This is a genomic window from Brevibacillus brevis, from assembly GCF_900637055.1.
GTDB lineage: Bacteria > Bacillota > Bacilli > Brevibacillales > Brevibacillaceae > Brevibacillus > Brevibacillus brevis.
Genome location: NZ_LR134338.1, coordinates 5810344 through 5868014, shown reverse-complemented (window position 1 = coordinate 5868014; position 57671 = coordinate 5810344). Strand labels below are relative to the sequence as shown.

Genomic DNA, 57671 nt, shown 5'->3' with positions numbered 1-57671 from the left:
TCGAGTTGGTAACAGCATCACCGTATTGGAAGGCAAGAACCGCTATCTGACGTTGGATGCCGAGCAAATCCGCAATCGGCACCATGATCGGCATGGTTGTCGCTGCCTGTCCACTACCGGAAGAAATGAAGAGATTGAGAAAGGCTTGAATCACAAACATGGCGATGACGTTTACGGCATCTGGCAAATGACCAATCGCCGAAGTCAGACCGTTAATCATCGTATCGATAATTTTTCCGTCTTCCAAGACGACCGTGATCGCACGGGCAAAACCGACGATCAGCGCGCCAAACGTAACGGCTCTCGCACCAGCGACGAAGGAATCGAACAGCGTATTGACCGACAAACCTCCGACGAGACCAGCAACCAGGCCCATGATCAGGAAGGAAGCAGTAAGCTCTGTCAGGAACCATTCGTACTTGAATACACCGTATACGTTGAAGGCGAGACCACAGACCATTACCAGGAACACGAGCTTGTGGCGTGCATTCAAATCTGGGATGTCTACTGTTGCCTGTTCTTGACTAGCGTGATTCTCTACGCCATAAAGCACACTCTTGGTCGGGTCTGCTTTGACACGGTACGCATAGCGCATGACGTACCAGATGGCAAAAGCGAGCACGAAGACATACACAACGGCACGGAAGGTAAGTCCAGAGAAGAGCGGTAATTGCGCGAGCGACTGCGCCACCCCAACTGTAAATGGATTGATCATCCCGCCCATGAAGCCGGCTGCCGCCCCCATGGTGATCATGGCTGTACCAGTTACGGCATCAAAGCCCATTGCACGAGCCAGCGCAATACCGATCGGAACGAAGATGATGCTTTCTTCTGCCATTCCCATCGTGAAGCCACCGATGGAGAAGAGGAACATGGAAGCAGGAATAAGCAGCTTTTCCCGACCCTCCAAGTGTCGGACCCCTTTATTGATCCCGGCTTCAATCGCTCCGGTCTGGCGGATGATTCCGAATACACCGCTTACAATAAAGATGTAGAAAATGATTTGCGCTCCTTTTTGCATCCCTTCTGGAATCGCTTTGAACATGTCAAAGAACGAGACCGGATCACTTTCTACAGGATGGTAGCTGCCGTTGACGACGATGGTTTTGCCTGAGGCAGCGTCCTTGACGCGTTCGAACTCACCTGCCGGGAGCACGTAGGAAGCCAGGGCTGCCAAAATGATGATGATAAAGAGGATGGCATACGTATGCGGCACAGAAAAACGTTTCTTTGCAGGTTTCAATGGATGTGTAGACATGAGGTCACCTCGCTTTTTTTTGCTTATGACAAGCAAGGGTCGTGCCAAGTGTCGAAATTTCCCGAATATAAGCGTTTTCAGTGGATTTTCATAGGCAAGGTAAGGGAATAAAATGAGCTTTAGGAATGTTTATTAGGTTTTATGCAGCCTAATACACCCTATTATTCATTGGGCGGAAGCTAAATTCGCCCGTGTTTTCGCAACAATTCGATACCCGCGGGGGTGATGGAGGTTCCTTGTCGGGTTGTGCCTGAACGCACGAATCCTTGCTGCTCTAGCAGTTTCAGCTTGTGGCGCAGTGCGCTCTCCGTCCAGCCTACGGATTGTAGTTCAGGGGAGTGAGCCAATTGATAACGCCCGACTGGTTTGTTGGATACGTAATAATGATGCAAGCAATACAAAATATCCAGGTCGCGGTTGTCGTCCAATTTGGGGATAGAAGCCGTCTGCTGCTTTTGAAATAGGCTATCGGTCAAACGTTTGGGAAGATCCTGAATGCCGATGACAGGATGCTCGCTTACCGTAATGGCGTAGTCGACGACATTTTTCAGTTCGCGAATGTTCCCCCGCCAGTCATGGCGATAGAATAGCTCCATGACTTCTGGCGACCATGTTTTGCGAATGCCTTGCTGCTCCAGATGCTCATCGATAAGAAGGGGAATATCACTGATTCGCTCGCGCAAAGCGGGAATCTGGATCGGCAGGACAGCCAAGCGATAGAACAGATCCTCGCGAAAGCTTCCTTGGGAAACAGCGTCTTCCAAATCGCGATTGGTAGCAGCGATGATGCGGCAATCCACAGAGAGAATGCCTGTTCCGCCTACACGGATGACCTGCTTTTCTTGCAGTACGCGAAGCAGCTTGACCTGAATGGCTCCAGAGATGTCCCCCACCTCATCGAGAAAAATCGTCCCACCGTCCGCTTGCTCAAACAGGCCGGGCTTTCCGCCTTTTCGCGCTCCTGTAAAGGCACCGTCTTCGTAGCCGAACAGCTCGCTCTCCAGCAGGTTTTCCGGCAAGGAGGCACAGTTGATTGCGACAAAGGGGCCGTTTTTGCGTAGCGAGTGCTGATGAATGGCATGGGCGAACAGCTCTTTTCCCGTTCCGTTTTCGCCTGTCAGCAGGATCGTTTGATTGTTTTTTGCCATCTTTTTGCCGAGCTCGATGACTTGGAGCAGCGGTTGGCTTTGTCCTTTGATATCGGAAAAGGAGTAGGTGGCTGTATGACCGCGCAACGTAAGTGTAGTTCGCAAGCGCTGGATTTCGGTCACGTCTTTTAGCGTACAAACGAAGCCTAAATGCTCATGCCTGCGGCGGATGCTTTGACTGCTGACGATAAATTGCTTGTGATCAATGGTTACGAGGGCGTCCTCCTGATCTTCCTGCTCAAAAAAGGGCTGGAGCAAGCTGTACTCCTTCAACACCGTGTACGGTTGTCCAACAATAGAGGATGCATGTGGACAAAACAGCTCAACGGCGACGTCGTTTATAAACGTGATCAGACCTTGTTCGTTACAAGCGATCACGGGGTCTTTGACTGCCTGAAAGGTAGATTGCAGCTGGCTGTTCAGCTTCTGTACTTCTGCATAGGAGGTGCCGAGCATTTTGGCGAGCTCAGACATTTCCAAGATAAAGGCAGACAAATACTCGCGCTCCCATTCACTGGGCACGCCTACTTTGCGACCGATATCAATCAAGTCATGAATGTTGATTTTGCGAAATCCGAGATCGATAACCTCTACGTGAGGAGGCAACGGTACGTCAGCGATGCTCATAATGATCGCGTATTGAAATTCAAGATCATCAAATGTACAGCCAGGGTGAAAAGGGACGTAATTGATATGATCAACGTTCGCCTCTATTAAATTTTGAATGACCTCTTGTGCAGTCACAGGCGAATTATTCATGACAGGTACGGTCGTCCCCGGAGGAATCTGCATCAGCGCTTTCATTTTGCGCAACTCGAAAAAACGGTTTAAAACCGTGATGGGTACGGAGTCAGCGACAGCTTGACGGGCCACTGTGTACAGCTCCGGGGATTTGGTGGTAATAAAGACATGATCGACTCCGCTCAAATCGGGAATGTGCTCATGGCTGGCATAGCCGATGACTTTGCAATACGGTTCGAAATAAGCCCGCAGTTCTTTTAGCAAAAATTCGAGAGTGTCCGTTCCTTTTGCAATTAAGACAATGGTGTGGTCCATGCTGCACCGCCTTTGCTCAAACAATCGTGAATGTTTTGTAATCTCATGATAGCACAATGCATGGCTGTCATCGGATGGATTCGCTTGTATAGAGAGGAAAGACAAGGATTGATTTGCGGGCGGGGAGATATGGTTTAATAGAAGATAGAAAAGCAATAACAGGAGCAGGAGGAATCAGCATGGAGGACAGATTGGTTCCAGAGGTGCTGCAAATGATTGGGGAAGTCGTGCCAGACGGGGTATCGATTGCAATCTCAGACGGCTCACAATACTTGTACTATCAGCCGAGTTCCAATATTGATTTGAAAATTGCGCCAGGGGATCTCGTTCCCATTGGCTCGGCTACACATCAAGCGCTCATGGAAATGGGAAAAGTGGGGCATCAGGTGGAGAGTCGTATTTTTGGCGTGCCGTACTACGGACTCTCGCTTCCATTAGTCCGAAATGGTCAGGTCATGGGCTGTATTACCGCCATCTATCCACCTCAAAGCGTTCCGCTCACCAATCCGGAGCCGCGTCTATCGTTTTTGGTCGGAAAAGGGGAGGACGGCTGGCTGCCTATTCCATTAACGGAGATCGTCTATATCAGCTCTCATGAAGGCAAAACGCTTCTGCATACGGCTAGTGGATCATATATGAACAAATACAACATGGCGGAACTCGAGTACATACTTCCACAAGAGCGATTTGTGCGCTGTCATCGGTCGTATTTCGTCAATATGGAATCGATCGGCTTTATTCACCCGCATTTTCATTCGACGTTTTTATTGGAGATGAAGGACAAGCAAAAGACAAGGGTTCCTGTAAGTCAGTCGTACGCCAGCTCGTTTCGGCAATTGCTCGGCTTCTGAAATATCTGATAAATGAGAATGGTTCGCTGTCGTTTTTTCTTGATCGCCGCGTAAATATTCTGTTTTGTTGAAAATTGAGTGCCCGCTCAGAATCCGTGTGCTAGTGTAAAGGCAACAAAGATGGCATGGGAGGTCACAATGATGTGGGAGCGCTTACGCGATAAACGACTGGCAGATAAAATCGTGACAGCTGAGGTAGCAGCAGGATGGATTGAGGATGGCATGACGATCGGGTTAAGTGGTTTCACGCGTGCTGGTGATGCCAAGGTCGTGCCGCTCGCATTGGCTGAGCTGGCGAAACAAGAGAACAAGCCTTTTGGCGTAAACGTATATACAGGAGCTTCACTCGGCTCCGATGTAGATGCCGTGATGGCGGAAGCGGGGATCATCAACAAGCGATTGCCTTTTCAAGCAGATCCGGTCATGCGCAAAAAAATCAACGATGGCAGCATGATGTTCGTTGATCAGCATCTGTCGCATACAGCAGAAGCCATCCGTCAGGGAGCGATAGACCCGATCGATTACGCAATTGTGGAAGCGGTTGCAATTACAGAAGAGGGCATGATCATTCCGGCTACGTCCGTGGGGAACTCCAATATTTTTGTGGAAAATGCCAAGCATGTCATCATTGAGCTGAACATGGCTCAATCGGTGGAGTTGGAAGGCATTCATGATATTTATACACCAGCGAAACAGGGAGAGCGTGAACCGATTCCGCTCACGTCCGTGGATCAGCGAATGGGCACAGCAGGGATTCCCGTCGACCCGGATAAAGTAAAAGGGATTGTCCTGACGAATCAGTTGGATTCTCCCTCGACGATTGTGGAGCCGGACGAAGAAACGGCGCAGATTGCGGCACATCTGATCGAGTTTTTGCGTCAGGAGGTAAAAGAGGGACGCTTGCCGAACAATCTCGCGCCATTGCAATCGGGAATCGGTTCGGTAGCGAATGCGGTTTTCAACGGGTTTTTGGATTCGGAGTTCACGGATCTGACTGTCTTCTCGGAAGTGTTGCAGGATGCGGTGTTTGATTTGCTTGATGCAGGTAAAATTTCGTTTGCCTCAGGCTGTTCGATTACGCTGACGGCTGACAAGATGAAGCATGTCACCGAAAATTTCGCTCAATACCGTGACAAGCTGCTATTGCGTCCGCAAGAAATCACGAATCATCCGGAACTGATTCGCCGCCTTGGTCTGATTGCGATCAATACCGCGATTGAAGCGGACATCTATGGCAACGTCAACTCGACCAATGTATCGGGTACGCGAATGATGAACGGCATCGGCGGCTCTGGTGATTTTGCTCGCAACGCACGTCTGGGCATCTTCGTAACCAAGTCGATTGCCAAAGGCGGAAATATTTCGAGCATCGTTCCGTTTGCCTCCCATGTGGATCATACCGAGCACGATGTAGATATTATCGTGACTGAGCAAGGCTTGGCTGATCTGAGAGGCTTGGCTCCGCGTCAAAGAGCCATCAAAATTATCGAGAATTGTGCGCATCCGATGTACCGCGATCAATTGATGGCGTACTACGAGGAAGCACTCACACGCGGCGGGCACACCCCGCATGTACTGGAAAAAGCATTCTCGTGGCACGTACGTTACGCGCAGGAAGGCACGATGCTGGAGAAAAAGCCAGCGTTGGTTTAGGCGATTAGTCGATGGAATGATGAAAAAACAAACCCGCTCGGGCATAGAAGCCTTGGCGGGTTTTTCTCGTCTCCATTGCATTTCTGCAAGCAATCGCCGGAAGTAACGGACTTGTACCGGATCAGTGAGGGAGTACATGACCGAACAAAAAAGAGGCTCCGCCATATCAGGGCGAAGCCTCTTACTATTTTGTATAGAGAAAATGCTATTTTTGCCGTACATACTGCTCGTCCTTCATGAACAGACGCCAAAAATAAATAAAACCGGGCACGAGAATCGCAAAGCCGACCAAATAACAAATGAACAGAGCGTGGAACGTATCCGGATGTGTAAAGCTGGACTCAATCGTCACGTGGGGATAGACGATGTAGGGGAGTCGTGCCGCACCGTACGCATAGCTGGCGAGCAGGTATTGCGTTGTGGCGACAATGACCGCGATTCGCGGAAGATGGATGCCGAAATATCGACGGTCTTGGGGCAGCAAGAGAGCGATATAGCTAATGAAAAAGCAAACCGCCGATGCAATAAGCCACGGCAAATAGTCGAGAATGCGGTCGTACAGCCACATAGCTTCCATTTGCATCGTGAGCACGGTAACCAATGCCGCCAGCAACGTAATCGGACCCAGAATCACCGCATCCCGGCGGTAGATGGCGAAGGCTTGCTTTTCACCTGCGACGTAGGAGTAGTCTGCGAGAAGCAGCGAAGAGAGGAAGAGCGTGCTGCTGACGGCAAGACCAATGTATGAATAGACGTGTGGGCTAGTCAAAAACAGTCCCCAATCGAGATACTCCACGCCATTGATCATCCGAGACAACCCGCCTTGCGTCACAGGAAGCACGCTGATTAACAGAGCCGGCACCAATATCCCGGTAACGCCGGAGACGATGCTGAGCATCTTGTCATACTTGTAAATCAGATGCGAAAACACCATAAACGTACTGCGAATCAGCATCAATAACAAGACCAGACATCCGGGAACCAGCAGCAGACTCCCCAGAGTGTAGGTCGCGCCAGGGAAAAAGGTAACGAGCGCGACAACAATTAACACGATAAAGACATTCACGACCTCCCAGGAGGGCGAGAGGTAGCGATTGGCGATTTGGGTGGCCTTGGTTTTTTCCCGATTCAAATAGATCATCGACCAAAAACCTGCACCGAAGTCAAAGGAGGCCGCGACGGAATAGATGACGACGAAAATCCAGAGCAGCGTAATGGCAATAATCGTGTCGGTCATGCCGTTCCTCCGTCCACTTTCGGCTGTTCAGGCGGATCGAGCTCCAAAGGGTGGCGGCCAAAATAGCTGCGGAATACGAGCAGGGTGACGATCGCGAAAAATAGGTACACCGAGAGGAAAATCCAGAACAGGGTAGAGATGCCTGCTGCTTGGGTAGCGGCATCTACTGTTTTCATCACACGATAAACCACCCATGGCTGGCGTCCTGTGCAGGCAAAAATCCAGCCGAATTCGATGCCTAGCAAGGCGAGCGGTCCACTCGCGACAAATACCCAGAGCACCCAACGGGGAAACTGAGAGCGTTTTAGGAGCTTCTTCCAAGCGAAGCCGATGAAACCAACGAAGATTAACAAGCTGCCGATAATGACCATTCCGTTAAACAGCGTATGGACGTAGAGTGGAGGCCACAGCTCCTGTGGAAAGTCGTCCAGACCGACCACGACCTCGTCAAAGCGATTGGCTGCAAGGAAGCTGAGCGCCCATGGAATCTCGATCGCGTATTTGACTTCTTTCGTCTCGGGATCGGTAAAGCCGCCAATCGCGAGCGGGGCGTATGCTTGTGTTTCAAACAGTCCTTCCGCAGCTGCCAGCTTTTCCGGCTGGTATTTATGCAAAAGCTGTGCAGATTCATGACCGTTCAAAGCGGTTAAAAGGGAAAAGGTGCCACCTACGATCAAGCCGGCCAAGAGTGCTTTTTGATGATACAAATAAACGCGGCTGCCTTTTTCCGCGCGCAGCATTTTCCACGCTGCCACTCCAGCGACGATGAATGCCCCCGTCATATAAGCAGAAACAGTTACATGCCCTGCCGTCACGATAAAGCTGGGATTGAAAAAGGCTTTCCACGGGTCCACGTCGACAATCTGCCCATCGACCATCCGGAAGCCAGTGGGCGTGCCTTCAAAGGCGTGGACATTCGTAATCAGGATCGCAGAGGCTGTCGCACCAAGCAAAACCATGAACAAACTCAACAAACGCATGTTGCGGGATAGGCGGTGAGCCGCGTAGACGTAGATGGACATAAATAAGGCTTCCACGAAGAAAGCGAATATTTCGATCTGAAAAGGAAGCGAGATCACCCTGCCGACAATCTCCATGAACCCTGGCCATAACAGGGAGAGCTGGACCCCAGCAATCGTTCCAGAGGGGATCGCGACACCGAGCAAGATCGCCTGGGCCTTTGTCCAGCGTTTGGCCATAATCTCGTAATCGCGGTCACGCGTCCGCCAAAAGAGGAGCTCCACCAGCAAGATCATGAGCGGGAGACCCACGCCCAAGGTCGCAAAAATAATGTGAAAGGCCATAGTCGTCCCGAATATGGCTCGAGTCATCACGATATCTTCCACGTTCAACTTCCTTTCTGATCGGCACCAAAAATTGTTAACGATTTCCTCGTTAATGTCCCATGAGTAGGCGGAGTTTATACGAAAAAGACCGTCACAAAAATGTGACGGTCGGGCTTGATAATAGGATAAGGGCGTTTGGAAGAGTAGATTATTTACGATAGAGCGGATAATCAACCTCAGTTGGTACTTGAATCAACACCAGTCGGAGCGGAGCATTCGTTGATGCTTGGTAGATGGCTGTGCTGTTTCCCTCGGAGGAGAGAACAACAAAGTCACCTTTGGTTGCCGGGGTGTGGTTCTCGCTGATCGTTGTTTTCTCTGCAACGCTTCCGTTCCCTTCCACGATGACGACTGCGTGAGCATAACCAGCCGGGAGTTCTTTTGCATACGACTTTCCAGCGGGAATCGTGATGTCGCTCATCAAGGAATCCGTGACCAACTGAATCGGCCCAGACGATCCGATGATGTGTTTTACTTGTACACCATCTACATCCTCAGACGGAAACTCCTCATGATCATACTGATGGTAAGTCGGAGGTTGCTTCGTCGTTTGTGCGAGATGCGGTTCAAACCAGATTTGAAACATTTCCGTATCCTTGCCAAGCTCTTCTGCATGGTACGCGCCTGAACCCGTTTGCATGATCTGTGCGCCGCCTGTCGACACCTCTTGAAGATTTCCGAGCGTGTCCCGATGTCCGACTGTTCCTGTGAGGACATAAGACAAAATTTCAAAGCCGGAGTGAGGATGCAGCGGAATTTCAAACGTCTTCAGTGATTTTGCCCATGCCCAGTAAAAAAGTGGTCCTACCCGTTTGACAACGGAGCCTTCATGAGGGAAGCCAATTGGTTTATTCTCTACGATTTCACCGTCGCCAAAATGTCCTTTTGCTTGCTCGTTCTGTGTGTAGACGCGGATTTCCATCACTGATGTTTCCTCCCTTAATACGATTGCTGGCTTACGGGTTGTGAGGAGTCACCATTAAAACAAAACGTATGCGCCTGGACCGATCAACGCCACACCAATAACAACTGCGATTAATGTCAGGTTGTATTCGAATCCGTTTTGTGTGACCCAATATCCATTTTGACCGTGTACCTTCAGAATGGCAACCAGCATTGTGAAAGCGAGCAAAATAGCACTTGGCCAGATACCTACGCCTGCTGCAAACATAAGACCGCCAACGAGCTCAGACAATCCAGCGACAAAGGCCATCGCTACGCCAGGTTTCACTCCGATAGACTCCAGCCAGCCGCCGGTTCCTTTCAAACCATAACCGCCAAACCAGCCAAACAGCTTCTGCGCACCATGACCTGCAAACGTCAAACCGATGACCAAACGAATCAACAATAATCCAGTATCCAACACTTTTCATCTCTCCTTAATTGTTTTTAATTAGTGTATCTTTAATTTAAGATATTGTCCAAAAAGGCTGGCGGGCCTTAGAAGGATTCCGCCAGTTTTGCTGCTTTTTCTACACCAGCTGCAACAAGCTCAGCTGCTTTGTCTTGGAATTGGTTGTGACCTTCTACAATCACTTCCGATACATTGCTGATGCCCCAGAAGCCGAGGAGCGTGCGAACGTATTTGTTTGCCATTTCGATTTCAGCCATAGGCCCTTCGGAATAAACGCCACCGCGTGCGCTCAACAGCGCTACTTTTTTGTCGCCCATCAGACCAACTGGACCTTCAGCTGTGTACTTGAATGTTTTGCCTGCTTGGGAGAGGTAATCCATATAGGAGTGCAGAACAGCAGGAACAGTGAAGTTCCACATAGGGAAAGCAAATACGATTTTGTCTGCTTCTGTAAACTGGTTCAGGTATTTGTTAACCAAGTCGGCACGTTTTTGCTCATCAGCAGACAGCTCGATGCCGTTTCCTGCTTTCCACATAGCAGTCAGCATGTCGTTCCCGTAATAAGGGAGGTTTTCAGCAAACAGATCCAGCTCAACGATTTCGTCGTTTGGATGTGTTTCTCTGTATGCTTTGGTGAAAGCTTCGTACAGCTTTACACTGGTAGCCTGCTCAACTGGGCGATCGTTTGCTTTGATAAAAAGTACTTTACTCATGAAAATCATATTCCCCTTCCGATTAGTAAGTCACTAACTTTTAATGTGTAAATCTTGATTTTAAGATTATTACGTATCAGATCTTTTGTCAACACTTTTTTGAAACGATTGTGGTGTAGAGCGGGGACTGCTCATCTAATAAGTAGCCTGAGCAGTGCGTCCCAGCTTTTTTAGCAGCTCGATTGCTTGACGCTGTTCTTCTGGTGTGAGACCTTCCATCGCTTTCTCAATGGCACGTTGATGAGGAGGGAAGATTTCAGACAAAAATTGATGCCCTTTTTCCGTGAGTTCCGCAAAAATGACGCGGCGGTCTTCCGAACAGGGCTTGCGAATGAGCAGTTGCTTCTTCTCGAGTTTGTCCACAACGTATGTGATGTTTCCGCTGGAGATCAATATTTTTTCGCCAATTTGCTGCAATGGTTGAGGACCTTTATGAAATAATACCTCTAGTACCCCGAATTCAGTTGGATTAAGTCCATGCTCGCGAATGTGACGATTGGAGTGAGCGGTAACCCAGTTGTATGACCTCGATAAAACTACAAAAAGATCGAGGGGATCATTTCGCAGTGATTTGTCAGACATATGGACCCTCCTTTACATCGAAACTTGGATATCTTGAATTTAAGATAATCCTACATGATCATATTCAGATTTGTCAAATTGAGATAAAAAATAAAATGAAAACGCCTGTACAAACAGTTGTCTTAGTGATAAACTTTTGTTTGTAAACTAGCTGTGAAAGCGAAACAGAAGAAAGGAGGATGACCGTGGAAAAAGACATGCAGATCCTTCATCATATCCGGCAAAATCCTTTTATCACGCAACAGGAGCTGGCTGATCTGATTGGCATCTCACGTTCAGCGGTAGCTGGCTACATCGCACAGTTGACCAAACGCGGGGAAATCAAAGGACGGGCTTATGTACTTCGTGATGAAGGAATGATTGCTTGTATTGGTGGGGCAAACCTAGACCGCAAAGCACGTGGCAAGCAACAGGTGCGTCTACACTCATCCAATCCCGTAACGATTATGGAATCGTGTGGAGGGGTGGCACGGAATATCGCGGAGAACCTCGGTCGTCTTGGCTGCAATACGTCCCTCATCACCAGCATTGGTGAGGACAAGGAAGGCGAATGGCTCTTACAGGAGACGAAAAAACACGGGGTGCACATCAGCCAAGTGTGGCGACTGCCTACACAGCGGACGGGAACGTATACGGCGCTTCTCGATATCGATGGCGAGATGGTTGTTTCCTTGGCGAACATGGATATTTACGATGCGCTTACACCGGAGATGTTCGCGGAAAAATGGTCGCACATTGCAGCAGCCCACGTGGTTTTCATCGATACAAACATTCCGGCGGACTGCTTGGCCTACATCATCGAACGATGCCGGGAGGAAAACATCCTGCTCTTCGTTGACCCGGTCTCTTCCATTAAAGCAAAGAAGCTCCCACAGCAATTGGACGGAGTAGAAGCGATTTTGCCGAATCGCGAAGAAGCCGAGCTGATGGCTGGCATGAAGATCACGACGATCGAAGAATGCGCCGAGGCTTGCCGCAAGATCAGGGAACGAGGCGTCAAGCACGTCATCGTGACCTTGGGTGAAGAAGGCATTTACTATCAATCCGAGGACGTCGAGGAGCATATGTCTCCGTATCCAACGCAAGTAGTAGATGTAACAGGTGCAGGAGATGCGTTCGCGTCGGGACTCTTGTATGGCATTGTAAACGGAGAGTCTTTCCAGAGAGCGTGCCGCCTTGGATTGGCAGCATCCGCTCTGACATTGCAAACAGAGCAGTCCGTATCTCCTCTATTAAAAGCAGAACAATTGGAACTGGCCGTAGAACAATTCGAAAAGGAGCGATAAGAGATGAAACAATATTTGACCTTTACTGAGGAAGTACGCCACGCACTGGAGAACAACCTGCCGGTAGTTGCGCTGGAGACGACGATTATTTCGCACGGTATGCCATACCCGCAAAACATTGAAATGGCAAAAGAAGTAGAGCAAATCATTCGCGACAACGGTGCTGTACCAGCTACGATCGGGATCATGGACGGCAAAATCAAAATCGGCTTGACTGACAGCGAGCTGGAAGAGTTTGCGACGAATAAAAATGTAGCAAAAGTAAGCCGTCGCGACTTCGCTTACATTTTGGCTAGCGGTAAAATCGGTGCGACTACAGTAGCCGCTACCATGATCGCAGCTGAGATGGCTGGCATCCACATGTTTGCAACTGGCGGTATCGGCGGGGTACACCGTGAAGGCGAAATCACTTGGGACGTATCTGCTGACCTGACTGAGCTGGCGCAAACAGATGTCGCTGTAGTATGCGCAGGCGCGAAATCGATCCTCGATATCGGCCGCACACTCGAATATTTGGAAACGCAAGGTGTACCAGTTGTAGGCTACCGCACGGATGAATTCCCATCCTTCTTCGCTCGCGAAAGCGGATTTGGCGTAGACATGCGCATCGATACACCAGAAGAAGTCGGTAAGATGATGAACACCAAATGGGATCTCGGCCTCAAAGGCGGTATGATTATCGCGAACCCAGTACCAGAATCCGATGCACTGAACCACCAGGAAATCGAGGCTGTGATCCAAAAAGCACTCGCAGAAGCAAAAGAAAACAACATTGCAGGTAAACAGGTAACGCCATTCATGCTCGATAAAGTGAAAAAGCTGACAGAAGGCAAGAGCTTGGCAACGAACATCGCGCTGGTGAAACACAATGCTGAAGTAGCTGCAAAAATCGCGGTGGCTTATCAGAAAGAAGCGAATCAAGGTAAATAAGAGAGCGAAGATCGACCAATTGCTTTTCTGAACAACAAAATAGCCAAAGAAAAACGAGCCTCTAGAATCGCTTCTAAGGCTCGTTTCGTTTATTTTACTCATTTCCACCAATGTTGCATTCCACGGATTCCAACGTCCCACAGCTTAGCGTTTCCGGATACGATAATGGTAATTTCGTTTACCTCGTTAAAAGGCAACTCTCTTAAAGCCTCTGCCCCTTGATAAGATTGTTCGTTTAACTGAGATATTTCTTGTCCATCTACGATGATTTTGGCTTCACCCTTAGAGTCTCCATTGTCGGGAATGCCGAAATAGAAATAGATCCAGACATTTTTTTGGTTCCCCAGAATATAGTTGTATGTTTTGGTTGATTCCCCTTCACTGCTATACACGTTCATTTTGGGCTCTATTCGCTCACCTGCTACCGTGAAGCTTGGGAGGTTCTCAGTCATAGGTGTCGTTCCTGTCACTTCTTTCATAACCGTTAATGATTGAATAGGGCCTTCTCTTTTTTTGATGATTTCAGAGACCACCATGACTCCAATTATAAGGACAACAATAGATAGAGCAGAAGCCATGAGCTTTTTATAAGAAATGTTTGAAGAAAATCCAACTCGATAGGCAACATAGCCAATCGCTGCACCTAATGTATTGGATATAACATCATCTATATCAAAGCTACCAAGATATGTTAAAGCCTGAAGAGTTTCTAGAACGAGAATCGCTAAGACAAACAAGGATATGAACTTCCCAAATCGTACACGATACAACAGGGGAAATAGTATTCCAAAAGGGATAAAAGCAGCAACGTTTCCAAAAGAAAAAAGCCACATAAAAGTTAGTTCTGGAAATTTAAGTGGTACTCCTTCTGGGACAAGGATAAAGGTGTACCCTTCTAAACTGGTTGCACCTTCGAGCCTGTTAAACGCAAAGAACATAAAAAATAAAATTAAAATCGTATAGCATATGGTGCCAACTAAGAGGATTTTCCGTGATTTCGTTTCCATAAATTTAATCTCCTTAAAGCTATTTGTTTCTGAATGATCTTACTCTGAACTAATACGTAAGTGATTAGCTGCTAGTCACATCCTTCATTTAACACAAGAAATGTTCTAGGCCGAAGAGCAGCTGTTGATAACATTGCGAGCGCTTCGTCCGGCAGAAAAGTCCATTTAGAAAAAAATTGAAAAAAGTACTTGATATACCCTGAGGGGGTATTGTATAGTAAAGGTGTGATCAGGAAACAACGTAAGGGAAACGATACGATAAAATATACCCCTAGAGGGTATTTGGAGGGATTAAAATGAGTGCCAAAACAGCAGAGGCAACAGTTGCAATCTCAGGGATGACTTGCGCAGCTTGTGCACTGCGCATCGAAAAGGGCTTGGGAAAAATAGAGGGAGTGGAAACCGCCAACGTCAATCTGGCTTTGGAAAAATCCACAGTCGTCTTCGATCCAACGAAAACGAACATCGACGACATCCGCTCCAAAATTGAATCGCTTGGCTATGGAGTCATTACTGACAAGGTGGAGCTAAACATCTCGGGAATGACATGTGCGGCCTGCTCCACACGGATCGAGAAAGGCTTGAACAAAACAGCCGGGGTTCTGAAGGCAAACGTGAACTTGGCGATGGAAACAGCCACTGTCGAGTACGATTCATCGCAGGTAAGTGTGACGGACATTATTCAAAAGGTAGAGAAGCTCGGGTATCAGGCGACTCGCAAGGAAGAAGGAAAAGAAGAAGAAAAAGTAGATCGTCGCCAGGAAGAAATTAAACGTCAGACCCGCAAGTTCTGGATTTCCGCGATTCTGTCGCTCCCGCTGCTCTGGTCTATGGTGAGCCACTTTTCCTTCACCTCGTTTATCTGGCTGCCTGAAATATTGATGAATCCGTGGGTACAGCTCGCATTAGCAACACCCGTACAATTCATCATCGGAGCACAGTTTTACGTGGGAGCTTTCAAAGCCCTTCGCAACAAGAGTGCCAACATGGATGTGCTGGTCGCTCTAGGTACCTCGGCCGCTTACTTCTACAGCTTGTGGGTAGCGATCGACTCCATTGGCAGTCACGGAGGTCATATGCTCGAGCTGTACTTTGAAACGAGTGCGGTACTGATCACCTTGATCGTGTTGGGTAAACTGTTTGAGATGAAGGCGAAAGGACGCTCTTCGGAAGCGATCCGCAAGCTGATGGGCTTGCAAGCAAAAACAGCAGTAGTCGTACGGGATGGCGTCGAAATGACCATTCCTGTAGAAGAAGTGAGACTGGGCGACGTCGTTCACGTGAAGCCGGGCGATAAAGTACCTGTCGATGGCATCGTCATGGAAGGACAGTCCGCTGTTGATGAGTCCATGCTGACTGGTGAAAGCATTCCGGTGGATAAAGCCGCAGGCGATACCGTCATCGGGGCCACTTTGAACAAAAACGGCTTCTTGAAGGTTCAAGCAACCAAAGTCGGAAAAGAAACGGCTCTGGCGCAAATCATTAAAGTAGTGGAAGAAGCACAAGGAACAAAAGCACCAATTCAACGCGTAGCTGACAGTATCTCTGGGATTTTTGTCCCAATCGTCGTAGGGATTGCTATTCTTACCTTCTTGATCTGGTACTTCTTCGTTATACCTGGCAACTTCGGTGAGGCTTTGGAAAAAGCAATTGCTGTACTCGTAATCGCTTGCCCGTGCGCCCTCGGTTTGGCTACACCGACCTCGATCATGGCGGGTTCTGGACGCGCAGCTGAGCTGGGCATCTTGTTCAAAGGCGGGGAGCATCTGGAGACGGCTCACCACCTGGATACGATCGTCCTCGATAAAACAGGGACTGTAACCAAAGGCGAGCCAGAACTGACAGACGTCATTGCCATTAATATCGAAGAACAAGAGCTGCTCTCTTTGGTCGGTGCCGCAGAGAAAAATTCCGAGCACCCATTGGCTCAAGCCATCGTTCGCGGAATTGCAGATAAAGGAATCGCCTTGACTGATACAGGTTCGTTTGAAGCCATTCCAGGTTTCGGTATCCGGGCAACCGTTGCTGGCAAAGAAGTACTCGTCGGTACCCGCCGCTTGCTGGAAAAACATCAAATTTCGTACCAAGCAGTATCTGATACCATGCTGGAACTGGAGCGCTCTGGTAAAACAGCGATGCTCGCAGTCGTCGAAGGCAAGCTCGCTGGCTTGATTGCCGTAGCGGATACGATCAAGCCAACCTCCAAGCAAGCTGTTCAGCGCATGAAAGCAATGGGATTGACTGTGATCATGATGACCGGTGACAACCGTCAAACTGCCGAGGCCATTGCCCGTGAAGCAGGAATCGATCACGTCATCGCAGAAGTCCTGCCCGAAGGCAAAGCCGCAGAAGTGAAAAAACTGCAAGAACAAGGCAAAAAAGTCGCGATGGTCGGCGATGGTATCAACGATGCTCCTGCACTCGCAACCGCTGACGTCGGAATGGCAATCGGTACAGGTACAGATGTGGCGATGGAAGCAGCCGATATTACCCTGATGCGCGGCGAACTGACCAGTGTCGCAGACGCCATCGAGATGAGCAAACTCACCATCCGCAACATCAAGCAAAACCTGTTCTGGGCATTGGCCTACAACACCTTGGGCATCCCGATTGCCGCAATCGGCTTCCTCGCTCCATGGCTTGCCGGTGCCGCAATGGCCTTCAGCTCCGTATCCGTTGTACTCAACGCACTGAGACTGCAACGAGTAAAACTGTAACAACAGTAACAAGCGGCTTTGTCCGCCTTACCTATACAATTATCATTTAAGGAGAGATTGATCATGACAAATATCACATTGAACGTAGAAGGCATGTCTTGCAACAAATGCGTAGCGCGCATCGAGAACACATTGAAAGAACTGGGTGCAGAAGGCAAAGTAAACCTGGCTGAAAAAAAGGTTGAGGTTTCCTACAACGAGAGCGACTTGACTCTCGATGCAGTAAAAGAAGCAATCGAAGACCAAGGCTACGACGTCGTTTAAGCATCGAGTCTTTGAAAAGCAAAGCTCCTGCCTGATTCATTGAGGCAGGGGCTTTTTGGTGTTGAGGTAAAAGTGGCTGTAGTGGAGGGGAAGAAGCCCATTTCCAGTCTACGCTTCGGCCTACGCCCCGCAAGGGGTTAGACTGTCCGCTCCGAAATGAATGTCGGGAGCGCTTCAAAAGTAGAGTTTCGAAGATGTATTCGCAGAGGTTGAAGCTGAAAACCCCCGCCATTCATTTCGGAGCTAGGTAGGGCTCCAGAGGCGCTAGGACTGGAAATGTTCTTCTTCCCAAGCGGCTTTTTTCTACATCCTGAAAGATCATTCAAGAAGTCATTAAAAGCATGTAGACTCCCAACAGCTCGTAGAGGAAACAGGAGAAATAAGCGAAGATCTTTGGACACACCTACCGAGGCGTAGTGAAAAAAAGAGAAACTGATTTTAGCGTCCACCTCTGAGACGCATCTTGAATGGACTACTTTGGACGCGGTTTCGCTTTTTTTCACGGAGCCGGGCATCCCATGCTCCCGTGCAGGGGTTCCAAGAATCTGAGCGTTTTCTCCTGTTTCCTCCCCACCACAACAGCGAGTATAACGCACTAATCTTTCAATCGAATAAGCAACGAACAGCTAATCCAATCCGACTCATAAAGAAAAACAGAATCGAGTTAAAACTGTGCTAAACGAACGTTCACAATAACTGGAAGCGAGCGTATAATTCAAATCACAATCACGATTCAAATAAGAAACAACACATACGGCCTAGTTCCGAGATTCTCGGAAGCGGGGGAACCAATCTTTTGGGGTTAATCCTGAGTGATCAGGAGGGATGAGAAAATGTCTTCTCTGCCATCCTACCCGTCAGCTAACCTCGTCGGCCAAAGCAGGGAAGGTCATGGATGGATAAAGTCTAGGCATATAATACGCAATAAGGAGATTCCTTGCGGGCGTGTGATAGGCCGATGCAGGCTTTTTCTTTAGGACCTTTGTTCTGGAGAAGAATCATGTATCGGCCTATTTTTTATGGAAATACCGACGAGCAGCTTACGCGATACAGACGTGAAGGGAATGGTGTGGATCGCTGGGAGGCAGTCGGTAAGACATAAACCGCTGACAATCGAAATCAGGAAGACAGAGTACAGGGAGTCCTGAAAATGGACGCCAGGTATTACGTAAGCCTGCGGATTTTCAACACAAGTAAAAATCAAGCGTGCCTGCTTGGTTTTGCTGGAGTGTGGAAACTTCGCGGGCTTTTTTCATTCACGAAAAAAACGAAAGATGGGGGATACCATGCCCAAAATGAAAGTCCATCAACTGACAAAAGTGTTCGGCAAGCAGCCCGAGTTAGCCTTGAAGCTGCTGGCAGAAGGACGAACGAAAGAACAAATTTACAAGCAAACCGGCCAGTCCATCGGTGTCAATCAGGTCAGCTTTGAAGTCGAGGAAGGTGAAATCTTCGTCATCATGGGCCTGTCCGGCAGCGGCAAGTCAACGTTAATTCGACTGTGTAATCGACTGATTGACCCAACGAGCGGAAGCATCGAGATCGATGGCGAAGAGATCGTGGACATGAAGGCGACAGCCTTGCGCGAGGTTCGGAGGAAGAAGCTCGGGATGGTTTTCCAAAATTTCGCCCTGTTTCCGCAGCGAACGGTACGGGAAAACGTCGAGTTTGGATTGGAGATTCAACAAGTACCGCCCGGGCTCCGGCAAGAAAAAGCACGGGAAGCGCTTGCGCTCGTTGGATTAACCGAGTGGGAAAACGCGTACCCGGATCAATTGAGTGGAGGTATGCGCCAGCGGGTCGGATTGGCCCGGGCGTTGGCTAATAATCCAGATATTCTCTTGATGGACGAAGCGTTCAGTGCACTGGACCCGCTCATTCGAAAAGACATGCAGGATGAACTGCTGGAGCTTCAGATGACGATGAAAAAGACGATCCTGTTCATTACACATGACTTGCACGAGGCGTTGCGGCTGGGCGATCGGATTGCCTTTATGAAGGACGGACAGATCATTCAGATCGGCCGCCCGGAAGAAATCATGGCAGACCCAGCGGATGAGTTCGTACGGAAGTTCGTCGAGGATGCCGACCTGTCCAGGGTGCTCGTTGCTGAAAATGTGATGAAACGGGCAGAAGCAATTACGCCTGACAAAGGGGCGCGAGTAGCGCTGCAACTCATGATGGATAACGGCGTGTCCAGCTTGTACGTCGTGGACAAAAAGCGTACACTGCTCGGCTTGATTACGGCGTATGACGTATCACTCGCGATCGGTACGGGAGATTCGCTGGAGACGATCATGAATACCGATCTCCCTACCGTTTCGCCTGACGCACGTCTGCACAGTTTGTTCCCGATGATGGCAGACCTGCACGTCCCGATTGCGGTAGTGGGCGAGCAGCAGCGTTTGTTGGGTGTCATCGTAAAAGGAGCGGTGTTGGGCGGGCTGGTAGGCAAAGTCAATGTCCAAGAGCACCAGAGAGCAGAGGTGATGAGTGATGGACGTCGTGCCTAAGCTGCCGATTGGCGAATGGATGGAAGGGTTCGTGGAGGTGCTGGGCCAGTACAAAGGGGTATTGTTTGATCCGGTGTCTATCGTCATTTCCACGATGGTGACTTACTGTTCCACGGTTTTGGCAGAGATACCTTCGCTGATCCTCATCTTGCTGCTAGGGGGCGCCACATGGGTTTTTGCAGGAAAAGCATCCATGGTCTTTACGGTTATCGGACTTTCTCTCATTCACAACTTGGGGTACTGGGATGAAACGATCGAGACATTGGGACTCGTCCTCACTGCCACCATGATTTCGATCGCCATCGGGATTCCGGTGGGCATTCATTGCGCGGGACACGATACGTTTCGCAATCTGGTCACGCCAGTACTTGATTTGATGCAGACGATGCCAGCGTTCGTTTACTTGATTCCCGCGATCTTTTTCTTCGGCTTGGGCGAGGTGCCGGGAGTCATTGCCTCCGTTATTTTTGCTTTGCCGCCAATTGTACGACTCACGAACTTAGGCATACGTCAGGTCCCAGCGGAAATGGAGGAAGCGGCGGACGCCTTTGGCGCAACCGGGTGGCAAAAGCTCGTGAAAGTACAACTGCCGTATGCGAAATCGACGATCTTGGCGGGAGTCAATCAGTGCATCATGCTCGCCCTGTCGATGGTGGTCATAGCGGCTATGATCGGGGCGAAAGGCTTGGGTGCAGACGTATATCGCGCCGTTTCGCAAGTGGATATAGGAAGAGGATTCGAGGCGGGGCTATCCATCGTGATTATCGCTATCGTCTTGGATCGGCTTACTCAACATGCAGGAAAAAAGGAGAGAAACACATGATGAACAAAATGGTTCCAGCTTTACTGGCAGTGATGATGGGAGCGACGGCTTGGCTCGCAGGCTGCTCTAGTCCAAACACAAACACAGAAATACCGACAGCAACGGTGATCGGTCCAATTTCTTCTGAGACATCGGACAACGCGTTGGGAGAAAAGCTCGACTACAAAATCATCGGAATCGACGCAGGAGCAGGCTCGATGGTGAAGACAGAGGAAGTCATGAATCTATATGGCTTGGATAAATGGCAGCTTGTCGAAGGCTCAGATGCAGCAATGACAGCAGCTTTGATCAAGGCGTATGAAGCGAAGGAACCGATTATCATTACGGGCTGGACGCCCCATTGGATGTTTAAAAAGATGGATTTGAAATATTTGGCGGACCCGAAGAACGGCTTTGGCGGAGCGGAACAAATCCATACCATCGTGCGAAAAGGGCTGAAAGAGGATCAGCCTGCTGCCTATCAATTTCTGGATAAGTTCTGGTGGGAGCCAGCCGACATGGAGTCGGTCATGGTCCAAATGATTGACGGAAAAGATCCGGAAGTGGCTGCTGCGGAATGGGTAAAAAACAACAAAGCCAAAGTAGCGAAATGGGTGGCGGGCATCCAGCCTGTCCAAAAAGAGAAGCTGACTCTCGCGTATGTAGCATGGGATTCTGAAATTGCCAGCACACACGTCGTAGAGCATGTGCTGGAGCAGAAGCTGGGGTATGAAGTCGAAGTGAGTCAGGTGCAGACTGGACCGATGTGGGCAGGAGTTGCCATTGGGGATGTAGATGGGATGGTTGCGGCTTGGCTGCCGTCTACAGATACGAGCTATTTGAAAAAATTTGGTGGGCAAATCGAGGATTTGGGTCCGAATCTCGACGGAACCAAAATCGGACTCGTGGTTCCTTCGTACATGAACATCTCGTCCATTGAGGATCTCCAATAAGGAAAGGGAGGCGCTGCTATGAAGCATTATCTCGTAATGGGCAAGGGGGAAGCATTCACTTCTTTTGTCCAGACACTATGCTGCGACAGTTTGCCAGCTTTTTGGGGAAGGAATCCTGGTGCCTTTTCATTGAGAGCGGGGCCTGGAGACAAGACGATTCAGCGTTTTTTGCCCATCTCATTTGACGAGTGCTACCGCGATCAGGAATCCTTGCTGCTCTATCATTCCGTCTACATCTTTCCCGATGAGTGGGCGGAAGGACGTGACTTCGTTACACTGTTCAAGCAGCTGGGCACCTGCCGGATTTTTGTGATGACGCAGGAGCATCGGAACGCGATGTTATACAAGTCTCTCGGGGCAAATCACGTCATCGTGAGCCAGCCCGGGTATAAAGGCTACGGCTGGTTGGCTGAACAAATGAGTGGGTAAGAGAGGAATAGAAAAGGCTCCGCCTGCAAATGAGGCGGAGCCTTGTTTTCGTGAAATTAGCCCAACATTTTTTCGAGGTCCTTGTCCAAAACATAAACCTCGATCCGTTCCCCCATTTTCGTGCTGATGTCGCTATGACTCGATAGTACCTTGCAGCTTGTCAGCTTTTCTACGATTTCTTCTGATTCTTCGCTGTACATTTCACGGAGAACCTCGCGCATTTCTTTGACGATGCGGCGACCTTTATCGTGACTGGACAGATGCTTTTCTTCGACGGTGAGAACACCTTTGAACCTGGCGATGACCATATCACCGACGATGTAGGTCTTCGCTTCCTGTGGACCTCGTCCAATCAGTTCGCGCTGAAATTTTATGAATGCTTCGCTGATTTCTGCTTCCAGCTTTTTTTTGTTAGAGATGGCCAAACGCCATACCTCCCATAATTTATCATTGTGCCTAATATTACTCAGCAGTGTAGAGACTGTCAAACAAATAGGCTGATTATGTGAAAAAGCAAGAGAAACGATGAAATATCATGATCGGATGAGGCCTGATAGGTTTAAATCGCTTACACGGATAAAGAATGCAAAAATCGTGTGAAAAAGACTGAAATAGGACATTAACATCCGATTATGCCGGACGTATAATGAGACTCGTAACCAACAATTGCAAATATGGCCAAATCCCGAGGCACTCGGGAACGGAGGACCCAATCAGTAGGGGTTAATCCCACGCATGAATCGTGGGAGGGATGAGACACTCTTTCGCCATCCTACCCGTCAGCTAACTTCGTCGGCTAAAGCGAGGGAGGTCTAAAGACCGCCTATTTGAGGAGGCCTTTTTGTTTTCCATTTGGGACGACAAAGGTTGACTCAAAACGTAATGCAGGTCTTTTCGTTTTGCTCAAAAACGGCCAATGACCGTTTTACTCACAAGTAAATAGCTGTTTTTTTGAAAAAGGAAACGGGAGACAAAACGCAAAGAAGGCAACTTCAAGTCGGCTGGGCGTTAGGTAGACCAATGAGTACTTTTTCTCCGATACAAAGGATCGTTTTATTTGCCGCGGGAAGCGGGCGACTTCGTTCGTCTGTTCATCTTCAGCTCGGTCAAATGTGGCGATCTTTCGGGGAAATCGTAAGCATTGGTCTATTTTTTTATCCCAAATGGCAGGTTTTCTTCAAAAAAGAAAGCCTGTGCAGGGGATAGCGAGAGAGACGCTTCGGTCAGACTTCACGGAATAATTCGTACGGCAAAAAAGGAGGGACATTGCATGGACGTGGTTTCCATACTGCTCTTGGCGCTTTCATTTGGTGTATTTTTTGCACTCATCAAGTTTTGTGACGCCGTGGTAAGAGAACAGGGAGGGAAAGAGAAATGATCTGGTTGCTGCTGATTGTGGCAGGGCTTGCGATGTACCTGTGCCACGCATTGATTTACCCGGAAAAATACTAGAGGCTGATCGAATCATTCGTTCATTTGGAACCATTTTTTAGAGGGAGTAGGAGGAACTGTCGTGGACTTTATACAAATAGCGTTGGTTTTGGTGGTGCTTTTCGTGCTCGCCATACCGATGGGAAGATATTTGGCACGCTCCTTTTCGCTGGAGACGACCCGATTGGACCGTGTTTTTGGCGGGTTGGAAAAAGCGATATACAAGCTGTCTGGCATTCGCGTAGCAGATATGACCTGGAAGCAGTACGCAATGGCTGTTCTGGTCAGCAACATTTCGATGGTAGCCATTGCCTATCTCTTGCTTCGTTTGCAAGGGATGCTGCCTGGAAACCCAAGTGGTATTGCGGCGATGGAGCCGTTGCTTTCCTTTAACACAGCTGTCAGCTTTTTGACGAATACCAATCTTCAGCATTACAGCGGAGAAAGCGGATTGTCGTATCTATCACAGATGCTGGTCATTATTTACCTGATGTTTACCACGCCAGCGACAGGGATCGCGGTCGTAATGGCTTTCATGCGCGGGCTGACCGGACAGCGCAGCATCGGTAACTACTACGTAGATTTGGTACGTGCTCATACACGGGTGTTGATTCCACTGGCGATTGCCGTGACATTGCTCTTGGTGTCCCAAGGCGTGCCGCAGACGATGGAACCGACGGCAACAGCGACAACCATTAGCGGAACGGAACAACAAATCGCTCGCGGTCCGGTTGCTTCACTCGTATCAATCAAGCATTTGGGAACAAACGGGGGAGGATTCTTCGGGGTAAACTCTTCGCATCCGTTTGAAAACCCGACACCGCTTACGAATGTGATTGAAATTTTGTCGATGTTCTTGATCCCGGCGGCACTGCCATTCGCATTCGGCTTCATGGCGAAGAGCCGCAAGCAAGGCTGGGTTATTTTTGGAGCGATGTTCGTGATGTTCCTGGCGTTCTTGATTACGGCGTATGCCAACGAAGTAAACGGCAACCCGGCGCTGGAACGGGCTGGCCTGTCACAAGAAATGGGCAGCATGGAAGGAAAAGAAGTCCGCTTTGGTATCGCACAAAGCGCCTTGTTCACTGCCGTGACAACAGCGGCAACGACAGGAACCGTGAACAACATGCACGATACATTGACACCACTTGGCGGCTTGGTTCCGCTCGGTGAAATGATGCTCAACTGCGTATTCGGCGGAGATGGCGTCGGAACGATTAACATTTTGATGTATGCGATTTTGGCTGTATTCTTGGCGGGCTTAATGGTAGGACGTACGCCTGAATTCCTCGGCCGCAAGATCGAAGGAAAAGAGATGAAGCTGATCGCCATCGCGATTCTCGTTCATCCCCTGATTATTTTGGCGCCAACCGCCATTGCATTGGCAACAGAAATGGGATCGTCCGCAGTGTCGAATCCAGGCTTCCACGGTATTTCACAAGTGCTGTATGAGTACACTTCTTCGGCAGCCAACAACGGTTCCGGTTTTGAAGGGTTGGGCGACAACACGCCATTCTGGAACATTTCTACCGGACTCGTCATGCTGTTCGGTCGATACGTCTCGATCATTACGATGCTGGCGGTAGCAGGCTCCTTGCTCACAAAAACGCCAGTACCGGAAACGATGGGTACACTGCGCACAGACAATAGTGTATTCACAGTGATTCTGATTGCGACTGTAGTAATCGTAGGCGCACTGACATTCCTGCCTGTGCTTGCGCTCGGTCCAATCGCCGAGTGGCTCACAATCCGTTAAGGGGAAGTTCAAAAGCCGACTTTTTGAACATCGATTTGAAAATGAATACTAGAGGCGAAGGAGTAATTTTCCATGAGTAGAACGCGCACGGTTGCGCTTCCTAAAGATTTGTACCAGCGGGCCTTTGTCGAGTCTTTCAAAAAACTGGACCCGCGTGTAATGATGAAAAATCCAGTCATGTTCGTGGTAGAGATCGGGTTCTTCATTACGCTTCTCCTGACGTTTGTGCCCAATTTGTTCGGGGGAGCTTCGGACCCGCTTTACAACGGCGTCGTCAGCTTTATCCTGTTCGTGACGATTTTGTTCGCCAACTTCGCAGAAGCCTTGGCAGAAGGGCGCGGCAAAGCACAGGCAGAGAGCTTGAAAAAAACGAAGCAGGACACGCAAGCAAAAAAAGTGGGGAAAGATGGTCGGATTCAAGTCGTCAGTTCCACAGAACTGCGAAAAGGCGATCTGGTCATCGTGGAAGCAGGCGAGCTGATTCCATCCGACGGGGAAATCGTCGAGGGTGTCGCCTCAGTGGACGAATCAGCGATTACGGGTGAATCTGCTCCGGTCATTAAAGAAGCAGGTGGCGATTTCAGCTCTGTCACGGGAGGTACACGTGTCGTCAGTGACCGCATCCGTGTCCGCGTGACGACGGATCCCGGCGAATCGTTTTTGGATCGCATGATTTCGTTGGTAGAAGGCGCGAAGAGACAGAAGACTCCGAATGAAATCGCGTTGAATACGCTGTTGGTCAGCTTGACGTTGATTTTCCTGATCGTCTGCACGACCTTGCAGCCGATTGCGAACTATGTGAATGCAGCCATTCCGGTTGCGACTCTGATTGCCTTGCTCGTATGCTTGATTCCGACCACGATTGGCGGACTCTTGTCAGCGATTGGGATTGCGGGTATGGACCGGGTCACACAGTTTAACGTCATTGCCATGTCTGGTAAAGCCGTTGAGGCATCTGGTGACATCAACACCATTATTTTGGATAAAACGGGAACGATCACGCACGGAAACCGGATGGCTGCCGAGTTTGTCACCGTAGGCAACAGCAAGAGCACGGAATTGAACCGAGTAGCTGCACAAAGCTCGGTCCATGACGAAACACCGGAAGGACGCTCTGTCGTAGAGCTGGCGAAAAAACAAGGGCTGGCACCTGCTGAACTGGAATTGCCCGGTTCCGAAGGCGTGGAGTTCCGCGCTGAAACAAGAATGAGCGGGACGAATCTGGCAAACGGTATCCTCATCCGCAAAGGGGCCGTCGACGCCATCAAAAAATACGTAGCAGAGCAAGGGGGCAGCATTCCTGCTGATTTGGATGAAAAAGCAAACCGGATTGCAACGGCGGGCGGCACGCCATTGGCTGTAGCAGAAGGCAATGCGATTCTCGGTTTGATTTACTTGAAGGATACCGTAAAGCCAGGGATGCGCGAACGCTTTGAGGAGCTGCGTCGGATGGGAATTCGTACGGTCATGTGCACGGGGGATAACCCGCTGACAGCAGCGACGATTGCCCGCGAAGCTGGTGTAGATGATTTCGTAGCGGAAGCCAAGCCGGAAGACAAGATTGCGCTGATCCGCAAAGAACAAGCGGCAGGCAAGCTGGTCGCCATGACAGGTGACGGTACGAATGACGCGCCAGCTCTCGCACAAGCCGATGTCGGTTTGGCGATGAATACGGGTACGGTAGCGGCGAAGGAAGCAGCGAACATGGTCGATCTGGATTCTGACCCGACCAAAATCATCGAGGTCGTGGCGATTGGCAAACAGCTTTTGATGACACGCGGTGCATTGACGACGTTCAGTATCGCCAATGACGTAGCGAAATACTTCGCGATCATTCCTGCGATGTTCATGCTGGCGATCCCACAAATGAGTGCGCTCAACATTATGGGCTTGGCTACACCGCAAAGTGCGATTTTGTCCGCGTTGATCTTCAATGCGATCATCATCCCGATCCTCATTCCGTTGGCGATGAAAGGTGTGAAATACACGCCAATGAGCGCGACAAAGCTGCTTAGCTGCAATCTGGTGATCTATGGCTTGGGAGGAATTATCGTTCCGTTCGTGGGCATCAAGCTGATTGACTTGGTTTTGACCGGATTGAATCTGGTGTAACTCATATTGAAAAAAGAAAGCTCAGGTGAACCGATATGATATTGAAAAATTTGCGTCTCAGCCTCGTTTTGCTGCTGATTTGCGGCATTGCCTACCCGCTGGCGATGACAGGTATTTCACAGGTTGTCATGCCTGCACAAGCAAGCGGCAGTCTCATCACCGATGCGAGCGGCAAGGTGGTCGGCTCCGAGCTGATTGGGCAGACATTCACCGATCCGAAGTACTTCTGGGGACGCATTTCTTCTATTGATAATAATGCGTCAGGCTCTGGCTCGAACAATTACGCGCCATCCAATCCGGCCCTGATCGAACGTACGCAAAAGGATATCGCCGCATTTCTGGCAGCGAATCCTGGCGTGAAGCAGGAAGACATCCCGGCTGATTTGCTGACCAACTCCGCTTCCGGTCTGGACCCGCATATCTCGCCAAAAGCTGCCCAAATACAAGTGGAGCGTGTAGCGAAGGCGCGCAATCTCGAACCGGTACAACTACAGGCTCTGATTGAAGCGAATACAGAGGGAAGAAGCTTGGGTGTATTCGGAGAGCCGCGTGTCAATGTAGTGAAGCTGAATTTGGCTTTGGACGAAATGAAGAAGTAAAGAATGAAGGAGGGCTGCGAGATGGTAGAGCAGTTTCGGCGAAAATCCCCGGAGGAAATCTTGCAGTCCATCTCCAGAATGCACCGGGGCAGGCTGAAAATCATTCTGGGGGCAGTCAGTGGTGCAGGGAAAACCTATCACCTGCTAATGGAAGGGCAGACGCTTAAGAAAAAAGGGATTGATGTGGTCGTAGCTGGCTCAGGTGAGGCCACTCATCCCAAGCTGGCGCAAAAGCGGGAGGGGCTGGAGCAAATCCAGCCAATCATCTGGTATTCCCTCGGGGAAGCGAGGCATGATCTGGACGTTGCAGCCATTATCGAGCGAGACCCGGAAGTCGTCCTCGTAGACGGCTTGGCTCATCGCAATCGTCCAGATGCCCCGCGTCCAACCAGCCTGGACGATGTTCAGTATTTGCTGAACCACAATATTAGTGTGATCGCGACGGTCAACATTTACGAATTGGCCGGGATGAAAGAGATGGCAGAGCGACTGACGAAGGCAGAGGTGCGGATCGACCAGTGTGTCCCGGAAGATACGCTTGCCATGGCCGACGAGGTGAAACTGCTAGACGTTACGCCAGAAGCCATTCTGAAACGGCTGCAAGAAGACGATCGCAACCCGACTCGAACCAAGCATCCGCTGTTTCGCAGAGACAATCTGCATGTGCTGCGGGAACTCGCTCTTCGGTTCGTAGCTACGGGCGTAAACGAGGATTTGGAGGATTATCGGGAGAAGCACGGCATGGTGGGGGCGTCAGGAGCCACAGAGAAGGTTCTGGTTTCTGCCCAGTATCATTGGAACGGCTCGATATTGGTTCGGCGCGGACAACAGGTTGCCAAGCGGCTCGGCGGAGAGCTCTTGGTCGTCTGTTTTCTCCCTTTATCCAAGAAGCTGACGAAGGAAGAAGCGACTTTTAAGAGATCCATCGGAAAGCTCGTGGACAAAGTCGGAGGTACCTTCGAAGAGCAGATGCTTGCACGAGAAAAGGAAGTAGCAAACGAGCTCGTCGCCTATGCGATGGAGAATAATGTGACTCGAATCGTCATGGGGCAGTCCAAGCGTACGCGCTGGGAAGAGATATGGTATGGCTCCATCGTCCATAAGATTCTTCGGCAAACGAAAAATATCGATATTTTGATCGTGGCGGATCGTTCCGAGCGGGACGGTGAGCGTGTCATGCCGACCAAGCGAGAACAAGCGGTAACGGCCAATCCATACCGACGACTCTCCGATGAGGAGATGCAGCAGGAAATCGGGAAAATCAAGCGCGGTACGCTAAAAGTATATGTAGGAGCCGCACCTGGTGTCGGCAAGACGTACACGATGCTGAGAGAAGGCAACGAGCTCGCCGAAAATGGCATCGACGTGGTGATTGGGCTTTTGGAAACACATGGACGAAAAGAAACCAGTGAGCAGGTAGGGGGACTTCCTCTCATCCCGCGCAAGCGCATTCCGTACAAAAACGTGACGCTGGAAGAAATGGACACGGACGAAATTATCCGGCGAAATCCGGAGGTCGTGCTGGTAGATGAACTGGCACATACGAATGTGCCGGGGAGTGCCTATGAGAAGCGATACCACGATGTCGAGAAGATTTTGGCTGCGGGTATTTCTGTCATATCCACGATGAACATTCAGCACCTCGAGAGCTTAAATGACAGTGTAGAGCAGATCACCGGAATCCGCGTGCGAGAGACGGTGCCAGACCATATTCTGCATCAGGCAGATGAGGTAGAGCTGATCGATATTTCACCCAAAGCGCTGCGTCAGCGGATGCGGGAGGGCAATATTTACGCGATGGAAAAGGTGGAGCAATCTCTGACCAACTTTTTCAAAACAGGGAATTTGATCGCGTTAAGGGAGCTGGCCTTGCGTGAGGTGGCAGACGACGTCGATGAACGCTTGGAGGCGTGGGAGCGACGAACGCTGCGCGGGCCTTGGCGACAGCGGGAAGTGATTTTTGTCTGCGTCAACCTGCGTGCAGACAGTGAACGATTGATTCGACGAGGGTTTCGCATCGCGTATCGCTTGAAAGCGACCTGGCATGTAGCTTACGTGCAGGATCATCCGTCGCTGACAGAAGAGGAAGAGACACAGCTGGCGAAGCTGAAGGCACTAACAGAGCGGCTCGGGGGTCGTTTCGAACGATACGAAGCCCCTTCCCGACGCAAAGTTTTCACCAAGCTGGTTTGGCATATGAACGAAAAAGGAACGACACAGGTAGTCATCGGGCAGTCGGCGCGGACCCGCTGGAAGGAAATTCTCGAGGGTTCGGTCATCCAGCGATTATTGCGGGAGGTCCGACACATGGATGTGCTGGTCGTGGCTGATCACGCACCCGATATGATGTGAGGGAGGGTAATGATGGGCACAGAAAAAGAAGGGCAATGGGACCAAAGCGTGGCAGATGCCTATAGCCGTTTGGAGTGCCTGATACTAGAGCCAACTACGGAGGCAGATTTGTTTTCTAGGCTGATACGGGTCTACCTGGAGGAAGAAGAGGTGCGCATACGGCAAAAGCTAAAGCGCAAATCCTCACAGCGAATCTCTCGGGTCATGCATGAGCGGGTGGGTGAGTTTTTGGCCGGGCAGTTGGCCGGGCTTTCGTTTCAAGTGATCGACGGTCTCTTGTTTATGAAAAAAGACGAACAACTGGTCGGAGCACTCAAATGCATTCCTGATCTCGGCAGCTACGATACGCCATCTTGGAATGCGACACTCGCCCGTTTTGCCAAGCAGTATCAGAAGCGGTTCAAGCTGGCGCCAGAGAAGCTGATGTTCGTTGTCTGCTCACTCGCCAAAAGCTTGGATGCAGCCCATGCCAAGGCGTTGACCGGAATTGACGTGTGGTGCGGCGCAGCGCTAACAACTCCAGCTTATCGGGATGCGTTGCAGGTGTATGTCAACAAATATGTGGAAGTCATGGACGCGCTCCCGCAGCCAGTGAACCAAGTGTATTTCTTGAGTGCAGATGCCCATCCGAATGCGCTTGCTTGCCAATTGCTGCGCGGGGAAAAAGCTTCCTTGCCAGATCGCTGGCTGCAGCCGTCCATCAGTGATCTCATCCAATTATTGCAAACGAAGCTGTGATATACTTTTAGGGATGTTCATACGATGAATTTCCTTGGGAGGGACTTTTTATAAAAGTAAAAGTGGCTGGTATCCCGCATTTCACAGGGGCATATGTCTCTGGTACAGAATTGGCTCCTGACGCGCTTCGTACAGCAGGATTGATTGAGCAGTTGCAGCAGCATGGCTTGGATGTGCAGGATGTAGGAAATCTGCATCTTCCCGATGATTTGCCTCGCCATAATATTCCACCAGTTCGTAATTGGCCGGCTCCGCGCATGTTTTGGGATTTGCTGCAAAAGGACGCGCAAGAGTGGCTCGATACAGACGACTTTGTCTTGATGCTCGGCGGCGATTGCAGCTTGGTTGTTGCGACAGCGCAGGCTCATCAGGCTCGGTATCAGGAAAAAGCGTATCTGCTCGTGCTTGACGGTCATCTCGATGCAGTAGTTCCATCGGCTTCCCGCTGTATTGGGGCAGCAGGGATGGGATTGTGGTTTTTGCTTCAGGATCGCGGACAATGGATCGAGCCAAGCGGCTGGAATGCAGAGCGAATCCGCCTTGTCGGCTGCCAGCAGATGCCTGGAGAGACTTTCGGCGTTGACGTCATGACCTTGGCCCAGCTCACAGAAGGCAGCATCGTGGAACGAGTTTCTCATATGCTCCAATCGATCCCGCCTGATGCCAAAATCCTCATTCATTTCGACGTAGATATCATGCACAAAGACGCGATGCCTGCTGCCTATTCACCAAGTGAAATTGGACTGTCTCTGTCCGAAGCGGAGGCATTGCTGGCAACTGTCTTACGAGATTCGCGCGTGACAAGTATGGAAGTAACGGAATTCTCAGGGGCAAGGGATACCACTGGCGAGTATGCAACGAGACTGGTAGAGTTGCTCGCCCGGGCACTAGCTGCACGTGCGTAAAGCCCTCCCATCTATGAAATCAATTCGATAGAAAGTGAGCTCGGTAATCCTGATTCGTTCAGGCTGTCGGGCTCTTTTTTGCGTGCTCCTCGTGAACCAAACGATTGTTTCTCGTGAATATAGAGTGAATCTAGGAAAACAAGGAGTGGAGCAGTTATGAAAAAGCTGGCATTATGTGTGGCAGCATTGGCAGTCGTTGTATCAACGGGAATCCTCGTGTCCCCGTCGTTTTTCACAAGTAGTCCGGCAGCAGTGGTGAATGCAGCACCGTCTGTGAACACTAGCTTGTTTGTCTCGCAAAAGGCTGGAGATCCTGGAATTTTGCAAGCCGCTCAAAATGGATTTGCCCAGCCGCTTGATCTGAAAGTGACCGATCAAGGCTTTACCTTGGAAGCAAAAGAGGTTCTGGCAGACCCGCTGCGCATCAGTATTATCGCCGGGGTAAAAGACAAAGACGGCAAGGCAACAGATGTGTATTGGGATAATTTCCACGCCCCCACCCATGAATATCAAGAAATCACGATCAAGGATAAAGCGGGCAAGGTTTTACATAGCTCATCCCCCAATCAAGTGTCGTGGAAAACAAACCAGATAGGCGATTACATCCTGTTTGAACACGAGCTCAGAAGCTATTTTGACGATGGGAACAAGCTGCCGGACGAGCTGGTCGTAGAGTTCCACATGAAAAAGATGGGCAGTACCAAAGGCAACTGGCAGCTGTCGGTACCCGTGAACTTGAAAAAAGCAAAAGCTGCGACGAAAACAGTGGCTGTCAATCAGTCCTATACCTCTCCCCAAGGATTTCAGTTCGATTTGCGAGAGATTACCTTTGCACCGAGTGGAACAGAAGTGGTGATTGATTCGAATAACAAGGACTTCAGCTATCAGCTTGTCAATGAAAAGGGAGTCGTCCTTGGCGCATGGGACTCTGCAGTCGCTATCCATGATGAGAGCATTCAGAAAAACGTAATCAATACGATGAAATGGCGCGAGTCTGCTCCAGTGGAAAAAGGGCTGCGACAATTTCATTACTTCCACGACCTGAAAGAATCGAATGGTCTAACCTTTAAGCTGCATGCTGTTTATACAGAGGAAGAGCCAGGATTCAGCGTAAAACTGGACCCTGCCAGTGTGGGAGCAAAGCAAGTTACAGCAGAAAAGAATGGGACTCGCTTCACGTTTCACAAAGTATCTAAGGGCAGCGGAGAGGATCGCTACAACATCGAGTTTGAGGGGACGCTAGCGGAAGGAGTTGTGGGAATCTTCCCGTTTGATACATGGTACGTGACGGACGAAAAGGGCAAAAAGTACAGTGCGGTATACCATGTCGAGGAATCCGCCAATCAAAATGGACGGATGAAAGTAAGCGGGAATTTGGAAATCAAGGAGATGAAATCCTTGCCGAAGCAAATGACGATCACCTTTGACAGTATGTTGAAGGAGCATCGCGATGTGAGCTTAGCGGTACCTCTTTTGACAGGAAAATAAAATTTTTTAAAATAACGAGAAAGGATTTTCCAGCCCGTTCGTATTAGTGGTGAATCAACCAAAACGGAAGCTGCGCAGCATTCCCCAAAGGCTGATCGGTGATAGATGGAGGAGTAGTAGAAATGCCGGACGATCGGGAATTGATCGAGCAAATCCTGGCTGGCAATCATCAGCTGTACAGTCAGATTATCGACAGGTACAAGGGCAAGATCGTTACTTACTTGTACAAAATGATCGGTAACATGCCTGACGCACAGGATTTGGCTCAAGACGTGTTTACCAAAACCTTTTACCTATTGAAAGACTATCGGCCTGAGCACAAGTTTTCTTCATGGCTGTATCGAATCGCGAGCAATCATTGTCTCGATGAAATACGAAGACGCAAAAGGACAGAGCAGACAGCAATTGTGGAGGAACAGATCGTTGATCCAGAGACACCAGAAACCACTCTGTTAAAAAAGGAGCGAGACGCCCAGCTGGAGCGCAGTATCATGCTGCTGGATGAGGAGTATCGCGAGGTGTTCGTTCTGCATTACTTGAAGCGTCTGTCGTATCGGGAAATCAGCGAGCGACTGTCTCTTACGGAGAGCGCTGTTCAAATGCGCTTGTTCCGTGCTCGTAAAGAGATGAAGAAAAGCCTGATGAAAACAATGGGAGGGGGAGATATTTATGACATGCTTCATGTTTAATCAATGGAAGCTCTATGCAAATGGCGAGCTCCCCCCTGCCGAAAGCAAAGGACTGGAGCAGCATGCAGTAGAATGCCCACAATGTCAAATCAAGCTGCAAGAGTGGGTCGATCACATGCTGGAAGAGGAATTCTCCGCCTATCCGGAAGTTCCTGTACCCGATACGTTTACGGATGAGGTCATGGGTAAACTGTTCGAAACAGTTCCCGTACGCACTGCACGGAAGCACTCCTCCCGAACCAGAAGACAAAGGGGCTGGGATATTGTGAAGAAGACAGGATTGGTAGTAGCAGGACTTACCGCGTTGGTAGTGACAGGAACGGTTGTATCACCGACGTTTGCGAATTATGTGAATAGCTTGTTCCAGATTGAGAAGGATGCGGATAGCGGCATGAAAAATGCTGTTAATAAAGGCCTTGTCCAAAAGCTGGAGCAGAAGGTAACCGATCAAGGGATTACTTTCGAAGCAAAAGAGTTGATGGCTGACTCGATGAGGATTGCAATTATCTTTGATATGTACGACCAGAATGGCAAACAGATAGAAGACCACTCTATGAAGCTTCAGTTAATTGATTCGAACGGAAAAGATTGGTTGGCAGAGGATGGAAGAGAAGAGTCTGGGAGTAGTCATGGGCAGTTTTTCATCACTGAGCTGAGCTTGAACGATATTTTCGAATCGGCGGAGGCTACTCCTGACCAACTGACCTTGAAAATCGTACCAACAGACATCGAAGGCAAGACAGGGAAGTGGGAATTGGAAATTCCGGTCGATATGAAGAAAGCGAAAGAAGCGACCAAAACGGTTGCGTTCAAAGACGCCGTGTATCAATCACCACAAGGGCTTGAGCTTAAACTGAAACAAATCGAATTTTCCCCAAGTGCGACACGGGTTATGCTGGATTCAACGGTTCCAAAATCAGCTTACGTAGAGTTTGAACGGGCAGTGCTCATGTATGATAAGGATCATCCGGAAGGAGTCCACATCACAAACAAAAAAGTCGAACCTACTCTATCAGGAGGTGATATCGCGTACGAAATTACCAACGAGAAAGGTGAGGTCGTGGCAGCTCGGGATATGTTTGTATTAGATAAAGGAATCGCGAAAAAGAAGAATGTTCTTTACGTCTCTGGACTGTCCAGTAAACAAGAAGGAGATATCACGAAGTGGTGGCATACATTTGGCCCGCTACAGGGTGAACAAAAGTTAAAGTTTCAGCTCCAAAAAGTTTATGAGAACAAACTGGCTTCTCCCAAATTCGACCTCATTCCAGAAGACTTAAACAAGAAGGCAGCGACTTTCAAGGATGAGACAGGCAGTTCGTTTACATTCTCCTCTTTTTCGTGGACACCTGCTAGCGGGGAGGAAAAAGGTAAGGCTGTGATAACTGTAGAGGGTACACTAGGAAAAGACGTGGTCTCCATCAAATATTGGTATGTAAAAGATGAAAACGGGAAGATTTACTATGCGACATTGAGACCAGAAAGCACTAGAGACAAAGATGGACGCGTACTGGTCAAAGGCGAGCTGGTCATTCCGAAATTGGAGCAAGCACCGAAAAAGCTTACGATTTCCTATCCTGAATATACGGTGGAGCACGACGTAAATTGGGAAGTACCGATTGAAATCAAGTAGACGAATGATAGACAGGGGAAGAGGCTGACAGAGGCCTCTTCTTTTTTGTTTCGATTAGTGATTATAGAATTTTTTAAAAGTAGAGAAAGGTTTTTCCAGCAAATACGTAATAGCTAATGAATCAACCAAAACGGAAGCTGCGCAGCATTCCCCGCTGGCTTGATCTGTGATAGATGGAGGAGTAGCAAAATGCCGGACGATCAGGAACTAATCGAGCAAATCCTGGCTGGCGATCATGAGCAGTACAGACAAATTGTCGACAGATACAAGGGCAAGATCGTCGGCTATTTGTACAGGATGATCGGCAACATGCCAGACGCACAGGATTTGGCTCAAGACGTGTTTATCAAAACCTTTTATCGTTTGCACGACTATCGGCCTGAGTACAGGTTTTCTTCATGGCTGTATCGAATTGCGAGCAATCATTGTTTCGATGAAATGCGAAAACGCAAACGGACAGAGCAGGTAGAAATCGATGAGGAGCAGCTGGTTGACCTAGACACGCCAGAGACGACTTTATTGAAAAAGGAACGGGACGCAGAGCTGCAACGCAGCATCATGCTGCTGGATGAAGAGTATCGCGAGGTATTCGTCCTGTTTTACCTACAGCGACTGTCGTATCGGGAAATCAGCGAGCTACTGTCCTACTCGGAGAGCTCCGTTCAGATGCGATTATTCCGCGCCCGCAAAAAGATGAAGGACAGCCTGACGAAAACGATGGGAGGGGGAGCTATTTATGAAATGCTTCATGTTTAATCAATTGAAGCTATACGTAAACGATGAGCTTGCCCCTGCCGAGAGCAAAGGATTGGAGCAACATGTGGAAAATTGTCCACAATGCCAGAAGCACCTGCAAGAGTGGGTAGAAGGCATGCAGGAAGAGGATTTTTCCGACATTCCGGAGGCTCCTGTACCCGATGCGTTTACAGATGAGGTCATGGATAAGCTGTCTGATGCAGTTCCTCCACGTTCTACGCGCAAGCGCTCCTCCCTAACCAGAAGACAAAGGGGTTGGGATATTGTGAAGAAGACAGGATTGGTAGTAGCAGGACTTACGGCGTTGGTGGTGACTGGAACGGTTGTATCACCTACGTTTGCGAATTATGTGAATAGCTTGTTCCAGATTGAAAAGGATGCGGATAGCGGTATGAAAAACGCCGTCCATAAAGGCCTTGTCCAAAAGCTGGAGCAAAAGGCAACCGATCAAGGAATTACTGTCGAGTTAAAAGAGCTGTTGGCTGACTCGATGAGGATCGCAGTCATCTATGATGTGTACGACGAGAGCGGCAAGAAGATTGAAGATCATGTTTTGAATGCGAGACTGATGGATCAGAACGGAAAAGATTGGTTCGAGGATGATGGAGGAGATGGTTATGGAAGTTATGGAGAGTTTTTCATCACAGAGCGATATTTGAACGAAATCTTCAAATCACCTGATGCGACTCCTGACCAACTGACCTTACATTTAGAACAGACAGAAATCGCAGGTAAGACCGGAAAATGGTCATTGGAAATTCCGATCGATATGAAGAAAGCCAAGGAAGCGACAAAAACGGTTGTCTTCCAGAATACGGCTTTTCAATCGCCACAAGGTCTAGGGATTGAATTGAAAAATATCGAATTTTCCCCAAGTGCGACACGGATCATGCTGGATACTATTTCTCCAAAATCAGCTTATTTGGAGGTTGAACGAACGTCGATCCTGTACGATCGGAAAAATCCGCGAGGCGGCCATGTCACAGAAAAAGAGCGTGATTCTGCTTTTTCGGGAGAGAATATGATGTACGAAATCACCAATGAAAAAGGGGAAGTGGTAGTAGCTTGGGATATGAAATCATTGGATGATGCACTTGATAAAAAGAAGAATGTTCTTTTCACACCAAGAACAGAAGAAGAACCGGAAGAAGGACCAGAGGGCGATGTTTTGAATTGGTGGCATACATTTAGCCCGATACAGGGCGAACAAAAATTAAAGCTTGAGCTTCAGAAGATTTATGAGAAAAAACTGGCTTCGCCTAAATTTGATCTGGTTCCAACAGAACTAGACAAGAAAGGTGCGACTTTCAAGGATGAGACAACAGGCAGTACCTTTACATTCTCTTCTTATGAATGGAAGCCAGGTAACGGCGAAGATCTAGGTGAGGCCGTAATGACCATAGAGGGTACATTAGGAAAAGGTATAGTCGAGAACCACGATTGGTTTGTAAAGGATGAAAATGGGAAGGCTTACTCTGCGTCAGTGAGTACGGAAAGCACCAGAGACAAGGACGGACGGGTACAGATCAAAGGTGAGATCTCGATTCCGCTCTTGAAGAAAGAACCGAAAAAGCTCACGGTATCCTATTCTACCTATATGGTGGAGCATGACGTGAAGTGGGAAGTACCTTTTGAAATCAAATAGTTCAAAGAAAAAGAAGAGGCCGACAGTGGCCTCTTTTTTTTCATCACATTTAATGGAAGCAAAATCGTTCCGCTAAACAACGTTTTAAACAATGTTTAATTTAATGGTAGGACTTTCCATCCGTGATGGCAATGATTCGTTTTTTGCACATCAGCGGAGCTTTTCGCGTATACCTAATAGGCAATGGGAAAGAGGTGACCACATATGAGCGGATGGCTCGCACTCCTGCTCGTTTCCCTGGCCATCAGCATGGACAGTGTCAGTGTAGGATTGACCTATGGTTTACGGAACATGAGAATGCCCTTTTTGTCGCTCGTCGTCGTTTCCGGTTGTTCATTTGCTGTTGTCTATGGTGTCATGCTCGTAGGCTCATCCCTTACCGAATGGTTAACCCCCGAGATCGGCAAGTATATTGGAGCCGCGGTCTTAATCCTCATGGGTTTGTTTACACTGTGGCGGCTCATTGCGACACGGTCGGGGACAGAGGCTCAGGAGTCTACTGCTGCGAGCAGCAACGCTGTTGTAGCCGAAGAAAAACAGGAAGAGCAGGAACCCATCGTATTATTGTCGCAGTTCCGCATTTTTGGTGTCATGATTCAGATTTTAAAAGATCCCTCCAAAGCCGACGCTGATCGCTCTGGGCATATAATGGGCTGGGAGGCCGTCATGTTGGGGCTTGCTCTGTCTTTGGATGCTTTCGGCGCAGGCATCAGCCTTACGTTTTTGGGATACTCGCCACTGCTCGTCGCTCTCTGTATTGCGGTAATGAGTGCCTTGCTTCTTGTGATAGGAATTGCCCTCGGCAGGCGCGCCGGAAAAGCCAGATGGCTGACGCGACTCACCTGGCTGCCGCCGATTTTGTTGATTTGCATTGGAGTAGCCAAAAGCTTGAAATAACCAATTAACGAACTACAGACCCGTCCTGATAAATGGACGGGTTGTTTTATTTTCTAGCTCGTCTGCATACACATGAAAATGAGTGAGAAGTGGATGGAGGAGATGTAGGTGGATACACAGCCAATTCGAAAATGGTACACGCTGGCGGCGGCCGACGTGACCGAAGCCCTTCATAGTGATGCTGCGCAAGGGTTGACTCAGCAGGAGGCGGAGCGGCGACTGGCTAAACAAGGTGCCAACCAGTTGGCTGAACAGAAGCGAAAGCCTCTCTACTCGGTCTTTGTTGATCAGTTCAAGGATTTTATGGTACTCATCCTGTTCATTGCAACACTGATCTCGTACTTCCTCGGAGAGTACTTGGATGCGATTGCGATTATCGCGATCATCCTCATTAACGGCATCCTTGGTTTTATTCAGGAGGCCAAGGCTGAGCGATCCTTGCAAGCGCTAAAGGAGCTGGCATCCCCGATGGCGCGCGTCATCCGGGGAGGGCACATTTCCATGATACCGGCTTCGCGGCTGGTACCTGGTGATCTGGTGCAATTGGAGGCCGGGGACCGTGTTCCCGCAGATTTGCGTTTGCTTTCTGCCAATCGGTTGGAGGTTGAGGAGTCTGCGTTGACAGGGGAGTCTGTCCCTGTCGGGAAAAACGTGAAAAAGCTCGAAACAGCGCAAGCATCCACTGTACCGCTTGGCGACCAAAAAAATCTCGCGTTCATGGGCACGATGGTGACCGGAGGAACAGGGAGCGGCATCGTCGTAGCGACAGGGATGAGCACGGAAATCGGGAAAATCGCACATTTGATGAATACAGCGGAAGAAGCAGAAACTCCTTTGCAGCTGCGATTGGAGCAAATGGGCAAAATTCTCGTGGTCGTTGCACTGCTGTTGACGATTGTGGTCATTGCTGCTGGTGTCTGGCATGGTCATGAGCTGTTTACGATGTTCCTCGCAGGGGTGAGTCTTGCAGTGGCGGCAATTCCAGAAGGCTTGCCGGCGATTGTAACTGTCGCGCTAGCGCTTGGCGTCCAGCGGATGATCCGGCGCAATGCGATCGTACGCAAACTCCCATCAGTCGAGACATTAGGCTGCGCCTCTGTCATTTGCTCTGATAAAACAGGGACCCTGACTCAAAATAAAATGACCGTTACCCAAGTGTGGCACAGTGATTCCACGTATGAGGTGAGCGGCAGCGGCTACGCACCAGAGGGAGCCTTTCACTATCTAGGAAAAATGGTATCTCCCGCCCGTGACGGAGCGCTCACGCAAATCATCCGAATCGCAGACCGATGCAACAATGCAAGGTTGACATGCGAGGAACAAAGCACGCGAAATCTGCTTGGGATGGGCAAGACGTCACGCTTTTGGCAAGTCGTAGGCGACCCGACAGAAGGTGCCCTCAAGGTGCTTGCCGCGAAGGCATTGGGCGGCAATACAGAGCGCAGCAACCAGAAAAATCAGGGACAGCGTGTGGAGGAGCTCCCTTTTGATTCTGACCGCAAAATGATGTCGGTCGTCGAAAAGGGGACCGACGGCGTGTATTCCTTGCTGACGAAAGGCGCGGCGGAGGCATTGCTGGCGAGATCGACGCACATCTTGTGGAAGGGAGAGCTCATTCCACTCTCCGCGACGCTCCGTTACCAAGTACTGGAGCAAACGGAACGGATGGCAGGCAAAGCGCTGCGCGTACTGGGCTTCGCGTATAAGACGCTGCAAGGCTATCGCCCGGGACAGCCGATCGGCTCCCTGGAAAACAATCTCGTCTTTGTCGGATTGGCCGGGATGATCGACCCACCGCGTGAAGAAGTGCGTCCAGCGATCAATCTGTGCCATCAAGCAGGAATCAAGACGGTCATGATTACAGGCGACCACAAGGTGACGGCAGAAGCAATCGCCCGGCAAATTGGCTTGATGCGTGGCTACGGAGAGGTGCTGGAGGGCCGTGAGCTGGACAACATGTCAGATGAGCAGCTCGCAGAGTATGCAGAGCGCGTCACTGTCTATGCCCGTGTGTCTCCTGAGCATAAGCTGCGGATCGTCCGTGCCCTGCAAAGCCAAGGACATGTTGTCGCCATGACCGGAGACGGTGTCAATGATGCCCCTGCAATCAAGACCTCAGACATTGGGATCGCGATGGGGATTACCGGTACAGATGTGACGAAGGAAGCGGCCGATCTCGTGCTGCGCGACGATAACTTCGCCACGATTGTCGCCGCCGTCGAGGAAGGGCGCAACATCTATGACAACATTCGAAAATTCATCCGTTATTTGCTGGCGTCCAATGTAGGCGAGATTCTCGTCATGTTTTTTGCAATGCTCCTCGGGCTTCCTTTGCCATTGGTGCCGATCCAGATCTTGTGGGTCAATCTCGTGACAGATGGTTTGCCGGCTATGGCGCTGGGCGTCGATCAGGCGGAGAAAGATACGATGTATCAGCAACCGCGCAACAAGGCGGAGAACATATTCAGTCGAGGGTTGGGCTGGAAAATCATTAGCCGTGGGTTCCTCATCGGGACCATGACACTGCTCGCGTTCTGGCTGACTCTCAAAGAGAATCCGAATGACTTGGTGCATGCGCAGACTGTTGCTTTCGTCACGTTGGTTATGGCGCAGCTGATTCACGTTTTCGATTGCCGGAGTCAATACAGCGTTTTTCACCGCAATGTATTTGAAAACAAATACCTCGTCTGGGCCGTGCTTTCGTCGATCGTGCTCGTGATCGGTGTCGTATACATGGAGGCACTCCAGCCGATCTTCAAAACAACGGATTTGAATCTGCGCGATTGGGCATTAATTTTGGTCGCGGCGGGCGTTCCTACGTTTGTCGCGGGAATCGGTGGGGTGCTTACCAGCGGCAGACAGCGCGCAGGCAAAGAGAAACGACCAGCTATGCGTACGGTTCGTCCTGACTAACCGGGCCGCCAAAGGGGAGAGGGAGCCATCGTGCGCTTGAGAAGGGGAGGATGGAAAAGACGTAGAAGGAGAATTTTCGCTGGGCTCCTGCTGATTATTGTTGTATTGATCGTTTTGTTTATCGTTGTGGAACGCAGGGTAGAGCCGACGTTGATGTTGATTGCCCAGGCCAAGGCAGAGCAGGTCGCCAAGCTAGCCATTACCGATGCAGTCACCAAACGCATGTCCCAGCAGGGTCTCGATGTCAACGAAGTCGTCATCATGGAGAAAGACAAGAATGGCAGCATCAAAGCGGTGAATTTCAACTTCAAAGAGTATTCCCGGATTGTGGGGGAAACGACAGCCCGTATTCAAAATCGCTTGAAGGAATTCGAGCAAGAGCACGTCCAGACAACCATACCACTAGGCTTGGCTACCAAAAACGTCTTTCTGGAGCACTTTGGGCCTGATATTCCGGTGTCGTTCGTTCCGATTGGAGCCGTCAAAACGAAGCTGGAAACAGGCCTGAAGCAAGCCGGAATCAATATGGTGCTGGTGACTGTCTACATTCACGTCGAAGTCGATTTGCGGGTCATTATCCCGTTTGCGACCAAGCAACAGACGGTCACCACACAAATCCCAGTCTCCGAAGCCCTGATCGTCGGCAAAGTACCGACTTATTTGTACGACAACCCGTCAGGCAAGCCCGATGTGCCGATGCCACGAAACAACGAAATCCCAACCCAGCCGTGACGTTTTTCGCTTATACGCGAACGATTTACACAGCTATGAAAATTTTTTTGAAACGTTTCAGAAATGGTGCCGTCCAATGAATAGAGACACACAAAAACAAGCAAGAACATTGGAGGCGTAACAACATGAAAACAATCCGTACAGGAATGATGACAATCGCGGCACTGGCCGTTTTGGGAACTAGCGTGGTATCTGCAACCTCCGAACCAGTAAAAGAACTTTCCGTTAACATTAACGGTCAAGCAATCGCACAAGATGCGATCTTCGATAAAGGTCAGCAAACCGTACTGGTTCCACTTCGTCCTGTTGCTGAAGCTCTCGGCTTCAAAGTAAGCTGGAACGACAAGGAAAAAGCAGCAGAAGTGCAAAGAGGCGCGATCACCAGCTACGCAAAAGAAGGAGAGGATCGCTATCCTTTCGCAAAAATGTACAAAACGCTGGGAGCAGAGCCGCGTGTACTGAATGGCAGTACCTATGTGCCAGTTAAATTCGTGGACGAAATCCTGCAAGCAGAAGTGAATGTAACCGATGATGCCGTGACTGTAGTTGAGGACGAAATCGCTCCTATGCGCACAGGTACCATTACGAACATCAACAAATCCGATAAAGGCTACTCGGTTACACTGAACATCTATGAATCTGGCATCATCCTGCACCTGACGGAAGACACCAAAATTACGGATGAAGCTGGTAAAGTGCTGAAGCCAGAAGACTTGAAGCTGGGTATGGCAGTAGATGCTACAACCGAAAAATTCATGGCAATGAGCTTGCCGCCACAAACGAGTGCGCTCAGCATCACGGTAAAAGGCGGTCTGGAGACTCAGGACGTCCTGGGAACAGCGGGAAAAGTAGCGAGCATCTCTGCTGACAAAGATGGCAACTACAAAATGCTCGTAGAGGGTCGCGGTATTACCAAAACCTCCCAAGAAAAAATCAACCTGAACATTACCGAGAAAACGGTGATTATCAATGCGCGAGACAATAAAGTACTCTCGCCAGCTGAGCTGAAAGAGGATATGCAAGTAGTTGCCTTCTACGGCCCAATGATGACGAAGAGCCTGCCGCCTATCGGCACTGCTGAGAAAATCGTAGTAGAGTAAGGAAAAAGAACGGGATGGCATTTGCTGTCCCGTTTTTTGTGTTCATGACTAGATCGTGTATTGCATACAGATGACGCGACCGAGCTTTTCCGTCTCTCTTTCCTCGTAGATAACAAAGCCATATCTCTCGTAAAAAGGCACGACCCGGCTATTCTTCTCCAAAACGGCCAAATGCAGAGAGGTGTAGCCGTTTTCCCGGTACCAGGCAATTAACGTATCCAGAAATTCTCTAGCGTAACCGTGACGCTGGTAGGCGCTGTGCAGCATGATAAGGCCGAGCCAAGGGTTATTATCGCGGGGATTGTTTAAAATGAACTGGGCGATCCCAATGATCTCGGTACCGTGTACTTCTCTTATCGAAAAGCTATAGGAGTCCGCAAACGCCAGATTATCTTGATGGTCATCTGCTACTGTCTGTATAGTGACGATCCGTTGTCCAAAGGCAAAATCCATATAATCGGGGTTTGAATTGTACACCGTTAGCAGCTCGGGGAAATCGTGTTCCGTGACGGGCTGAAAAACCAATCGAGCGCTACGGGCTGGGAAGGGAGTAGTGCTTGGCATGTCAAAAGCTCCTTTCAAAGAAATTTATCACTTATCTAATTAGATGATATTCTAATTTTATAAAATGTCAATTCGAATGATGATAAGGGAATTCCCTGATACACTTTCTTTTATGGAAACTTTACAATAAACGTTAGAATGATTGTCTCAAAAGGAGGAGCGCATGAGTACGTCGAGTGAAGTGCTTTCCCTGATGCAGTCGATCTTTGCCAACGTCAGTGATGCGATCCTGGTGATTGATCATGAGGGACGAATCGTAAAGGCTAATGCTGCGTTGGAGCAGATGACGGGCTGGACAGAAGAAGAGCTGATTCGAGATAAACATATTTGCGAGCTGTGTCTCGGAATGGCAACGTGTATGGAAGAAACGAGCTGCACAGATTGCTTTTTTAAGCGCGTGCAAATGCCTTCATTCGAGATGAGGCTCCGAACGAAATCAGGTGTGGATTACCCTGTCGCTGCCAGCTCTGCGAGACTAGAGGATGAAATGCAGGGGAAGCTGGTCATGATTTTGCGTGATATGTCTGCGCAACAGCGAGTGGAAAAAGAGCGCTACCAGTACAAGCTGACGAATTTTGCGATCCAAGCACAAGAAGAAGAACGAAAGCGCATCGCCCGGGAGCTGCATGATGGCGTAGGGCAGGCGCTTTATAGTATTTTAGTGGGACTGAACGTAGTCAGACAACGAGAATTGAACGAACCGATTATGCAGCATGTCACGGAATTGGTGAATATGACTTCCAAGGCGATGGAGGAAGTGAAGCGGATGGCGCTGGAGCTGCGTCCGTCTGCACTGGATGATCTCGGTTTACTGCCTGCATTACGTTCGTTGATGAAACGGGTGGAAAAGACTTTTCATATCCAGGTGGAGCTGCATGTTCAGGGGGAGAAACGCAGATACTCCGCTGCGATGGAAACCGCGTTGTACCGGATTGTACAGGAAGCCATGACCAATACGGCAAAATACGCAAAGGCGAGCCATCTGGGAATCATGTTCGAGAATAGGGAGAAGGAAATTGTCGTCACGATTGTGGATGACGGAGTAGGGTTTGAAGTAGAGAAAACATTGAAAATCGGCAAAGGTCTCGGTGTGTTTGGCATGAAGGAGCGTGCCCAGCTGCTTGGTGGTACCGTTGATATTCGCTCCGCACCCGAGGAAGGTACGACGGTAATCGTCCGAATTCCGGTGCCGAAGGAGGGGGTAGAGGATGACCATTCGCGTCTTGATCGCTGATGATCATGCGATTGTACGCTCTGGGCTGGGGATGCTGATCAACGCCCAAGAGGACATGGAAGTCGTCGGTTATGCAGCTGACGGAAAAGAGGCATGTGAAAAAGCATGGGAAATCCGACCCGATGTCGTCTTGATGGATTTGAGCATGCCGCCTGGGGAAAACGGCTTGACAGCAACCGCACGATTGAAGGAAACGGCACCAGACATTCAGGTGCTCGTGCTTACGATGCATGATGACGAGGAATACTTGTTTCGGGTACTGCAAGCCGGTGCTGCCGGCTATATTTTAAAAAGCGCCCCCGACCTCGATTTGATCACGGCGATCCGTTCGGTCAATCAAGGCATGGCGTATTTGTATCCATCTGCGACGAAATCTCTGATCGAGGAATTTTTGCAAATGGTCAAGAACGGTGAGGAGCAGGCCAAGTACGACATCCTGACTGATCGGGAAAAAGAAGTGCTAGTCTTGATTGCAAAGGGCTTTAGTAACAAGGAAATTGCCGAGCAGCTCACTGTTTCCGTCAAGACGGTAGAATCTCATAAAGCGCACATTATGGAAAAGCTCCACCTGCGTACGCGGCCTGATTTGGTGCGGTATGCGATTAAGAAGGGCTGGCTGGATTTTGAGTAGGACTTGATCTGTTCTCTATAGTCCAGCACTCTGATCTAACGTATGGTAGACGGTACCCTTTAAGGGGATCGGCTCAGCAGAATTTAAAGCGGATTATGACCGCTCAGGTGCCTGCTAGCTCAAGAGCGGTCATTCTTTTTAGTCAGGGTCTACAACATTACAATAAGGTCCAAGGACGATCCCAATACGGGATCGTCTTTTTTTGTGTCGAACCTGTGACCGAAAACGGTCATAAAACGGTCGAAATCAGGGGTTTCCCGGAACATTTTAGGGGATTTCCCCGAATTACTTCCAAGGGGTTCCAGCGGTAGAATGAAGGCGTGAAAACTACACCGCGCCCATGAGGCACGTAGGAAAGGAGAAGAGCGCGATGGAGACGCAAGTAGACAAAGCGGCGAAAGGCAAAAAATCAAAATCCAGCAAGCTGCAAACGGACCAGGAAGACTTGAAGGGAACGTTTGTCGCGGTTCTGATCGTCGGAGGTATTATTCTAGTCGGTTGGTTGGGTGTATTCGGGCTTTTCCTGGATAGGGCGTAATAAGGAAGTAAAGGAGGGTACTTATGCATTTGCATCGATATGAAAAAATCTGGTTGATGCTCGGCGCAGGCGGTTTGGCCTTATTTATTGTATTGTTGTGCGTCAATGCGTTTGCCATGGGGATGGCTCCGCCAAGTAATATGGAAATGATTGATCCGGAGAAGGTTACCGAGACGCCTCCTTTTGATAAACCAGGCTTGAAACAGGTAGGAGACAACGAATACGACGCTTACATGACAGCATTTGCGTTCGGCTTCGCTCCGACCAAGATGGAAATACCAGTCGGCGCAACGGTGAATTTCCACGTCACGAGTCCAGACGTTATTCACGGATTCCAGATTCCAGAGACCAACATCAACTTCATGGTTCTGCCTGGACACATCAGCTCGGCAACACACACATTTGACGAGCCAGGCGAGTATTTGATCCTTTGTAACGAATACTGTGGCGCAGGTCATCAGGTAATGGCGACCACGATTATTGTGAAATAAAGGTAGGTGAATCCTATGGTAATCGCACGGAAGATCGACGATACACTCCCCCATGTTCCGGTTCAGCGTTCTGCGGCAAGTCTTAGTTTGGCCTATGTGTGGGTAGCTTATATTGCATTTGGTTTGGCAGCTGTGGCAGGGATGGTACAGGGCATGGTTCGCGGTGGAATCATGGAACTGCCGAGCTGGACAAATTACTATCAAATTTTGACCGCTCATGGCGTGTTGATGGCACTTATTTTTACCACGTACTTCATCGTTGGATTTATTTTCTCAGGAGTCGCCCGCACAACAGGTGGTTCCTTGCACGGAGCCGCTCTGAAATTTGGATGGGCCGGCTGGATTCTCATGACGCTTGGGACGTTGATGGCTGTTGTCACCATTCTGATGAATGAAGCCTCTGTCCTTTATACATTCTACGCACCACTGAAAGCATCTCCGTACTTTTACATTGGTTCTGCCTTGCTTGTAGTTGGCAGCTGGCTGGCGGGATTCGGGGTTTTTGCCAGCTATCGCAAATGGAAACGCGAAAATAAAGGAAAAACGTCTCCGCTTTTCCTCTATATGGGCGTCACTACTTACATCCTGTGGATTACTGCGACGATTCCTGTAGCGGTGGAGGTTCTGTTCCAACTCATCCCGTGGTCACTCGGGCTGGTTCCAACGATTAATGTCATGCTTAGCCGTACGCTGTTCTGGTTTTTCGGTCATCCGCTCGTTTATTTCTGGCTATTGCCTGCTTATATGGCGTGGTATGTATGTTTGCCAAGAATCATCGGCGGTCACGTCTTCAGTGATTCGCTTAGTCGACTCGCTTTTATCTGCCTGCTGTTGTTCTCGATTCCTGTCGGGTTCCACCACCAATTGATGGAGCCGGGAATCTCACCAGCATGGAAAATGATCCACGTTACACTGACGCTGATTGTTGTAATCCCATCCTTGATGACAGCATTTTCGATGTTTGCCATCTTTGAAACGACTGGACGCAAAAAAGGCGGAGTTGGACTTTTCGGTTGGTTCAAAAAACTGCCTTGGACAGATGTACGTTTCTTTGCTCCATTTGTAGGGATGCTGTTCTTCATTCCTGGCGGAGCTGGGGGAATTATTAACGCAAGTAACCAAATTAACGCGGTCGTGCACAATACGATTTGGGTTACTGGTCACTTCCACATCACTGTAGGAGCAGCTGTTGCGCTCACCTTCTTCGGTGTCAGTTTTTGGCTGATTCCAGCATTGACCGGACGGCAGTTGACCAAGACTGCGAATCGGATGGGAATGGTGCAAACGGTATTTTGGGCAGTAGGCATGTTCTTGATGTCGCTCGCCATGCACACAATGGGCTTGCAAGGGGCTCCACGCCGCACAGATTACACGACGTATATGGACCACCCATTAGCTTTGGGCTGGATGGATTATCAACGTGTAATGGCGTTTGGTGGCGGACTGCTGTTCGTATCCGCGATTCTCTTGATTGCGATCTTGCTTTATCTGACTTTCTACGCACCAAAGGGAAATACGGAATATCCGATTGCCGAGACAGAGACAACGCAAGAGGTTCCAAAAATTTTGGAGCGTTGGCCTGTATGGGTTGGACTTGTGGCCTTCCTGATTATTCTCGCTTACGGTTATCCGATCATGGAACAAATTCAGCACCAAGCACCAGGCTCGCCGCCTTTTGTGACTTGGTAGGACAATACAATACGTACGAAAAAAGCCGCTCATTCCGTTGGGAAGCGAGCGGCTCATTCTTTTTAAAAAAACTCTAGCGCTGCCAGTTCGGTAAAGGCAAGAATCAGATACCCGATTGCCAAAAGCCATAGGGCGAGAATTCTGAGGTCTTCCTCTTCAAATGGCATACAAACTCCTCCTTTTTCTCTTGTTAGCACAACATATTCAAGAGGGAGGGCAATGGTTTAGCTTATGGCTGGTATATCATCTTGCGGGTCATTCCGCCATCTACAATCAGTTCAGTACCCGTAATGAAATCGTTGTCTTTTTGCGTCAAAAATAGGCACGCACGGGCAATATCATCGGGTGTACCTACGCGACCTGCCGGATGCTGGGCATGATCCCCGGGGCGAAGAGCGGCATAATCGCGGTGTTCAATCCAGCCGGGAGAGATCGCGTTGACACGAATTCCATCGGGACCGAGTGAGACACCAAGCGCATGTGTTAATGATAAAATGCCTCCTTTGGAAGCCGCGTATGCCTCTGAGTGTGGCTCGGACATGTGCGCCCGCGTCGAACAAAGATTAAGGATTGCGCCTCCGCCATGGCGACGCATGATTTTGGCTGCTTCTCTCGATGCGAGAAAGACACTGCGCAAATTTGTATTCAAGATATGGTCCCACGCTTCGACGGTCAGTTCATAGGGAGATTCCCAAACGGACAAGCCCGCGTTGTTGATCAAAACATCGAGCCGCCCCCAGCGTTCATCGACGGTTCTCATTAAATGTTCGATCTGCGCTGGAACGCTGACGTCCATGTGCTCAAAGTGTGCCGTGCCTTTCACTGCTTCTGTCGTGTTGATTAGCGAGGTAGTTTCTTCTCCCGCAGCGCGATTGTATTCGGCGATGACGACATGTGCTCCTTCGGCAGCATACATAGTAGCAATAGCCCGTCCAATGCCTTGGCCACCGCCAGTGACGATGACAATGTTATCCGTGTATTTCATCGAGAGCGCCTCCAAACAATAGGGTATGAAGCGAACTGTAAAAAGTAATTGCAAAATGTTCGTAACGATAATAAAGTAAGTAGTATCTTTTGAACAACGTACTATACAGTATGGAGGAGATTCAACCATGAGTACAGAAGTGAAAATTTCCGCTGAACAGGTAATGGAAGCCCGTCACAGCGTGCGTAAATACGATCCAAATGAAAAAATTCCACAAGGCGAGCTGAACGAAATCCTGCGTCTTGCAGCAAGCGCACCATCGTCCTGGAATTTGCAGCATTGGCGTTTTCTCGTCGTGACCGATCCTGCTATCAAAGAAAAACTGCTCCCAATCGCATACAATCAGCAGCAGGTAGTGGATGCTTACGCTACCATCATCATTCTCGGCGATCTGGAGGCTTACAAGTCTGCTCGCCCTGTTTATGATGAAGCATTGGCAAAAGGATACGTTACAGAACAAGTGCGTGAGACCATGATCGCGCAAATCGAAGGGGCTTACAATAACAACCCGGAAATCGCTCGTGATGAAGCAATCCGCAATTCGTCCTATGCAGCGATGCAGCTCATGCTGGCGGCAAAAGCAAAAGGATACGACACATGCCCAATGGGTGGATACAACCGTGATGCGCTCATTAAAGAGCTGAACATCCCATCCCGCTATTTGCCAACACTCATGCTGACTTTGGGGAAAGCAAGCGTGCAAGCTTATTCGACTTCCCGTTTTGGCCTCGAAGAATTGGTCATTCAAAACAGCTTCTAATATCGTGTTCCAACAGAAAAAAACTCATCCACGCCTCATACAAATGCGGCAAGGGTGAGTTTTTTTGTAAGATCTTTCCCAGGGAGCTATTCGCTCTTCCTGCCTTATTGATTCGCCAACAACGGTAAATCCACCATAATCGATGTTCCTTGACCAAGGGCGCTGCTGACGGAAAACCGCCCGGCATGGAGTTGAATGATTTCTTTGCAGATCGCCAATCCCAGACCACTGCCGGAGAGCTTGGAACGTCCCTTGAAAAACTTTTCTGTGACATGCGGCAGGTCTTCCGGGTTAATGCCTTCACCAGTATCCGTGACGGTGACAAGGAGCCGATCGCCTGACAAGGAAGCTGCGATGACAATCGAGCCGTTTTGTGGTGTGAATTTCAGCGCATTGTCCAATAGATTCACAAATACTTGCTTGAGTCTATTCGCGTCTCCCATAACCATTAGTGGAGTAGGGGGAGTCTCCAGCTTCAACTCGATTTGTTTCGCATTGGCACGTACTGAAAATTGAAGATGCAAATCATGGAGAAGCTCCCGGACATCCATGCGTTCGCGAGACAATTTCATCTCACCGGATTGAAACTTCGAGAAATCCAGCAATTCCTCGACGAGCCCGATCAAACGATCTGTCTCCTTGGAGATGACTTCCAGACCGAGCATCGTCTCTTCAGGCTCTTCCAGACCGCCGGAAATGAGTGTTTCGCCCCATCCTTTAATCGACGTAAGTGGGGTACGCAGCTCATGAGAGACAGAGGAGATGAAGTCATTTTTCAGCTTTTCGTTTTTCCCGATCTCCGCTGCCATGTAATTGAATGTATCTGCGAGGGTTCCTACCTCATCATCGAATCGTTTTGGCGCCCGGACAGCGAAATTTCCTTCCGCCATTTGTTTCGCCGCACTCGTTAAATCTTCGATAGGGTCGACGATTCGTTTTGCCATGAGCAGGCTGAGCGCAAAAGCGAGGACGACTACGCCTGTCCCAACGCCAGCACCGTACAAGGCAATGCGATTTACAGCTTGATAAAGCGGTTCAGCGGAGATCGTGTACCGCAGAACACCTACAAATTCTCCGCTGTACGTAAGCGGATTGGACACCGCGATGACACGCTCCCGCGACTGTGGACTGTTCCCGATGTAGAGACCACTTTGTCCTTTGATGGCATCCATGACGTCAGGGGTATTGATGATCTCACTGGTCTGAAAGCCGTAGGAGTTGAGAATGACTTTTCCTCCTGGGTCCAAAACCTCAATTTTGGCGTATTCCTGATTCGAAACATTCTCCAAAATGTAGCGTGCTTTGTCTTTTAACCGATAGCCAGTGGCGTACTTGTTAATAAAATTGGTGAAGGTCGTGCTGCGGGTTACTAATGCTTCGGTCGCAGTCCCGATGTAATACGTATGAACGGCCCAGTAAAACAGTCCTTCCAAGAGCAGTACGATCAGAAGGAGGATTAGGCCAAAATGAAGAACCAGCCTACTCTTAATGCCTTTCATCTGGGACGTCCTTTCGCCACAGGTAGCCATACCCCCAGACGGTCTCCAGGAAAGCTGGATGAGCCGGATCGTCCTCGATTTTTTGCCTTATTCGGCGGATATTCACATCAACGATTTTTAAGTCCCCGACGAAAAATTGACCCCAAACTGCTGTCAAAATCTCGTCCCGACTGATAGCTTTGTTCGCGTTTTCTGCGAGTAATTTGATGATGGCAAATTCTTTTGGCGTGAGGTCAATTTCTTGATCCGCCCGAATCAGCTTGCGTTCATCGAGCAGCAGCGTGAAGGGGGCAATGTTAATTTCATTTTTGTCCTCGGCCTCAGGGATGGGTGTCAATCTGCGGTGCAACGCTTTGACACGGGCCAGCAGTTCCGCTGGGCTAAACGGCTTGGAGACGTAATCGTCCGCCCCGAATTCGAGACCCATGACTTTGTCTAGCTCCTGGCTTTTGGCCGTCAACATAATGATTCCGAGGCGCGGATATTTTTTTCGCAGCTGCCCGCATACTTCGAAGCCATCGATGCCGGGGAGCATGACGTCGAGAATCGCAATGACGATGTCCGATTGTTGATCTGCGAGATCAAGTGCCTCTTCTCCGGTGCCAGCCTCGATCACCTCATAGCCCTCGCGCTTGAGATTGATGCGCACAAAATCCCGGATGGATTTCTCGTCTTCCAGTAATAGAACCTTCATAGGGCAAATCTCCTTGATAAGGATTTACTATTTCACTTTATTCCCGGTTCGTCATCGGCTTGTAGAGCTGACGAACTTCCTCTGCGGTAAGCTGCATGGAACGATATTCCGCGAGAGCAGCCTTTCCAAGGGTAGGTGTCGTTTGCGGTAAAATGGCGATCAAGACTTGTTTTCCCTCTTCCTTCAGCAAAATGTAGGGCACTTGCTTTTGCTTCAATCCGCTTTCAAATTTGGTCCATTCGTTTTGAGGGATGCTTTGGAGCGTTAGTAATTCAGCCTTATTTTTGCCATTCGCTCCGTAATAAAGGAATCGAATGAGCAGTGGATTCGTATCATGGTTGATGGAGATGGTGTATTTTTCGCCCCATTTTGCCGGAATCTTGAGGTCAAACCCTTGTGTGTAATGTTGATAGTGATCTTCGATATGTTTCAAACCCGTTTTCCCGTCCCATTGGAAGTAGGAGGAGACCCAAGGGATTTCCGCCATGGCCAAATCCTCTGTCCCTGCGGGTTGTATCTTCGTGCCGATCTCGATGATGCCATCACCGTTGATATCTTCACTTTCCAAAGAATATGGCTTGAAGGTCAGGTCCATCTCTCCTTCTATTTTTGCCAAAGGGTTGGACAGTTGTCCATTGTCCCAGAGGAGTAGTTCAGTGGAAGCAGAGTGAGCACCTAATCCAGCATCAATAAATAGTCCGTTTCGGGTTGGCGATGCTTTACCGATGATAGCCTGATAGTAACCATTCACATATCCGTCAAGGGCTAGCTCTGTCTTTTTTGCGATTGTGCCGTTCGCCGCCCCATATAGCTCGGCTTTGGATGTGAAGTTATTTTTGTCGAGAACAACGAGAGCGAGATCCGCGTGATCATCTCCTGTCAAATCGCCTACTGCCATTATGGTATAGGGCTGCTTCATCAATTCCTGGGTCATATTATTCGCTAGCGAATAAACGGAGAGCTCCTTGTTCAAATCTTCGCCGCCCCCCATTCCAATCAGCATTTCTGGAATGTTATCACCTGTGAGATCTTGAAAGGAGACGTAGTCCAATTCGCTGCCGACACCAGTAAAGGAGGAGAGCTTTTCCCAGTTTCCTTGCTTTTGGGTAAGCACAAGCACACCGATTTCGTAATCGGTTTTTTCGGTTTTGTAAAAAGCGACGACCTCTGCAACCCCATCCCCGTTTAGATCCTGTAGGGAGACGGCACTGGCTTCTGCGGGATGAAGAGGAACAGATAATTGCGACCCAGCCGGCAAAAATTGCATGACGGCCTGATTGATCGATTTTTGATCGCCGTCTGCTGACGGGGCGCGCATCAATTCATTGGGTGTATCTGTGAGTCCGCAACCGCTAACAAGCGAGGCGCAGAGTGCTGTCGTTAAGAGCCAAGCCTTTTTCATTTCAAATGTTCCTTTCTGTTGCTGCATCCATTTGACTATATTGTAGCTTGCCCATCCCGCAAAATTGTTGCAAAACGGTAAAAAAAACCGTTTTCGAGCTTTCCAAGAACGAGCGAACATGTTCTAAGCTTCCTTATACAGGAAAAAAGTGCGAGAGAACAGGGAACATTTTACTAGCAACAATTGACCTAGCAATTTCGTTTAAAAATGTAGGATAGGAGTTGGATGTTATCTATACGAAGGAGGAGAATAGGATGAAAGCATGGCACAAAACGATGGCGGCAGTTCTTTGCAGCGGCGCAGTTCTCATGGCTTCGGGCGTTGGAGCTGACCCGGTTCAAGCGAGCGGCATCCAATCGCAAGCGTACGCGCCGGTAGTCTTATTGCAACCAGAGCAAAATATCCCGTTCACGATCCAATTTGTCGATGGATTTGTGGCAAAAGTAACGAATACAAAAACAAAAGCGACGAGTACAGTAGATATATCGGACAATAAGGCTACGTATGTGAAGCAAGGAATTTATCATGCCAATGGAAAGCTGCAAAAGGCAACCAATGGCTATACGCAAAAGCTGGTGGAGCTGGTGCCATTCCTGGATGCGAAAGGCAACCTGCGCTACATGGGCAAGCAAACCTTGCATGGGCTGAATACGGAGGATCGCTTGGCAGTGGCGACCAGTGTGTGGAACATCGTCGACAAACAGCCGCAGCTTTTACAGGTAACGGTTCAAAAAGCAGACTGGGACAATATGCCGTCGCCAGACGAGACGATCAATAGCGGCTTTAGTATGGGGAGCGATAGTACCTTTGTCCTTGATACGAAGTATGCAGACGTGACCGGAGACGACATCAAGGATCACATTTTGCTTGTAGGCGATAAGATGGGCGTATCGATGAATCAGACGGCCAAAAACCTGCGTGTCGTGGTTCTCGAAGGAAAGGATAATCAGCAGACGTTTATCTCTGTAGGAAAACGCGACAGCGGTATTCTTCCGAAGCTCGCCATCACGGATGGCAATGCCGATCAGGTGAAAGACATCCTCGTCACGATGCCGACTGCGACAGGTCATGTGTACAGTCAGCTTACGTGGAAAGAAAATCGCCCGCAGCCAGTCGTCGAGCAGGGGAAATTAAATGATCGTCAGGCGTACCAGCCAGTCATAGGGGTTTATGGCGAAGCGGTTGGGATGAATAAGGCGAAAAAACAATAGTGGAGTAGGCGTGGAGGAAATCAGTCAGAGTGAAATCTGGCTGATTTTTTTATGCTAATTTGTAGGTTTTATGCCATCTTGAATGAAAATGTGCGGGGATTTTGAAAAAGTCATTCCGAAAAGAGAAAAGGTTTTCTTTGGGTTTTTTAAATCGTAATAATTACGTTTTGTATTGACTTTGGATATTTCGATACACTATGATAACGATTAAATCGTAATTGTTACGTTTTGATAAAACCAAAAAGGAGATTCCAGCATGAACATGATCGAAAATAAAATTCCCGTCACAGTCCTAAGCGGGTACTTGGGAGCGGGCAAAACGACGCTGCTGAACCATGTCCTGAACAACCGGGATGGGCTACGAGTCGCCGTGATCGTGAACGACTTGAGCGAAGTAAACGTAGACGCCTCTCTTATTCTCTCGGGCAGTGGTCTTTCACGTGTGGACGAAAAGGTCGTGGAGCTGTCGAATGGCTGCATTTGCTGCACCTTGCGAGAGGATTTGCTGACGGAGGTAGAGCGTCTGGCTTTGGAAGGACGGTATGACTACATACTGATTGAATCGACGGGAGTAGGCGAGCCGGTTCCTGTCGCCCAGACTTTCACATACGTAGACGAAGAAAATGGCATCAATTTATCGTCCTTGTGCCGCTTGGACACGATGGTGACCGTAGTGGATGCGTACCGCTTCTGGCATGACTTTTCGTCTGGCGAAAACCTTTTGGACAGAGGGCAGGCAGTTGGCGAAGAAGATACCCGTGAGGTCGCGGATCTTTTGATCGACCAGATTGAATTCTGTGATGTGTTGATTCTGAACAAATGTGATCGTGTCGCTCCAGACGATTTGATACAGCTGGAAGCCGTTCTGCGCAAGCTGCAGCCAAATGCACGCTTCATCCGCGCTGTTCGTGGGCAGGTAGACCCGCAAGAAATTTTGAATACCAACCTGTTCGACTTCGAGACTGCCAGTCAATCAGCGGGATGGCTTGCTGAGCTGCAAAAGGAAGAGCATACACCTGAGACGGACGAGTACGGAATTTCCTCCTTCGTTTATCGCAGACGCATGCCATTTCATCCAGCCCGTTTTGAAAAGTGGTTGGAGGATTGGCCAGAGGAGGTCGTGCGTGCCAAAGGCTTTTTCTGGTTGGCGACACGAAATGACGTGGCGATGACACTTAGTCAGGCGGGACCATCCATCGAAATTGGAGCGGCAGGCTATTGGACAGCAGCGTTATCGGCAGAAGAGCAGCAAGCCATTCTGGCAGAGGAGCCGGACTGGCAGCAAACATGGCATCCCGTTCATGGAGATCGAACGACAGAGCTCGTCTTTATCGGGATCGATCTGAACCAGGAGCTAATCGTGAAGCATCTCGATGCATGTCTCCTGAACGATGAGGAATACGAGGCGGACTGGAGTGAGCTGCCCGATCCACTCCCAACAGCAGATGCTGTTATCGAGACGACATTGTAACCAAAAAAGAGGAGGCTGACATCCATGCGTGTGAACATTACCCTGCAATGCACGGAAACCGGAGATCGCAACTATATCACAACCAAAAACAAGCGGAATCATCCCGAGCGATTGGAGCTGAAAAAATACTCCCCGCGACTAAAGCGCTATACCCTTCATAGGGAAACAAAGTGATTCCGAAAAATGTCTGAAGACCATAGGCACACTGCCCAACACCTTCTTATCACCAAAACATAAAATGTACTTGTGTCTATCAAATGAAAAAACCTTCCCGGATGCGCGATGCGATAAAAGAGCATGAAGCGGTTACGATGGGCACCGCTTGAATGAGAAGAATCGGTCCTTTTTTGCAGGAACTTGATGAGTGTGCTGCAAGTCCTAGCTCTTAAACAGGAGAGGGTTCGGTATGAAAATCGTGATCATCGCCCCCGAGCAAATTCCCGTCCCCCCCATTCTTGGGGGGTCCGTCGAAATTACGATTCTGGCGATCGCCAAAGAATTGAGTAAGTGGCACTCGGTCTCGATCATCAGCAGAGCGCATCCTCGTTATCCGAAGTATTCTGTTATCGATGGGGTGCAGATTTATCGGGTTCCTACCGGCAGTCCTGCGAAATATTTGACCCATGTGAAAAAAATCTTGAAAAAACGCCGATTTGA

Annotated in this window: 51 protein-coding genes and 2 riboswitches (2 of these 53 only partly in view); of the genes, 36 read left to right on the top strand and 15 right to left on the bottom strand. The window is 49.4% G+C overall.

Going from position 1 to position 57671, the window contains the following annotated elements:
• A protein-coding gene (locus EL268_RS28445; protein ID WP_106652573.1) for a YfcC family protein crosses the window boundary here: on the bottom strand, window positions 1-1258 show its 5' portion. It extends 152 nt beyond the left edge of the window; the window shows 1258 of its 1410 coding nt (coding positions 1-1258); it begins with the start codon at window positions 1256-1258; its stop codon lies off the left edge, out of view.
• Between the two features lie 179 nt (window positions 1259-1437).
• On the bottom strand, window positions 1438-3462 hold the full coding sequence (locus tag EL268_RS28440) for a sigma 54-interacting transcriptional regulator (protein ID WP_106652574.1): 2025 nt from the start codon (window positions 3460-3462) through the stop codon (window positions 1438-1440).
• A gap of 179 nt (window positions 3463-3641) precedes the next feature.
• On the opposite strand from EL268_RS28440, the gene EL268_RS28435 reads away from it, so the two are divergent.
• Together EL268_RS28435 and EL268_RS28430 are read left to right on the top strand one after the other, a co-directional pair.
• Window positions 3642-4313 (top strand): LytTR family DNA-binding domain-containing protein, encoded by a 672-nt coding sequence (locus tag EL268_RS28435; protein ID WP_106652575.1) that lies wholly within the window; start codon window positions 3642-3644, stop codon window positions 4311-4313.
• Between the two features lie 141 nt (window positions 4314-4454).
• Complete coding sequence (locus tag EL268_RS28430) at window positions 4455-5966, top strand: succinyl-CoA:acetate CoA-transferase ScpC (protein ID WP_106652576.1); 1512 nt, start codon at window positions 4455-4457, stop codon at window positions 5964-5966.
• Between the two features lie 205 nt (window positions 5967-6171).
• Here EL268_RS28430 and EL268_RS28425 read toward each other — a convergent pair whose 3' ends face one another.
• The 6 genes from EL268_RS28425 to EL268_RS28400 form a co-directional block, all read right to left on the bottom strand.
• On the bottom strand, window positions 6172-7203 hold the full coding sequence (locus EL268_RS28425; protein ID WP_106652577.1) for a cytochrome d ubiquinol oxidase subunit II: 1032 nt from the start codon (window positions 7201-7203) through the stop codon (window positions 6172-6174).
• Window positions 7200-8534: a cytochrome ubiquinol oxidase subunit I gene (locus EL268_RS28420; RefSeq protein ID WP_106652712.1), complete on the bottom strand. Its 1335-nt coding sequence runs from the start codon at window positions 8532-8534 to the stop codon at window positions 7200-7202. The genes EL268_RS28425 and EL268_RS28420 overlap by 4 nt, the downstream gene beginning before the upstream one ends.
• Window positions 8535-8697: 163 nt before the next feature.
• On the bottom strand, window positions 8698-9471 hold the full coding sequence (locus tag EL268_RS28415; protein WP_106652578.1) for a pirin family protein: 774 nt from the start codon (window positions 9469-9471) through the stop codon (window positions 8698-8700).
• Window positions 9472-9528: 57 nt separating this feature from the next.
• A complete protein-coding gene (locus EL268_RS28410) occupies window positions 9529-9915 on the bottom strand; it encodes a DoxX family protein (RefSeq protein WP_106652579.1) in 387 nt (128 codons plus the stop codon).
• A 74-nt stretch (window positions 9916-9989) separates the two neighbouring features.
• Window positions 9990-10616: an FMN-dependent NADH-azoreductase gene (locus EL268_RS28405; protein WP_106652580.1), complete on the bottom strand. Its 627-nt coding sequence runs from the start codon at window positions 10614-10616 to the stop codon at window positions 9990-9992.
• 135 nt (window positions 10617-10751) lie between these two features.
• A complete protein-coding gene (locus EL268_RS28400; RefSeq protein WP_106652581.1) occupies window positions 10752-11198 on the bottom strand; it encodes a MarR family winged helix-turn-helix transcriptional regulator in 447 nt (148 codons plus the stop codon).
• 185 nt (window positions 11199-11383) lie between these two features.
• Between EL268_RS28400 and EL268_RS28395 the strand changes: the two genes are divergently transcribed.
• Together EL268_RS28395 and EL268_RS28390 are read left to right on the top strand one after the other, a co-directional pair.
• A complete protein-coding gene (locus tag EL268_RS28395) occupies window positions 11384-12484 on the top strand; it encodes a carbohydrate kinase (RefSeq protein ID WP_106652582.1) in 1101 nt (366 codons plus the stop codon).
• Between the two features lie 3 nt (window positions 12485-12487).
• Window positions 12488-13414 (top strand): pseudouridine-5'-phosphate glycosidase, encoded by a 927-nt coding sequence (locus EL268_RS28390; RefSeq protein ID WP_017247167.1) that lies wholly within the window; start codon window positions 12488-12490, stop codon window positions 13412-13414.
• Between the two features lie 98 nt (window positions 13415-13512).
• On the opposite strand, the gene EL268_RS28385 is transcribed toward EL268_RS28390, so the two are convergent.
• The gene (locus EL268_RS28385) at window positions 13513-14421 is read right to left on the bottom strand and encodes a VanZ family protein (protein ID WP_106652583.1); all 909 of its coding nucleotides are present in this window, start codon (window positions 14419-14421) and stop codon (window positions 13513-13515) included.
• Between the two features lie 296 nt (window positions 14422-14717).
• On the opposite strand from EL268_RS28385, the gene EL268_RS28380 reads away from it, so the two are divergent.
• The 6 genes from EL268_RS28380 to EL268_RS28345 all read left to right on the top strand — a co-directional run bounded on the left by EL268_RS28380 (window position 14718) and on the right by EL268_RS28345 (window position 22099).
• The gene (locus tag EL268_RS28380) at window positions 14718-17138 is read left to right on the top strand and encodes a heavy metal translocating P-type ATPase (protein WP_106652584.1); all 2421 of its coding nucleotides are present in this window, start codon (window positions 14718-14720) and stop codon (window positions 17136-17138) included.
• Between the two features lie 63 nt (window positions 17139-17201).
• Window positions 17202-17402 (top strand): copper ion binding protein, encoded by a 201-nt coding sequence (locus EL268_RS28375; protein WP_106652585.1) that lies wholly within the window; start codon window positions 17202-17204, stop codon window positions 17400-17402.
• Window positions 17403-18147: 745 nt separating this feature from the next.
• A riboswitch (cyclic di-AMP (ydaO/yuaA leader) is annotated at window positions 18148-18294 on the top strand.
• Between the two features lie 394 nt (window positions 18295-18688).
• Window positions 18689-19915, top strand: coding sequence for a quaternary amine ABC transporter ATP-binding protein (locus tag EL268_RS28360; protein ID WP_106652586.1), 1227 nt, complete (start codon window positions 18689-18691; stop codon window positions 19913-19915).
• On the top strand, window positions 19899-20738 hold the full coding sequence (locus EL268_RS28355) for an ABC transporter permease (protein WP_106652587.1): 840 nt from the start codon (window positions 19899-19901) through the stop codon (window positions 20736-20738). The genes EL268_RS28360 and EL268_RS28355 overlap by 17 nt, the downstream gene beginning before the upstream one ends.
• The gene (locus EL268_RS28350) at window positions 20735-21670 is read left to right on the top strand and encodes a glycine betaine ABC transporter substrate-binding protein (RefSeq protein ID WP_106652588.1); all 936 of its coding nucleotides are present in this window, start codon (window positions 20735-20737) and stop codon (window positions 21668-21670) included. Before EL268_RS28355 ends, EL268_RS28350 begins: the two co-directional genes overlap by 4 nt.
• Window positions 21671-21688: 18 nt before the next feature.
• Complete coding sequence (locus tag EL268_RS28345) at window positions 21689-22099, top strand: hypothetical protein (protein WP_106652589.1); 411 nt, start codon at window positions 21689-21691, stop codon at window positions 22097-22099.
• 56 nt (window positions 22100-22155) lie between these two features.
• Here EL268_RS28345 and EL268_RS28340 read toward each other — a convergent pair whose 3' ends face one another.
• On the bottom strand, window positions 22156-22524 hold the full coding sequence (locus tag EL268_RS28340) for a Na-translocating system protein MpsC family protein (RefSeq protein WP_012684130.1): 369 nt from the start codon (window positions 22522-22524) through the stop codon (window positions 22156-22158).
• 241 nt (window positions 22525-22765) lie between these two features.
• Window positions 22766-22912: riboswitch (cyclic di-AMP (ydaO/yuaA leader) on the top strand.
• A 561-nt stretch (window positions 22913-23473) separates the two neighbouring features.
• Here EL268_RS28340 and kdpF point away from each other — a divergent pair.
• From kdpF to EL268_RS28260, 16 genes are all read left to right on the top strand, one after another.
• A complete protein-coding gene (gene kdpF / locus EL268_RS34010; protein WP_111914364.1) occupies window positions 23474-23551 on the top strand; it encodes a K(+)-transporting ATPase subunit F in 78 nt (25 codons plus the stop codon).
• 61 nt (window positions 23552-23612) lie between these two features.
• Window positions 23613-25286, top strand: a complete 1674-nt coding sequence (gene kdpA, locus EL268_RS28330) for a potassium-transporting ATPase subunit KdpA (RefSeq protein ID WP_106652590.1) — start codon at window positions 23613-23615, stop codon at window positions 25284-25286.
• Window positions 25287-25358: 72 nt separating this feature from the next.
• Window positions 25359-27398, top strand: a complete 2040-nt coding sequence (gene kdpB / locus EL268_RS28325; protein ID WP_106652591.1) for a potassium-transporting ATPase subunit KdpB — start codon at window positions 25359-25361, stop codon at window positions 27396-27398.
• A gap of 35 nt (window positions 27399-27433) precedes the next feature.
• The gene (kdpC, locus tag EL268_RS28320; RefSeq protein ID WP_106652592.1) at window positions 27434-27997 is read left to right on the top strand and encodes a potassium-transporting ATPase subunit KdpC; all 564 of its coding nucleotides are present in this window, start codon (window positions 27434-27436) and stop codon (window positions 27995-27997) included.
• Between the two features lie 21 nt (window positions 27998-28018).
• The gene (locus tag EL268_RS28315; protein WP_106652593.1) at window positions 28019-30349 is read left to right on the top strand and encodes a universal stress protein; all 2331 of its coding nucleotides are present in this window, start codon (window positions 28019-28021) and stop codon (window positions 30347-30349) included.
• Window positions 30350-30361: 12 nt separating this feature from the next.
• On the top strand, window positions 30362-31087 hold the full coding sequence (locus tag EL268_RS28310; RefSeq protein WP_106652594.1) for a hypothetical protein: 726 nt from the start codon (window positions 30362-30364) through the stop codon (window positions 31085-31087).
• A gap of 62 nt (window positions 31088-31149) precedes the next feature.
• On the top strand, window positions 31150-31992 hold the full coding sequence (locus EL268_RS28305) for an arginase family protein (RefSeq protein WP_106652595.1): 843 nt from the start codon (window positions 31150-31152) through the stop codon (window positions 31990-31992).
• Window positions 31993-32148: 156 nt separating this feature from the next.
• Window positions 32149-33480, top strand: coding sequence for a DUF4179 domain-containing protein (locus EL268_RS28300; protein WP_106652596.1), 1332 nt, complete (start codon window positions 32149-32151; stop codon window positions 33478-33480).
• A 122-nt stretch (window positions 33481-33602) separates the two neighbouring features.
• Window positions 33603-34169, top strand: a complete 567-nt coding sequence (locus EL268_RS28295; RefSeq protein ID WP_047073838.1) for an RNA polymerase sigma factor — start codon at window positions 33603-33605, stop codon at window positions 34167-34169.
• Window positions 34150-35802 (top strand): DUF4179 domain-containing protein, encoded by a 1653-nt coding sequence (locus EL268_RS28290; protein WP_106652597.1) that lies wholly within the window; start codon window positions 34150-34152, stop codon window positions 35800-35802. The genes EL268_RS28295 and EL268_RS28290 overlap by 20 nt, the downstream gene beginning before the upstream one ends.
• 189 nt (window positions 35803-35991) lie before the next feature.
• Complete coding sequence (locus EL268_RS28285) at window positions 35992-36558, top strand: RNA polymerase sigma factor (RefSeq protein ID WP_106652598.1); 567 nt, start codon at window positions 35992-35994, stop codon at window positions 36556-36558.
• Window positions 36539-38203, top strand: coding sequence for a DUF4179 domain-containing protein (locus tag EL268_RS28280; RefSeq protein ID WP_106652599.1), 1665 nt, complete (start codon window positions 36539-36541; stop codon window positions 38201-38203). Before EL268_RS28285 ends, EL268_RS28280 begins: the two co-directional genes overlap by 20 nt.
• A 204-nt stretch (window positions 38204-38407) precedes the next feature.
• Window positions 38408-39100: a sporulation membrane protein YtaF gene (ytaF, locus tag EL268_RS28275; RefSeq protein ID WP_106652600.1), complete on the top strand. Its 693-nt coding sequence runs from the start codon at window positions 38408-38410 to the stop codon at window positions 39098-39100.
• Between the two features lie 108 nt (window positions 39101-39208).
• Window positions 39209-42013, top strand: coding sequence for a calcium-translocating P-type ATPase, SERCA-type (locus tag EL268_RS28270; protein WP_106652601.1), 2805 nt, complete (start codon window positions 39209-39211; stop codon window positions 42011-42013).
• Between the two features lie 30 nt (window positions 42014-42043).
• A complete protein-coding gene (yunB, locus tag EL268_RS28265; RefSeq protein ID WP_106652602.1) occupies window positions 42044-42745 on the top strand; it encodes a sporulation protein YunB in 702 nt (233 codons plus the stop codon).
• A gap of 125 nt (window positions 42746-42870) precedes the next feature.
• The gene (locus tag EL268_RS28260) at window positions 42871-43845 is read left to right on the top strand and encodes a copper amine oxidase N-terminal domain-containing protein (RefSeq protein ID WP_106652603.1); all 975 of its coding nucleotides are present in this window, start codon (window positions 42871-42873) and stop codon (window positions 43843-43845) included.
• Between the two features lie 48 nt (window positions 43846-43893).
• Here EL268_RS28260 and EL268_RS28255 read toward each other — a convergent pair whose 3' ends face one another.
• Window positions 43894-44409, bottom strand: a complete 516-nt coding sequence (locus EL268_RS28255; RefSeq protein WP_106652604.1) for a GNAT family N-acetyltransferase — start codon at window positions 44407-44409, stop codon at window positions 43894-43896.
• A 163-nt stretch (window positions 44410-44572) separates the two neighbouring features.
• On the opposite strand from EL268_RS28255, the gene EL268_RS28250 reads away from it, so the two are divergent.
• The 5 genes from EL268_RS28250 (at window position 44573) to EL268_RS28230 (ending at window position 48992) form a co-directional block, all read left to right on the top strand.
• Window positions 44573-45643, top strand: a complete 1071-nt coding sequence (locus EL268_RS28250; RefSeq protein ID WP_106652605.1) for a PAS domain-containing sensor histidine kinase — start codon at window positions 44573-44575, stop codon at window positions 45641-45643.
• Complete coding sequence (locus EL268_RS28245; protein WP_106652606.1) at window positions 45618-46274, top strand: response regulator transcription factor; 657 nt, start codon at window positions 45618-45620, stop codon at window positions 46272-46274. Before EL268_RS28250 ends, EL268_RS28245 begins: the two co-directional genes overlap by 26 nt.
• A 370-nt stretch (window positions 46275-46644) precedes the next feature.
• On the top strand, window positions 46645-46812 hold the full coding sequence (locus EL268_RS28240; protein ID WP_088910416.1) for a cytochrome c oxidase subunit 2A: 168 nt from the start codon (window positions 46645-46647) through the stop codon (window positions 46810-46812).
• A gap of 23 nt (window positions 46813-46835) precedes the next feature.
• Window positions 46836-47303: a cytochrome c oxidase subunit II gene (locus tag EL268_RS28235; protein ID WP_007726119.1), complete on the top strand. Its 468-nt coding sequence runs from the start codon at window positions 46836-46838 to the stop codon at window positions 47301-47303.
• A gap of 15 nt (window positions 47304-47318) precedes the next feature.
• Window positions 47319-48992, top strand: coding sequence for a b(o/a)3-type cytochrome-c oxidase subunit 1 (locus EL268_RS28230; protein ID WP_106652607.1), 1674 nt, complete (start codon window positions 47319-47321; stop codon window positions 48990-48992).
• Between the two features lie 229 nt (window positions 48993-49221).
• Here the strand turns inward: EL268_RS28230 and EL268_RS28225 are convergent, their stop codons facing one another.
• Window positions 49222-49977 carry an SDR family NAD(P)-dependent oxidoreductase gene (locus EL268_RS28225; protein WP_106652608.1) on the bottom strand — a complete coding sequence of 252 codons (756 nt, stop codon included), beginning with the start codon at window positions 49975-49977 and terminating at the stop codon, window positions 49222-49224.
• Between the two features lie 127 nt (window positions 49978-50104).
• Here EL268_RS28225 and EL268_RS28220 point away from each other — a divergent pair, with 127 nt between their 5' ends.
• The gene (locus tag EL268_RS28220) at window positions 50105-50737 is read left to right on the top strand and encodes a nitroreductase family protein (RefSeq protein ID WP_106652609.1); all 633 of its coding nucleotides are present in this window, start codon (window positions 50105-50107) and stop codon (window positions 50735-50737) included.
• A gap of 104 nt (window positions 50738-50841) precedes the next feature.
• Here EL268_RS28220 and EL268_RS28215 read toward each other — a convergent pair whose 3' ends face one another.
• The 3 genes from EL268_RS28215 to EL268_RS28205 are packed head-to-tail and all read right to left on the bottom strand — an operon-like array spanning window position 50842 to window position 54332.
• Window positions 50842-52236, bottom strand: coding sequence for a sensor histidine kinase (locus EL268_RS28215; RefSeq protein ID WP_164724535.1), 1395 nt, complete (start codon window positions 52234-52236; stop codon window positions 50842-50844).
• Window positions 52223-52930: a response regulator transcription factor gene (locus EL268_RS28210; RefSeq protein WP_106652611.1), complete on the bottom strand. Its 708-nt coding sequence runs from the start codon at window positions 52928-52930 to the stop codon at window positions 52223-52225. The genes EL268_RS28215 and EL268_RS28210 overlap by 14 nt, the downstream gene beginning before the upstream one ends.
• Before the next feature lie 37 nt (window positions 52931-52967).
• Entirely contained in the window at window positions 52968-54332 is a 1365-nt protein-coding gene (locus EL268_RS28205) for a hypothetical protein (RefSeq protein ID WP_106652713.1), read from the bottom strand.
• Between the two features lie 254 nt (window positions 54333-54586).
• Between EL268_RS28205 and EL268_RS28200 the strand changes: the two genes are divergently transcribed.
• The 4 genes from EL268_RS28200 to EL268_RS28185 form a co-directional block, all read left to right on the top strand.
• On the top strand, window positions 54587-55543 hold the full coding sequence (locus EL268_RS28200) for a hypothetical protein (protein WP_106652612.1): 957 nt from the start codon (window positions 54587-54589) through the stop codon (window positions 55541-55543).
• A 256-nt stretch (window positions 55544-55799) separates the two neighbouring features.
• Window positions 55800-57014: a GTP-binding protein gene (locus EL268_RS28195; RefSeq protein WP_106652613.1), complete on the top strand. Its 1215-nt coding sequence runs from the start codon at window positions 55800-55802 to the stop codon at window positions 57012-57014.
• A 24-nt stretch (window positions 57015-57038) separates the two neighbouring features.
• Complete coding sequence (gene rpmG / locus EL268_RS28190; RefSeq protein ID WP_049742370.1) at window positions 57039-57188, top strand: 50S ribosomal protein L33; 150 nt, start codon at window positions 57039-57041, stop codon at window positions 57186-57188.
• Window positions 57189-57420: 232 nt separating this feature from the next.
• Window positions 57421-57671, top strand: the 5' portion of a protein-coding gene (locus EL268_RS28185) for a glycosyltransferase family 4 protein (protein ID WP_106652614.1). Its footprint extends 1240 nt past the window's final position; the window shows 251 of its 1491 coding nt (coding positions 1-251); its start codon is at window positions 57421-57423; its stop codon lies beyond the right edge, outside the window.

What these genes read in the sequence shown, in the direction of transcription:
- EL268_RS28440 (WP_106652574.1), bottom strand. Translation starts at nt 3,462, where the DNA reads ATGGACCACACCATTGTCTTAATTGCAAAAGGAACGGACACTCTCGAA.
- EL268_RS28435 (WP_106652575.1), top strand. Translation starts at nt 3,642, where the DNA reads ATGGAGGACAGATTGGTTCCAGAGGTGCTGCAAATGATTGGGGAAGTC.
- EL268_RS28430 (WP_106652576.1), top strand. Translation starts at nt 4,455, where the DNA reads ATGTGGGAGCGCTTACGCGATAAACGACTGGCAGATAAAATCGTGACA.
- EL268_RS28425 (WP_106652577.1), bottom strand. Translation starts at nt 7,203, where the DNA reads ATGACCGACACGATTATTGCCATTACGCTGCTCTGGATTTTCGTCGTC.
- EL268_RS28420 (WP_106652712.1), bottom strand. Translation starts at nt 8,534, where the DNA reads ATGACTCGAGCCATATTCGGGACGACTATGGCCTTTCACATTATTTTT.
- EL268_RS28415 (WP_106652578.1), bottom strand. Translation starts at nt 9,471, where the DNA reads ATGGAAATCCGCGTCTACACACAGAACGAGCAAGCAAAAGGACATTTT.
- EL268_RS28405 (WP_106652580.1), bottom strand. Translation starts at nt 10,616, where the DNA reads ATGAGTAAAGTACTTTTTATCAAAGCAAACGATCGCCCAGTTGAGCAG.
- EL268_RS28400 (WP_106652581.1), bottom strand. Translation starts at nt 11,198, where the DNA reads ATGTCTGACAAATCACTGCGAAATGATCCCCTCGATCTTTTTGTAGTT.
- EL268_RS28390 (WP_017247167.1), top strand. Translation starts at nt 12,488, where the DNA reads ATGAAACAATATTTGACCTTTACTGAGGAAGTACGCCACGCACTGGAG.
- EL268_RS28385 (WP_106652583.1), bottom strand. Translation starts at nt 14,421, where the DNA reads ATGGAAACGAAATCACGGAAAATCCTCTTAGTTGGCACCATATGCTAT.
- EL268_RS28380 (WP_106652584.1), top strand. Translation starts at nt 14,718, where the DNA reads ATGAGTGCCAAAACAGCAGAGGCAACAGTTGCAATCTCAGGGATGACT.
- EL268_RS28375 (WP_106652585.1), top strand. Translation starts at nt 17,202, where the DNA reads ATGACAAATATCACATTGAACGTAGAAGGCATGTCTTGCAACAAATGC.
- EL268_RS28360 (WP_106652586.1), top strand. Translation starts at nt 18,689, where the DNA reads ATGCCCAAAATGAAAGTCCATCAACTGACAAAAGTGTTCGGCAAGCAG.
- EL268_RS28355 (WP_106652587.1), top strand. Translation starts at nt 19,899, where the DNA reads ATGGACGTCGTGCCTAAGCTGCCGATTGGCGAATGGATGGAAGGGTTC.
- EL268_RS28350 (WP_106652588.1), top strand. Translation starts at nt 20,735, where the DNA reads ATGATGAACAAAATGGTTCCAGCTTTACTGGCAGTGATGATGGGAGCG.
- EL268_RS28345 (WP_106652589.1), top strand. Translation starts at nt 21,689, where the DNA reads ATGAAGCATTATCTCGTAATGGGCAAGGGGGAAGCATTCACTTCTTTT.
- kdpF (WP_111914364.1), top strand. Translation starts at nt 23,474, where the DNA reads ATGATCTGGTTGCTGCTGATTGTGGCAGGGCTTGCGATGTACCTGTGC.
- kdpB (WP_106652591.1), top strand. Translation starts at nt 25,359, where the DNA reads ATGAGTAGAACGCGCACGGTTGCGCTTCCTAAAGATTTGTACCAGCGG.
- kdpC (WP_106652592.1), top strand. Translation starts at nt 27,434, where the DNA reads ATGATATTGAAAAATTTGCGTCTCAGCCTCGTTTTGCTGCTGATTTGC.
- EL268_RS28315 (WP_106652593.1), top strand. Translation starts at nt 28,019, where the DNA reads ATGGTAGAGCAGTTTCGGCGAAAATCCCCGGAGGAAATCTTGCAGTCC.
- EL268_RS28310 (WP_106652594.1), top strand. Translation starts at nt 30,362, where the DNA reads ATGGGCACAGAAAAAGAAGGGCAATGGGACCAAAGCGTGGCAGATGCC.
- EL268_RS28300 (WP_106652596.1), top strand. Translation starts at nt 32,149, where the DNA reads ATGAAAAAGCTGGCATTATGTGTGGCAGCATTGGCAGTCGTTGTATCA.
- EL268_RS28295 (WP_047073838.1), top strand. Translation starts at nt 33,603, where the DNA reads ATGCCGGACGATCGGGAATTGATCGAGCAAATCCTGGCTGGCAATCAT.
- EL268_RS28290 (WP_106652597.1), top strand. Translation starts at nt 34,150, where the DNA reads ATGACATGCTTCATGTTTAATCAATGGAAGCTCTATGCAAATGGCGAG.
- EL268_RS28285 (WP_106652598.1), top strand. Translation starts at nt 35,992, where the DNA reads ATGCCGGACGATCAGGAACTAATCGAGCAAATCCTGGCTGGCGATCAT.
- EL268_RS28280 (WP_106652599.1), top strand. Translation starts at nt 36,539, where the DNA reads ATGAAATGCTTCATGTTTAATCAATTGAAGCTATACGTAAACGATGAG.
- ytaF (WP_106652600.1), top strand. Translation starts at nt 38,408, where the DNA reads ATGAGCGGATGGCTCGCACTCCTGCTCGTTTCCCTGGCCATCAGCATG.
- EL268_RS28260 (WP_106652603.1), top strand. Translation starts at nt 42,871, where the DNA reads ATGAAAACAATCCGTACAGGAATGATGACAATCGCGGCACTGGCCGTT.
- EL268_RS28255 (WP_106652604.1), bottom strand. Translation starts at nt 44,409, where the DNA reads ATGCCAAGCACTACTCCCTTCCCAGCCCGTAGCGCTCGATTGGTTTTT.
- EL268_RS28250 (WP_106652605.1), top strand. Translation starts at nt 44,573, where the DNA reads ATGAGTACGTCGAGTGAAGTGCTTTCCCTGATGCAGTCGATCTTTGCC.
- EL268_RS28245 (WP_106652606.1), top strand. Translation starts at nt 45,618, where the DNA reads ATGACCATTCGCGTCTTGATCGCTGATGATCATGCGATTGTACGCTCT.
- EL268_RS28240 (WP_088910416.1), top strand. Translation starts at nt 46,645, where the DNA reads ATGGAGACGCAAGTAGACAAAGCGGCGAAAGGCAAAAAATCAAAATCC.
- EL268_RS28235 (WP_007726119.1), top strand. Translation starts at nt 46,836, where the DNA reads ATGCATTTGCATCGATATGAAAAAATCTGGTTGATGCTCGGCGCAGGC.
- EL268_RS28230 (WP_106652607.1), top strand. Translation starts at nt 47,319, where the DNA reads ATGGTAATCGCACGGAAGATCGACGATACACTCCCCCATGTTCCGGTT.
- EL268_RS28225 (WP_106652608.1), bottom strand. Translation starts at nt 49,977, where the DNA reads ATGAAATACACGGATAACATTGTCATCGTCACTGGCGGTGGCCAAGGC.
- EL268_RS28220 (WP_106652609.1), top strand. Translation starts at nt 50,105, where the DNA reads ATGAGTACAGAAGTGAAAATTTCCGCTGAACAGGTAATGGAAGCCCGT.
- EL268_RS28215 (WP_164724535.1), bottom strand. Translation starts at nt 52,236, where the DNA reads ATGAAAGGCATTAAGAGTAGGCTGGTTCTTCATTTTGGCCTAATCCTC.
- EL268_RS28210 (WP_106652611.1), bottom strand. Translation starts at nt 52,930, where the DNA reads ATGAAGGTTCTATTACTGGAAGACGAGAAATCCATCCGGGATTTTGTG.
- EL268_RS28205 (WP_106652713.1), bottom strand. Translation starts at nt 54,332, where the DNA reads ATGAAAAAGGCTTGGCTCTTAACGACAGCACTCTGCGCCTCGCTTGTT.
- EL268_RS28200 (WP_106652612.1), top strand. Translation starts at nt 54,587, where the DNA reads ATGAAAGCATGGCACAAAACGATGGCGGCAGTTCTTTGCAGCGGCGCA.
- EL268_RS28195 (WP_106652613.1), top strand. Translation starts at nt 55,800, where the DNA reads ATGAACATGATCGAAAATAAAATTCCCGTCACAGTCCTAAGCGGGTAC.
- rpmG (WP_049742370.1), top strand. Translation starts at nt 57,039, where the DNA reads ATGCGTGTGAACATTACCCTGCAATGCACGGAAACCGGAGATCGCAAC.